59 protein-coding genes, 6 tRNA genes and 1 pseudogene (2 of these 66 cut by a window edge) are annotated in these 54,515 nt (G+C 69.3%); 37 read left to right on the forward strand and 29 right to left on the reverse strand.

All coding sequences use genetic code 11. The features are described from left to right. The 7 genes from ACIA5G_RS05350 to ACIA5G_RS05380 all read right to left on the reverse strand — a co-directional run. Positions 1-676, reverse strand: the 5' portion of a protein-coding gene (locus ACIA5G_RS05350; protein ID WP_395920961.1) for an alpha/beta fold hydrolase. 197 nt of this gene lie to the left of the window's left edge; the window shows 676 of its 873 coding nt (coding positions 1-676); it begins with the start codon at positions 674-676; the stop codon falls past the left edge of the window. Between the two features lie 142 nt (positions 677-818). Then, complete coding sequence (locus ACIA5G_RS05355; protein ID WP_395920962.1) at positions 819-2,870, reverse strand: hypothetical protein; 2,052 nt, start codon at positions 2,868-2,870, stop codon at positions 819-821. Between the two features lie 22 nt (positions 2,871-2,892). Continuing rightward, positions 2,893-2,965, reverse strand: a tRNA-Cys gene (locus ACIA5G_RS05360). A 74-nt stretch (positions 2,966-3,039) separates the two neighbouring features. Next, positions 3,040-3,116, reverse strand: a tRNA-His gene (locus tag ACIA5G_RS05365). Between the two features lie 74 nt (positions 3,117-3,190). Continuing rightward, positions 3,191-3,264 (reverse strand) — tRNA-Leu (locus ACIA5G_RS05370). An 8-nt stretch (positions 3,265-3,272) separates the two neighbouring features. Then, positions 3,273-3,344 (reverse strand) — tRNA-Glu (locus tag ACIA5G_RS05375). Positions 3,345-3,372: 28 nt separating this feature from the next. Next, a tRNA-Arg gene (locus ACIA5G_RS05380) sits at positions 3,373-3,446 on the reverse strand. A gap of 378 nt (positions 3,447-3,824) precedes the next feature. Here ACIA5G_RS05380 and ACIA5G_RS05385 point away from each other — a divergent pair. Then, complete coding sequence (locus ACIA5G_RS05385; protein ID WP_395920963.1) at positions 3,825-4,007, forward strand: hypothetical protein; 183 nt, start codon at positions 3,825-3,827, stop codon at positions 4,005-4,007. 40 nt (positions 4,008-4,047) lie between these two features. Here the strand turns inward: ACIA5G_RS05385 and ACIA5G_RS05390 are convergent, their stop codons facing one another. The 7 genes from ACIA5G_RS05390 to ACIA5G_RS05420 all read right to left on the reverse strand — a co-directional run bounded on the left by ACIA5G_RS05390 (position 4,048) and on the right by ACIA5G_RS05420 (position 8,003). Beyond that, positions 4,048-4,371, reverse strand: coding sequence for a putative quinol monooxygenase (locus ACIA5G_RS05390; RefSeq protein WP_395920964.1), 324 nt, complete (start codon positions 4,369-4,371; stop codon positions 4,048-4,050). A gap of 77 nt (positions 4,372-4,448) precedes the next feature. Next, positions 4,449-4,931 (reverse strand): SitI3 family protein, encoded by a 483-nt coding sequence (locus ACIA5G_RS05395; protein ID WP_395920965.1) that lies wholly within the window; start codon positions 4,929-4,931, stop codon positions 4,449-4,451. 26 nt (positions 4,932-4,957) lie between these two features. Next, the gene (locus ACIA5G_RS05400) at positions 4,958-6,202 is read right to left on the reverse strand and encodes a hypothetical protein (RefSeq protein ID WP_395920966.1); all 1,245 of its coding nucleotides are present in this window, start codon (positions 6,200-6,202) and stop codon (positions 4,958-4,960) included. Then, a complete protein-coding gene (locus tag ACIA5G_RS05405; protein ID WP_395920967.1) occupies positions 6,199-6,510 on the reverse strand; it encodes a type VII secretion target in 312 nt (103 codons plus the stop codon). The genes ACIA5G_RS05400 and ACIA5G_RS05405 overlap by 4 nt, the downstream gene beginning before the upstream one ends. Before the next feature lie 18 nt (positions 6,511-6,528). After that, entirely contained in the window at positions 6,529-7,011 is a 483-nt protein-coding gene (locus ACIA5G_RS05410; RefSeq protein WP_395920968.1) for a YbaB/EbfC family nucleoid-associated protein, read from the reverse strand. Between the two features lie 352 nt (positions 7,012-7,363). Then, positions 7,364-7,588: a DUF6221 family protein gene (locus ACIA5G_RS05415; protein ID WP_395920969.1), complete on the reverse strand. Its 225-nt coding sequence runs from the start codon at positions 7,586-7,588 to the stop codon at positions 7,364-7,366. A 211-nt stretch (positions 7,589-7,799) separates the two neighbouring features. Next, on the reverse strand, positions 7,800-8,003 hold the full coding sequence (locus ACIA5G_RS05420; protein ID WP_395920970.1) for a hypothetical protein: 204 nt from the start codon (positions 8,001-8,003) through the stop codon (positions 7,800-7,802). 562 nt (positions 8,004-8,565) lie between these two features. Between ACIA5G_RS05420 and ACIA5G_RS05425 the strand changes: the two genes are divergently transcribed. Continuing rightward, the gene (locus tag ACIA5G_RS05425) at positions 8,566-9,090 is read left to right on the forward strand and encodes a hypothetical protein (RefSeq protein ID WP_395920971.1); all 525 of its coding nucleotides are present in this window, start codon (positions 8,566-8,568) and stop codon (positions 9,088-9,090) included. A 28-nt stretch (positions 9,091-9,118) separates the two neighbouring features. Here ACIA5G_RS05425 and ACIA5G_RS05430 read toward each other — a convergent pair whose 3' ends face one another. Continuing rightward, positions 9,119-9,589 (reverse strand): HAD family hydrolase, encoded by a 471-nt coding sequence (locus tag ACIA5G_RS05430; RefSeq protein WP_395920972.1) that lies wholly within the window; start codon positions 9,587-9,589, stop codon positions 9,119-9,121. Positions 9,590-10,141: 552 nt separating this feature from the next. On the opposite strand from ACIA5G_RS05430, the gene ACIA5G_RS05435 reads away from it, so the two are divergent. After that, entirely contained in the window at positions 10,142-10,561 is a 420-nt protein-coding gene (locus ACIA5G_RS05435) for a tyrosine-type recombinase/integrase (protein WP_395920973.1), read from the forward strand. Positions 10,562-10,639: 78 nt separating this feature from the next. Here ACIA5G_RS05435 and ACIA5G_RS05440 read toward each other — a convergent pair. Next, positions 10,640-10,712, reverse strand: a tRNA-Thr gene (locus ACIA5G_RS05440). 167 nt (positions 10,713-10,879) lie between these two features. On the opposite strand from ACIA5G_RS05440, the gene ACIA5G_RS05445 reads away from it, so the two are divergent. The 4 genes from ACIA5G_RS05445 to ACIA5G_RS05460 all read left to right on the forward strand — a co-directional run bounded on the left by ACIA5G_RS05445 (position 10,880) and on the right by ACIA5G_RS05460 (position 17,089). Continuing rightward, positions 10,880-12,382, forward strand: a complete 1,503-nt coding sequence (locus tag ACIA5G_RS05445) for a threonine/serine exporter ThrE family protein (RefSeq protein ID WP_395920974.1) — start codon at positions 10,880-10,882, stop codon at positions 12,380-12,382. An 82-nt stretch (positions 12,383-12,464) separates the two neighbouring features. Further along, the gene (locus ACIA5G_RS05450; protein ID WP_395920975.1) at positions 12,465-13,907 is read left to right on the forward strand and encodes a trehalose-6-phosphate synthase; all 1,443 of its coding nucleotides are present in this window, start codon (positions 12,465-12,467) and stop codon (positions 13,905-13,907) included. 34 nt (positions 13,908-13,941) lie between these two features. Next, the gene (gene otsB / locus ACIA5G_RS05455) at positions 13,942-16,476 is read left to right on the forward strand and encodes a trehalose-phosphatase (RefSeq protein ID WP_395920976.1); all 2,535 of its coding nucleotides are present in this window, start codon (positions 13,942-13,944) and stop codon (positions 16,474-16,476) included. 85 nt (positions 16,477-16,561) lie between these two features. Continuing rightward, positions 16,562-17,089: a hypothetical protein gene (locus tag ACIA5G_RS05460; RefSeq protein ID WP_395920977.1), complete on the forward strand. Its 528-nt coding sequence runs from the start codon at positions 16,562-16,564 to the stop codon at positions 17,087-17,089. Here the strand turns inward: ACIA5G_RS05460 and ACIA5G_RS05465 are convergent. Next, entirely contained in the window at positions 17,067-17,249 is a 183-nt protein-coding gene (locus ACIA5G_RS05465; protein ID WP_395920978.1) for a DUF397 domain-containing protein, read from the reverse strand. The two genes, ACIA5G_RS05460 and ACIA5G_RS05465, sit on opposite strands and share 23 nt — an antisense overlap. Positions 17,250-17,262: 13 nt before the next feature. Then, positions 17,263-18,081, reverse strand: coding sequence for a helix-turn-helix domain-containing protein (locus tag ACIA5G_RS05470; protein ID WP_395920979.1), 819 nt, complete (start codon positions 18,079-18,081; stop codon positions 17,263-17,265). Between the two features lie 119 nt (positions 18,082-18,200). On the opposite strand from ACIA5G_RS05470, the gene ACIA5G_RS05475 reads away from it, so the two are divergent. Then, positions 18,201-18,767, forward strand: coding sequence for an ArsR/SmtB family transcription factor (locus ACIA5G_RS05475; protein WP_395920980.1), 567 nt, complete (start codon positions 18,201-18,203; stop codon positions 18,765-18,767). Between the two features lie 48 nt (positions 18,768-18,815). Beyond that, on the forward strand, positions 18,816-20,090 hold the full coding sequence (locus ACIA5G_RS05480; RefSeq protein ID WP_395921895.1) for an alpha/beta hydrolase family protein: 1,275 nt from the start codon (positions 18,816-18,818) through the stop codon (positions 20,088-20,090). Here the strand turns inward: ACIA5G_RS05480 and ACIA5G_RS05485 are convergent. After that, positions 20,087-20,680: a C39 family peptidase gene (locus tag ACIA5G_RS05485; protein WP_395920981.1), complete on the reverse strand. Its 594-nt coding sequence runs from the start codon at positions 20,678-20,680 to the stop codon at positions 20,087-20,089. The genes ACIA5G_RS05480 and ACIA5G_RS05485 overlap by 4 nt on opposite strands. A gap of 157 nt (positions 20,681-20,837) precedes the next feature. Between ACIA5G_RS05485 and ACIA5G_RS05490 the strand changes: the two genes are divergently transcribed. Further along, positions 20,838-21,431, forward strand: coding sequence for an RNA polymerase sigma factor (locus tag ACIA5G_RS05490; RefSeq protein WP_395921896.1), 594 nt, complete (start codon positions 20,838-20,840; stop codon positions 21,429-21,431). Then, on the forward strand, positions 21,424-22,581 hold the full coding sequence (locus tag ACIA5G_RS05495) for a hypothetical protein (RefSeq protein WP_395920982.1): 1,158 nt from the start codon (positions 21,424-21,426) through the stop codon (positions 22,579-22,581). The genes ACIA5G_RS05490 and ACIA5G_RS05495 overlap by 8 nt, the downstream gene beginning before the upstream one ends. Before the next feature lie 168 nt (positions 22,582-22,749). On the opposite strand, the gene radA is transcribed toward ACIA5G_RS05495, so the two are convergent. Both radA and ACIA5G_RS05505 read right to left on the reverse strand, forming a co-directional pair. Next, positions 22,750-24,108, reverse strand: coding sequence for a DNA repair protein RadA (gene radA / locus ACIA5G_RS05500; RefSeq protein WP_395920983.1), 1,359 nt, complete (start codon positions 24,106-24,108; stop codon positions 22,750-22,752). 39 nt (positions 24,109-24,147) lie between these two features. Beyond that, positions 24,148-24,825 carry a hypothetical protein gene (locus ACIA5G_RS05505; RefSeq protein WP_395920984.1) on the reverse strand — a complete coding sequence of 226 codons (678 nt, stop codon included), beginning with the start codon at positions 24,823-24,825 and terminating at the stop codon, positions 24,148-24,150. A gap of 275 nt (positions 24,826-25,100) precedes the next feature. Here ACIA5G_RS05505 and ACIA5G_RS05510 point away from each other — a divergent pair, with 275 nt between their 5' ends. The 9 genes from ACIA5G_RS05510 (at position 25,101) to ACIA5G_RS05550 (ending at position 32,236) form a co-directional block, all read left to right on the forward strand. Next, positions 25,101-25,592 (forward strand): CarD family transcriptional regulator, encoded by a 492-nt coding sequence (locus ACIA5G_RS05510; RefSeq protein ID WP_004559016.1) that lies wholly within the window; start codon positions 25,101-25,103, stop codon positions 25,590-25,592. A 54-nt stretch (positions 25,593-25,646) separates the two neighbouring features. Then, the gene (locus tag ACIA5G_RS05515) at positions 25,647-26,282 is read left to right on the forward strand and encodes a 2-C-methyl-D-erythritol 4-phosphate cytidylyltransferase (protein WP_395920985.1); all 636 of its coding nucleotides are present in this window, start codon (positions 25,647-25,649) and stop codon (positions 26,280-26,282) included. Next, the gene (gene ispF, locus ACIA5G_RS05520; protein ID WP_395920986.1) at positions 26,279-26,746 is read left to right on the forward strand and encodes a 2-C-methyl-D-erythritol 2,4-cyclodiphosphate synthase; all 468 of its coding nucleotides are present in this window, start codon (positions 26,279-26,281) and stop codon (positions 26,744-26,746) included. The genes ACIA5G_RS05515 and ispF overlap by 4 nt, the downstream gene beginning before the upstream one ends. Before the next feature lie 66 nt (positions 26,747-26,812). Then, on the forward strand, positions 26,813-27,208 hold the full coding sequence (locus ACIA5G_RS05525; RefSeq protein ID WP_395920987.1) for a PPOX class F420-dependent oxidoreductase: 396 nt from the start codon (positions 26,813-26,815) through the stop codon (positions 27,206-27,208). A 10-nt stretch (positions 27,209-27,218) separates the two neighbouring features. Continuing rightward, positions 27,219-27,608: a PPOX class F420-dependent oxidoreductase gene (locus ACIA5G_RS05530; protein WP_395920988.1), complete on the forward strand. Its 390-nt coding sequence runs from the start codon at positions 27,219-27,221 to the stop codon at positions 27,606-27,608. A 22-nt stretch (positions 27,609-27,630) separates the two neighbouring features. Continuing rightward, entirely contained in the window at positions 27,631-28,317 is a 687-nt protein-coding gene (locus tag ACIA5G_RS05535) for an HAD family hydrolase (protein WP_395920989.1), read from the forward strand. A gap of 52 nt (positions 28,318-28,369) precedes the next feature. Further along, positions 28,370-29,758 carry a cysteine--tRNA ligase gene (gene cysS / locus ACIA5G_RS05540; RefSeq protein WP_395920990.1) on the forward strand — a complete coding sequence of 463 codons (1,389 nt, stop codon included), beginning with the start codon at positions 28,370-28,372 and terminating at the stop codon, positions 29,756-29,758. Between the two features lie 33 nt (positions 29,759-29,791). Further along, entirely contained in the window at positions 29,792-30,748 is a 957-nt protein-coding gene (gene rlmB / locus ACIA5G_RS05545) for a 23S rRNA (guanosine(2251)-2'-O)-methyltransferase RlmB (RefSeq protein WP_395920991.1), read from the forward strand. 54 nt (positions 30,749-30,802) lie between these two features. Further along, a complete protein-coding gene (locus ACIA5G_RS05550; RefSeq protein WP_395920992.1) occupies positions 30,803-32,236 on the forward strand; it encodes an MBOAT family O-acyltransferase in 1,434 nt (477 codons plus the stop codon). 186 nt (positions 32,237-32,422) lie between these two features. Here ACIA5G_RS05550 and ACIA5G_RS05555 read toward each other — a convergent pair whose 3' ends face one another. Further along, positions 32,423-33,094 carry an SGNH/GDSL hydrolase family protein gene (locus ACIA5G_RS05555; protein ID WP_395920993.1) on the reverse strand — a complete coding sequence of 224 codons (672 nt, stop codon included), beginning with the start codon at positions 33,092-33,094 and terminating at the stop codon, positions 32,423-32,425. Positions 33,095-33,187: 93 nt separating this feature from the next. Between ACIA5G_RS05555 and ACIA5G_RS05560 the strand changes: the two genes are divergently transcribed. The 8 genes from ACIA5G_RS05560 (at position 33,188) to ACIA5G_RS05595 (ending at position 38,074) form a co-directional block, all read left to right on the forward strand. After that, positions 33,188-33,550 carry a hypothetical protein gene (locus ACIA5G_RS05560; protein WP_395920994.1) on the forward strand — a complete coding sequence of 121 codons (363 nt, stop codon included), beginning with the start codon at positions 33,188-33,190 and terminating at the stop codon, positions 33,548-33,550. A 3-nt stretch (positions 33,551-33,553) separates the two neighbouring features. Beyond that, the gene (locus ACIA5G_RS05565) at positions 33,554-34,159 is read left to right on the forward strand and encodes a histidine phosphatase family protein (RefSeq protein WP_395920995.1); all 606 of its coding nucleotides are present in this window, start codon (positions 33,554-33,556) and stop codon (positions 34,157-34,159) included. A gap of 73 nt (positions 34,160-34,232) precedes the next feature. Next, the gene (locus ACIA5G_RS05570; RefSeq protein WP_395920996.1) at positions 34,233-34,814 is read left to right on the forward strand and encodes a transglutaminase domain-containing protein; all 582 of its coding nucleotides are present in this window, start codon (positions 34,233-34,235) and stop codon (positions 34,812-34,814) included. Positions 34,815-34,997: 183 nt separating this feature from the next. Beyond that, positions 34,998-36,011 carry a hypothetical protein gene (locus tag ACIA5G_RS05575; RefSeq protein WP_395920997.1) on the forward strand — a complete coding sequence of 338 codons (1,014 nt, stop codon included), beginning with the start codon at positions 34,998-35,000 and terminating at the stop codon, positions 36,009-36,011. Between the two features lie 2 nt (positions 36,012-36,013). Continuing rightward, on the forward strand, positions 36,014-36,652 hold the full coding sequence (locus ACIA5G_RS05580) for a hypothetical protein (protein WP_395920998.1): 639 nt from the start codon (positions 36,014-36,016) through the stop codon (positions 36,650-36,652). Positions 36,653-36,724: 72 nt separating this feature from the next. Then, positions 36,725-37,396, forward strand: a complete 672-nt coding sequence (locus ACIA5G_RS05585; RefSeq protein ID WP_395920999.1) for an HD family phosphohydrolase — start codon at positions 36,725-36,727, stop codon at positions 37,394-37,396. Beyond that, positions 37,396-37,668, forward strand: a complete 273-nt coding sequence (locus ACIA5G_RS05590) for a hypothetical protein (RefSeq protein ID WP_395921000.1) — start codon at positions 37,396-37,398, stop codon at positions 37,666-37,668. Before ACIA5G_RS05585 ends, ACIA5G_RS05590 begins: the two co-directional genes overlap by 1 nt. Before the next feature lie 91 nt (positions 37,669-37,759). Continuing rightward, positions 37,760-38,074: a hypothetical protein gene (locus ACIA5G_RS05595; protein ID WP_395921001.1), complete on the forward strand. Its 315-nt coding sequence runs from the start codon at positions 37,760-37,762 to the stop codon at positions 38,072-38,074. A gap of 11 nt (positions 38,075-38,085) precedes the next feature. On the opposite strand, the gene ACIA5G_RS05600 is transcribed toward ACIA5G_RS05595, so the two are convergent. Both ACIA5G_RS05600 and ACIA5G_RS05605 read right to left on the reverse strand, forming a co-directional pair. Beyond that, on the reverse strand, positions 38,086-38,736 hold the full coding sequence (locus tag ACIA5G_RS05600) for a class II aldolase/adducin family protein (RefSeq protein WP_395921002.1): 651 nt from the start codon (positions 38,734-38,736) through the stop codon (positions 38,086-38,088). A gap of 258 nt (positions 38,737-38,994) precedes the next feature. Then, positions 38,995-39,915, reverse strand: coding sequence for a hypothetical protein (locus ACIA5G_RS05605; RefSeq protein ID WP_395921003.1), 921 nt, complete (start codon positions 39,913-39,915; stop codon positions 38,995-38,997). A gap of 130 nt (positions 39,916-40,045) precedes the next feature. On the opposite strand from ACIA5G_RS05605, the gene ACIA5G_RS05610 reads away from it, so the two are divergent. The 3 genes and pseudogenes from ACIA5G_RS05610 (at position 40,046) to ACIA5G_RS05620 (ending at position 43,767) form a co-directional block, all read left to right on the forward strand. Beyond that, a complete protein-coding gene (locus ACIA5G_RS05610; RefSeq protein ID WP_395921004.1) occupies positions 40,046-41,275 on the forward strand; it encodes a DUF445 family protein in 1,230 nt (409 codons plus the stop codon). A 59-nt stretch (positions 41,276-41,334) separates the two neighbouring features. Further along, positions 41,335-42,509, forward strand: a pseudogene (locus ACIA5G_RS05615) (DUF445 domain-containing protein). A 49-nt stretch (positions 42,510-42,558) separates the two neighbouring features. Continuing rightward, entirely contained in the window at positions 42,559-43,767 is a 1,209-nt protein-coding gene (locus ACIA5G_RS05620; RefSeq protein ID WP_395921005.1) for a DUF445 domain-containing protein, read from the forward strand. 277 nt (positions 43,768-44,044) lie between these two features. Here the strand turns inward: ACIA5G_RS05620 and ACIA5G_RS05625 are convergent, their stop codons facing one another. The 3 genes from ACIA5G_RS05625 to ACIA5G_RS05635 are packed head-to-tail and all read right to left on the reverse strand — an operon-like array spanning position 44,045 to position 46,710. Then, entirely contained in the window at positions 44,045-44,926 is an 882-nt protein-coding gene (locus tag ACIA5G_RS05625; protein WP_395921006.1) for a metal ABC transporter permease, read from the reverse strand. A gap of 3 nt (positions 44,927-44,929) precedes the next feature. Then, positions 44,930-45,793 carry a metal ABC transporter ATP-binding protein gene (locus tag ACIA5G_RS05630; RefSeq protein WP_395921007.1) on the reverse strand — a complete coding sequence of 288 codons (864 nt, stop codon included), beginning with the start codon at positions 45,791-45,793 and terminating at the stop codon, positions 44,930-44,932. 2 nt (positions 45,794-45,795) lie between these two features. Next, on the reverse strand, positions 45,796-46,710 hold the full coding sequence (locus ACIA5G_RS05635; RefSeq protein WP_395921008.1) for a metal ABC transporter solute-binding protein, Zn/Mn family: 915 nt from the start codon (positions 46,708-46,710) through the stop codon (positions 45,796-45,798). Between the two features lie 186 nt (positions 46,711-46,896). On the opposite strand from ACIA5G_RS05635, the gene ACIA5G_RS05640 reads away from it, so the two are divergent. The 5 genes from ACIA5G_RS05640 to ACIA5G_RS05660 all read left to right on the forward strand — a co-directional run bounded on the left by ACIA5G_RS05640 (position 46,897) and on the right by ACIA5G_RS05660 (position 51,532). Beyond that, on the forward strand, positions 46,897-47,997 hold the full coding sequence (locus ACIA5G_RS05640; protein ID WP_395921009.1) for a LacI family DNA-binding transcriptional regulator: 1,101 nt from the start codon (positions 46,897-46,899) through the stop codon (positions 47,995-47,997). A gap of 109 nt (positions 47,998-48,106) precedes the next feature. Continuing rightward, positions 48,107-48,598, forward strand: coding sequence for a beta-class carbonic anhydrase (locus ACIA5G_RS05645; RefSeq protein ID WP_395921010.1), 492 nt, complete (start codon positions 48,107-48,109; stop codon positions 48,596-48,598). 40 nt (positions 48,599-48,638) lie between these two features. Beyond that, positions 48,639-49,598 carry a glycosyltransferase gene (locus ACIA5G_RS05650; RefSeq protein WP_395921011.1) on the forward strand — a complete coding sequence of 320 codons (960 nt, stop codon included), beginning with the start codon at positions 48,639-48,641 and terminating at the stop codon, positions 49,596-49,598. A gap of 9 nt (positions 49,599-49,607) precedes the next feature. Continuing rightward, complete coding sequence (locus ACIA5G_RS05655) at positions 49,608-50,483, forward strand: A/G-specific adenine glycosylase (protein WP_395921012.1); 876 nt, start codon at positions 49,608-49,610, stop codon at positions 50,481-50,483. An 89-nt stretch (positions 50,484-50,572) separates the two neighbouring features. Then, complete coding sequence (locus ACIA5G_RS05660; RefSeq protein WP_395921013.1) at positions 50,573-51,532, forward strand: N-acetylmuramoyl-L-alanine amidase; 960 nt, start codon at positions 50,573-50,575, stop codon at positions 51,530-51,532. On the opposite strand, the gene ACIA5G_RS05665 is transcribed toward ACIA5G_RS05660, so the two are convergent. Further along, a complete protein-coding gene (locus ACIA5G_RS05665) occupies positions 51,529-52,275 on the reverse strand; it encodes an alpha/beta fold hydrolase (protein WP_395921014.1) in 747 nt (248 codons plus the stop codon). The two genes, ACIA5G_RS05660 and ACIA5G_RS05665, sit on opposite strands and share 4 nt — an antisense overlap. Positions 52,276-52,350: 75 nt before the next feature. Between ACIA5G_RS05665 and ACIA5G_RS05670 the strand changes: the two genes are divergently transcribed. Further along, the gene (locus ACIA5G_RS05670) at positions 52,351-53,757 is read left to right on the forward strand and encodes a M1 family metallopeptidase (RefSeq protein ID WP_395921015.1); all 1,407 of its coding nucleotides are present in this window, start codon (positions 52,351-52,353) and stop codon (positions 53,755-53,757) included. Here ACIA5G_RS05670 and ACIA5G_RS05675 read toward each other — a convergent pair. Continuing rightward, positions 53,743-54,515 carry the 3' portion of an AAA family ATPase gene (locus ACIA5G_RS05675; protein ID WP_395921016.1) on the reverse strand. 616 nt of this gene lie beyond the right edge of the window, so only the last 773 of its 1,389 coding nucleotides appear in the window; its start codon lies off the right edge, out of view — the gene reads right to left on this strand; it ends in the stop codon at positions 53,743-53,745. The two genes, ACIA5G_RS05670 and ACIA5G_RS05675, sit on opposite strands and share 15 nt — an antisense overlap.

The raw sequence follows: 54,515 nt of genomic DNA on the forward strand, positions 1-54,515 counted from the left end.
TCCGGGTCGGGGCCGCCCGCAGTGCGTCGACGTCGAGGTTGTACGCCGTGACCGCCAGGGACCGGTCGCTCATCAGCGGGTCGTCGCGGCGGCCGTCGTCCTCCGTGGGCATGCCGAACTGGGCGGGGTCGGCCGGCGGCTGCGCGAAGTAGTCGTCGGTGAACTCGCCCTTCCACGCCGTCATCGTGATGAACGCCGCCATCCCGGCGCCGAAACCGCCGGCCTGGTAGGCGTCGCGGAACGCCTTGCCGGCACGCTCGGCCGCCTCGGCGTCGGGCAGCACACCGACCAGCGGCGGCTCGTGCGCAACCAGCGTGCTGACGTCCTCGGGGTAAGCAGTCACCAGCGCGAGCGCCGCGACGGCGCCGCCGCTGCTCCCGAACACCTCCACCGCACCAACCCCGAGCGCCCGGATGACCGCGTGGATGTCCCCGGCCTGGACCACCGGCACGTGGTCCTCACGACCGTCCTTCCGGACGCTGCGCCCGAGCCCCCGCGGGTCGTAGGTGACGACCGTTCGCTCCGGGAAGTAGGACGCGAGCGTGCTGAAACCGCCGGCCTCCATCGGCTGCCCGACCATGACGAGCGGCGGGTGCGGGCTGTCGGCGGGCGCCGGGCCGTGGACGTCGTAGACGATGTCGGCCTCGGGCGTTTCGAGTGTGTGCGTGGTGGTCATGGCGTCTCCCCGGTTCAGGACTCGGGCAGAGCCTAAACCGGGGTACCGACAAAAAGGGCGAGGAAGGCGACCGGACTAGATCATCCGAGAGGTGAGAAGGAAGCCCGCTCATGGCCTCGCGTCCTTCACGATATCCGGCGGTTCAGGCCGGGACCAACTGGTTAAGCGTGTCCAGGGTGATCACCGTCGACCCCTCGGGCAGCCCCTCCGGCCGGCGTAGCCCGACGTAGGTGACCGGGCCGTCGGACTGCTCGGACGTCGTGACCACCGTGCCCGCGCCGCGCATCAGCTCGACCAGGTACGCGACGGTCAGGTACCGCCGCCGCACCAGGCCGCGGATCAGCACACTCGTGCTGGCGTGGTTCGTTTCGAGCCGGTTGAACCGGGGCGAGCCGGCCAGGTACAGGTGCAGCCAGGTCGCCGCCCAGCCGCCGTCGGAACCCCGGACGAACACGATCGGCAGCGCCACCCGGCCGGTGCCGCGCAGGTCCGAACGGGTCCGCACGGTGCGGGCCTCGAACGGCGCACCGGCCTGGGCGCGGTCGCGCGTCATCCAGCCGAACATCGACTCGGCGACATTGTTGAAGCCCTCGCCGGAGTAGACGTCGACCTGCGGCACGACGTACTTGGCGTCCAGCGAATCCAACGGGATGTCGATGAACTCGGTCGCGCCGTCCGGCGCCTCGGTGAGGTCGCCGGAGTACACCGCGCCGCCGTCCGCGTAGTTCGTCCACGACACGTGCCCGGTGTAGCGGAAGTCGGCGTCCAGCAGCAGCGCGGACAGATCGAAATCCGTCCGCTCGCGCGCCTGCCGCCAGTACGTGAAGAACCGCAGCACCTCGCCTTCGACCAGGCTGCGCGACCCGCGCGGCAGTACGGCGAACCCGTCTTCGGTGGCCTTGCCCGACAGCGGCAGCGCAACGTCCAGCACCGCCGGGTCGACGACCAGACGCTCGACGGCCGGCAGGCGCCTGGCCAGCTCGGCGTCGATCAGCGCGCACGCCCGCGCAATGACCTCACGCGGCAGCGGACGGCGGTTGTCATCGGTGACCCAGGCACGCCGCGAGCGCGTGGTGAACGCCCGCGCGGCGTCCGGCTCGGCGCGATTGTCCAGGTGCTCGCGCACCGAGCACAGCACGCGCCCGGACACCGAACCCAGCACCTTCTCGGCCACGTCGAGGACGGCGTCCGGCTCGGCCCGGCGCAGCAACCGGTCCAGCGACCGCATCAGCATTCCCGGCGCGGCGGCCAGGATTTCGGCCGCGCGCACAACGTCACCCTCGGCGAACGCGACCTCGGCCCGGCCGGCGATCGACGGCACCTTCCGATCACCACGGGCGACGTCGAACACCTCTCGGGCGCGCGGGTAAGCAGGGGTTTCGTAGGCGTGCAAGTACGCGCCCAGCCGCTTGAAGCGCTCGGCGAAGCGCGTGACGTCCCCGAGCTTGCCGGCGTCCACCTGGTTCAGCGCCGCGAGCAGGATCCGCCGCTCACGACGGGTGAAGCTGCGGAAGCGGGTCGGTTCGGCGAGGGTGACATCGCCGCCGCTGGCCTGGCACGCGGCGCGCAGCACGTCGACGACGGTGTCGACCGCGACGAGCGACCGTCCGTCGGCGAGCCGGGCGGCGTTGAGCACGGCCCGGTTCTCGCGCACCGGCACCGCGGCGAGTTCGACGTCACCGCAGGTCACGGCCAGTTCGGCGAGCAACGCGAGGTCGGCTTCGCCCAGCGGCGTGACCGACTCCGCCAGCGCCCGGTACAGCGCGTGGGTCTCCTCCTCGAGCGTGCCGCCGAGGTGCACAACGGTGACGCGGTCCTTGACGGAAGCGATCAGCTCGTCGTGCGCGGCGAGCAGGTCGGCGAAGGTGTGCCGGTAACTGCCGTAACCGTTCTCCACCAGGCACTCGAGCCAGAAGTCGACGGTGTCCGGGACACCGTGCGGGAAGTCCTTGAAGTAGGCGTTGTGCTGCACGTGGTCCCCGACCAGCCCGCGAACGGCGCCGACAACGGCAACCGCGAGATCCATCGCGGCGCCGGGCTGCAGGCTGCCGAGGTGTTCGAGCAGCGCCCGGTCGGCCTTGAACCCGACCCCGACGAGGACGACGTCCAGCTGCCGGGCGACACCGGCTCCGTCGCCGGCCGGCCCGGAGCTACGCGGGACGCGCAGGGTGTGGCGGATGATCGTCTGCAGCATTTTCGGTTCCTGGGATCGGTCGGAGACCCGCCCGGGAGTCGAACCCGGCAACGGCAGCTTTGCAGGCCACCTCATGACCGTCATGAAACGGGTCCTGGTCGCGCGCCGTGGTGTCGATCCACGTGAACGGGGCTTATGAGACCCCGCCGGTTGCCGAACCGCGCGCGTTTGGGGTGGCCGGCCGGACTCGCACCGGCTTTTCCCGGGGTCACAGCCCGGGGCCTCGTCTCCTTCGGCTTCGGCCACAGTGGAAGACGTGGGTGTCGAACCCACCCCGGCGATCTTGCAAGGATCGTCTGCGCTCCGGCGCGTCTCCCGAGTACCCCCACCAGGATTCGAACCTGGACTGGACGCGTTCTGAGCGCGTTGCCTCTCCCAGTTGGGCTACGGGGGCTTGGTGCGTAGCGCGTCCGGGAGTCGAACCCGGGTCTCCCGGGTGAAAACCGGGGATCCGTACCGCTGGACCAACGCGCCGTGGTCCGGGTGCCCGCGCACCCGGCAGTGCCCCCGGCAGGATTCGAACCTGCGACCCACGGCTTCGGAAGCCGCCACTCTGTTCCACTGAGCTACGGAGGCGAAATACAGAAATATTGAAGGCACGACAAATGAAGAAAGCCGCCCGAATCGGTTTCCCGATGGGCGGCTCTCGTGGGCACGACGTGTACTACGTCATCCGCGGAGAGCCGCGTTCATGCAGGTGAGCAAGCCGATTCGACGCACAGGCGGCGACGGCGGCAGTGTCACACTGCGCCTCTCGCTTCCGCATGTTCGTCATGATCGCTCCTCGGTTTTGTTCGGGTAGAACACATCATCACTCATGCCACCGGACGCCGTCAACGAATTAACCGAAACAATTCCACGCCCACGTTTCACCTGACCGGGCGACCCCGGTAACACATCAGGTCACGGCGCGATAACGAGAGAGGAGACCCGAGCAGAAGCAGGAGAGATCGCGTGGAGACACAGTGCCGAGGCCCGATCGACGTGTCCAAGGTCGCGGGGTTCGCCACCGGCAACGCCGACCCGGACGACCTCCGTCGCGCGGTGGTCGCGTCGCCCGGCTACACGCGCGCCACCGAAGCGGAACAGGCGGCGCTGCTGAAGATCGTCCTGCACGTGGGAACCGCCGTCGGCTGAGCCGGCGCCGCCTTACGCCCCCGGAACGAGCAGCCGGCGCTCACCGGCCGACGAGGGTACCCCGCATGAGCCAGGCCGGCCCCTCGGCGTAGGTGCCCGCCTCGGCGAAGAACGCGCCGAAGTACGGGCCGGCGGCGTGGGTGTTGAACGCCTCGACGTCCGCGTAGACCTCGTTGAGGTAGAAGAGATTCGGGTCCGATTCGTCCGCGATGACCTCGAACCGGTGCGAGCCGGGCTCGTTGGCGACGGAGTCGCGCCCGGTCTTCGAGGCGAGCCGGACGAAGTCGTCCCGGCGCTCCGGCGGGACGACGAAGGAAGCGACGAACTGGTACACGGCGGAGTCCCCTTCGATGAGTTCGTTCATTGAACTACCTCACCGTAGCACGGCGTGGTTCAATGACCGAACTATCGAGGACCGTTCCCGGCACGGCCCCGAGCAGGTCACACTTCGGCGAAGCTGTGGGTCTGGCGGTGGAAGGGCTGCGAAAGAGCGGCCAGCCGTTGCGGCGGCCAGATGTCCTGCTGCTCGCTCACCGTCAGCACGCCGTCGCGGCGCAGCAGCCAGATCTCCTCGAACTGGTGGTGCAGGACGGCGTCGCCGCCGACCCGGGCGAGCAGGCCGGACACCAGCCGGATCACGTCGTCCTGCTGCTCGCTGATGTCACGTTCTTTGTCGAGCTGGAAAGCGATCGACACGGTGGGCGTGAAACCGAGGTCCGCGCTCACCGGGTTCCACGGCCGGGGCTTCGTCCCGACCACGCGGATCCAGGTGCCGTTCTTGGTGGCCGCGCCCTGTTCGAGCACCTTCTCCGCGGTGACCGCCGGGTCGAACAACCCCAGTCCCGTTGCCACGTCACGAATCTCGGAGGCAACGGTCTCGCTCGAGGATCGCGCCGCCAGTTCGAGGCTGTACGAGATGGCCATCTGAATCGTCCTTGCTGCCTGGGGCGTCAGGGATAGAAGTTAACCACGTTGCCGTTCTTGTCGATCACCTTGATCTCCTTGAGGCCTTCGATGGGCCAGTCACGCAGCTGGGCGCGCAGCTTCTCGGGATCGACGTTGCTGTCAGCCAGGTTGAGCACCACCCGCTCGGTCTGCTCCTTGTCGATCTTGCCCTGGATTTCCGAGGCGATGTTGCGCGCGTTGGCGGTCTTGGGCGCGTAGTTGTCGAAGACCTCGCCTTCGATCTTGTAGTCCGGGTTCTTGTCACCCGGCACGTTCGGGTTCTGCTCGACCTTGTACCCCGCCTTCGCCAGGGTGGTCGCCGATTCGTTCTCCCGCTGCAGGGATCGTTTGGTCTCGGCGTCGTCCTGTTCCCGGATCCGGGTCGGGTGCCCTTCGGGCTCGGCGTTCGGATCGGGGTGCCCGGACGGCTCGGTGTGGTCGCCGCCGTGCCCGGTCGGCTTGCCGGGCTCCTTCGGAGGCTTGTTCCCGCCGCCGCCACCCTTGCGGAGGTCGTCCATCTTCTTGCGGATCTGGTCGAGCAGCCCTTGGAGCTTGCGCAGCAGGGGAACCAGGTTCTGCAGCGTGCGCACCAGCTTCTTGATGATCTGGGCGATCCGGGCCGCCCACTTGGCCGCGGCGGTGGCCGCCTGCGCCGCGGCCGCGGGAGCGCCCACCACCGTCAGGGCCTCGGCGGCCCACACCACCAGGCGCCCGACCAGGTCGGCGATGAGGTCCCGGACCGTCTCCCGGACGACGCCGACCACCATGCCCGCCATCCGCACCGCGCTGCCGAGACCGTCGGCCGCCTGCGCCGCGGCACCGATCAGGGTGGCCGTGGTCACGGCGCGGACCCGGTAGGCGTCGCCGGCCTTGCCGACCCAGCTTTCGGTGTCGGTCTTGGCTTCGGTGTCGTAGGCGGTGCCCTCGTCGCGAACCGCCTTGGCGATGTTCTGCCAGGTCTGTGCCTGCGCGGCCACCACGTCCGCGTTGCCGGCGAGCTTGTCCAACGCGTCCTGCAGCGGTTCGACGTGCTCGATGATGAACGAGACCAAGTTGGACCCCACCGAGCCGATGGGGTCCATCACGATGCTCAGGGCCTCCAGGCCGGTGGTGACCGCGCCGAGGCCGATGTCGATCCAGTTCCCGCTCTCGATGCCCTGCACCAGATCGCTGATCGACTCGGCGATCCCGATGCCGGTGTACCACTCGGTCGAGTCCTCGACCGGCGCCACCAGCGGGTTGCCGGTCATTCCAGCGCTCCGGAGAAGCCGGTGAGCTTCAGCTTCGCTGCACCCTCCTGGCTTTCGTACCGGTCCGCGGCCGTTCGCAGGTTCTCCGCGGTTTCCCCCAGCCCGCCTTGGGCGGCCTTCAACGCGGCGGTCGCCGTCTGTTCCAGCTCGTTGAACAGCGGGGGGAGGAACTGGCAGATGAGGCCGTAGGCGTCGTCGGTCACCACCTGCCCGGCCGCATCGACCGCTTGACCGATCTTCGCCCCGTGGGCGTCCGCCTTCGCGGCGTGGGCGCGCAGATCGCCGCCCGTCACCTCGAAGCCGGTCACGCTCTCACCGCAGGACGGTCATCGCCTCCGGTCGTAGATCGAACCTCCACCGAAGTCCCCCTCCTCGTCATCGGCCCCCCGGGGTGACGCCTCCGCCGGTTCCCCGGTCGAACGGAATCGCTCCTGGTACTGGTGCACGATCCGGTCCGCGCTCGCGCCGGCATCCGCGCCGAGCGTGTTGTCGGCGACCTCGCGCACCCGGCCGGCGATCTCGGACTTCGCGCGGTTGACGGCCGCCATCAGCTGCGCACCGAGCTCCTGAGGCGAAGTGCTGTGAATGCGCTCGGTGAACTTCGCGTCGACGACCGAGCCGTTCGCGTCCACCGTGACGGTGACGACGCCGCTGGGGCTGCTCGCGGACACCCGGACGTCTTCAACCCGGTGCTGCAGCTCCTGGTAGCGGGCCGCGTTGCGCTCGAACCCGGCGACCCAGTCGTCCAAGCCGCGCTCGATCTCGGCGGGGTCGCCGCGGAACAGATCGTCGGGAAGATCCGGGCTCATGCGACGACCGTACCGACCGAGGCACTTCTTCGGAGCCGCCAAGGGGGCTCGAACCCCTGACCTTCTGTTTACAAGCTGTCAGGTAGGTCGTTCACGGTGGTTCGTTAGGCAACACAGCGCTGATCAGTGCGTCACGCGGCCTCACACGGCCACCTGCGACCAGCAATGAACGAGACTAGAACTGAGACGACCGCAGGTCTAAGCCATCGCGGCCTTGCGCAGCGAATCCAGCACCACCGACCGGTGGTCGCCCTGGTGCTTCGGGCACGCGCAGAGTATGCGTCGAGCGTCGCCGGTTGTCGAACGCATGTTCTACGAATGGGTAACGGTCAACCCTCAGGCTGCCTGTCGGTCACGGTCGCCACGCCGGGTCATAGTCGGGGTGATCGGCGTAGGCGGTCGCGAGGTGGCGGATGACGGTGCGCGTCACGCCACAGATCATCTCCCGGGCCGGATTGTCCACGTTGGCGCAGTGGCGCGCGTAGTCGTCGAGGATGGCCCGCTTCGCGGCGAGGTCGTCGAGGGTACCGTCTGCCCGGCTCGCCGGTCGGCGCATCGTCGCCAAGCCACGCCTCATCTTCGGCGACCAGTGCCGCCACCTTGCGCGCGTGTGTCTCGTCGTCGTCGAGCCGAGCCCAGTAGAACGCGGTCAGCGGGTCGACCGGGCCGGGCACCTCGTGGCCGTCGCCGTCGAAGTAGGCGACATCGCGCGTTACGCGGTGCTCGTGGGCTGCCACACGTCGAATGTAGGCCACGGCCAGCCGTGGCACGACCGCGTGCAGCCATGGTCACCGCCGGAACAGGTTGACGAGCGCATCGAGTGCTTCGTTGTTGCCGGCCGCGATGCACAGCGACAAGAGCAGGAAGATCCCGGCGATCCAAAGCAATCGCAGCGGCTTCTCGTTCCGCACGATCGCCGTCACACCCGCAGCTAAAGCCAAGGCAAGGAACGAAGCGACGGCGATCAGTTCGATCAGTTCAAGGGGACTCATGGCGCTTCCGTTCAAGGCGTTCGGGGTGAGCGTTCCGACTGGTCAGCCCTTGACCGGTTTCAGTGTCCGGAAGGCGTGACCCACTCACTTCACCACGGCTCACGCGATTTAATCGTGTTACATCGTTACTTTCGCCTTATGTAACGCGGCGCGTCGAAATTGCGGTGTTCCGCCCGTCTCCGGAACCCCTCCGTGACTTGCGCGGTTCGACCCGCCCCCGCATCGCCGGGCCACCCCCGGCGTCTTGGCTTCCTTTCGCTAGGCCAGCAAGAGTGACGCGTCTTCGTCGGCGCCGGGCGTCCACGACGCCCTCGGGCGCCCGTCCAGCACCTGGCGCACCTCGTGTTCGCTCACGTCGAGCTGGCGCGCGAGCACACTGCGACCGGGTGGCCGGAGTCCCGCGGCCTCCAACCGGTTTACAGACTGCCGACTGACACGCCTCTGACCTGCACAAACGGTCTCCCCCGACGCCTCCATGGGGTGCACGTGAGGGGAGCACCCTAGGTCCCCCGCCGCGGCGTGCCGCTATCGTCACCCAAGTCCAGACGCCGATACTCGGGCGATGGCACTCGCAGCGCTGATCGTGTCGATCCTCGCTCTCCTGGCCGCTGGAGCCAGCGCGTACTACGGCCGCCAGCAGGCCGCCGCTGCGGAGGCAGCGGCGGAGTCGGCGGCCGTCTCCGCACAAGCCGCGTCGGACACAGCCCGAGTCGACAATGATCGACGGCACGAGGAACGCGCCCCGAAGATCAGCCCGGGCGAACTTCGGGACCACGGAAGCGGGACCCATATTCTGCACTTCCGTCTCTTGGACTCACCGGAACTGATACGGGTTGACGCCGAGATCGTGGACAGCCACGGAATAAACTTCCGCCCCGGAACTGACGGCACCGCGCCAGCAGGTCATCCCGTAAAGGCATTCTATTTGCCCGAGTTCGACTATCCGCCTGGTCGACTACGCCTAACCACCGGAGACGGTATCTACTGGCCCGTAGAGCTTGACGACGTACGAAGCAACCAAATACATATCCGGCTAACCTGCCATACAGTTGACGACGAAGCGTGGACGATCCACCGGGAAATTTAAACTCCGCCGATCCCATATGTCTTCTAGATTAGAGAACCGACTCAATCTCAAGCATATCGTCGACAACCAGCGCCAAGATCTTCTCGAACCGCTCCCGCTTTCCCGGTTTGTTCGCCAGAGCAACAGGAACAACTCCCCCAGCCAACGCCACCCCTATGTCCGTCATTGAATCACCGATGAACGCGACGTCGCCCGGACACACCTGCGCGCTCATCAGCGCCCGGTCGAGCGGATACCGATGCGGCTTCATTAGCTCCGGTCGCCCATAAGCGCGGCCAACGACCGGCTCCACGTCAGCCAGCAGCCCAGCAGAGAGCAGGAACCGGGATATCGCTTTCGGAGAGTTGTTGCTCAGCACTCCGACCGCCTTTCCCGAAGCCAAGGCTACCCGCATCGACTCAAGCCCCCCAGGAGTCAGTGTTGCGCTATCGATCGCTTCCAACTCGGCGCTCACCAACTCAGACTCAACCGCCTGGACGACCTCCTGACCGAATCGCACCGAATCCTGAAGGACACGCAGAGGGTCGTCAGAGTCGACGCGCAATGGCTGCCGCGGACAATCCCGCGAATACGTCGCAGATTGGGCCGTCGAAGTCGAAGAGGACCAGCTTGGCGCTGGCAAGCGTCTCGCGAAGATCGGTCACTAATTCTCCACATCGACGAAACCGAAATTGACCCACTCACCGTCGCCGACGCGAAAGCGATCTTCGCGTCGACGCAGACACTGCGGAACGGCGCGCGCTGGGCCGTGGCGCTCGCGCTCGGACTGAGGCAGGGCGAGACTCTTGGCTTGAAGTGGAGCGACCTCCAGGTGGAGTGGCACCACGGATGCGGGGAGCCGCGCTGCGCCGCGCGCACAGCGCAAGACTGCCCGAGCGCGAACGTCACCGGGCTGCTGGTCGTCCGCCATGCCCTTCAGCACCAAACCTGGCAGCACGGTTGCGGCGAACGGCCCTGCGGCCGCAAGCGCGGCGCCGACTGCCCCCAGCGGCACAGTGGCAGGCTGGCAGTGGTCGAGCCGAAGTCCCGCGTCGGCCGACGGGTTGTCAGCGTGCCTCTCCCGCTCGTGCTGGCCCTGCTCGCGCACCGGGAACAGCAGGAAGCCGCACGGCGGATCGCAGCCGACCTGTGGCACGACGGGCAGTGGGTCTTCGCACAACCCACTGGCAAGCCCACCGACCCGCGGGCGGACTACGGCGAGTGGAAGGCCGTCCTCAAGGCCGCCGGAGTGCGGGAAGCGCGGCTGCACGACGCTCGCCACACCGCGGCGACATTCCTGCTTGCGCTCGGGATCGGTGAGCGAGCCGTCATGGACGTCATGGGCTGGTCCAAGATCACGATGGACCAGCGCTACCAGCACGTGCCCGACGAGGTCCGGCGCGGCATCGCCACGCTGCTCGGCGGGCTGCTCTGGCAAGCGCCGGGGGACGACGACGGAGAGCCGCCAACGTCCGCGCTCGTACCCGCGTAGAGCACCGAATGAGACTGGAACTGAGACGGAACGAGACCAGGGAGTCTCCCGAAAACGGAGACTCCCTGGTCAGAGATGAGCCGCCAAGGGGGCTCGAACCCCTGACCTTCTGTTTACAAGACAGATGCTCTACCAGCTGAGCTATAGCGGCCTGGCGCCGAGGCGCCAGCCCACAGTGTATCGGGCCCGGTGGGGATCACCGATGACAGGCAGCATCGCCTGGTCCGGGCCACTATGGGCAACGTGGCCAACGCCACTGCAACAGTGGACACACCCGCGTCGATGGTCCGGGAGGAAGAGCGAGGAGGTGGATGGATCATGAAGATCAACGAGCGCACCAACGGGGGCAAGGCGACCAGATGGCCCGTCCTGGAACCTCCCGCGCAGAGAACACCGAAGACCCACCGCCCGAACCTCCTCAAGCGCCGCCCGTGGCACGTTCTCGAGGCGCCCACCGGTGAGCTGCCCGCCGTCGACGCCGAAGAGGCCATGGGGCCTCAGCTGCCCGACGAGGCCACCGTCAACTTCGTCCTCGACCTGAGCCTGCGCATCGGGGAGGTCCAGATGTCCAGCGGCGCGGGCGCGTCGGACGTCACCGCGACCATCATCGCCATCGCCAATGCGCTGGGGCTGCCGCACTGCGAGGTCGACGTCATCTTCACGTCGATCACCGTGACCTGCCACCGCGGCACCGACCTCTCGCCGGTCACCGCTCTGCGCGTCGTGCGGAGCCGGAGCCTCGACTACACACGCCTCACCGAGACCGAGAAGCTCGTGCGCAAGATCGTGCGCGGCCACATGGGCGCGGAGCAGGCGCAGACCGAGCTGGAGCGGATCACCTCGGCGCCGCACCCGTACCCGCGCTGGGTGGCGACGCTGGCCTGGGGCGGGGTCGCCGCCTTCATCACCATCCTGCTCGGCGGCGGCTTCGACATCGCGCTCGTCGCGTTTGTCATCAGCGGTGTGATCGACCGGATCGGCCGGTTCGTGAACCGCTACTCGCTGCCGTTCTTCTTCCAGCAGGTCATCGGCGGCCTGGTCGCGACGCTGTCCGCGATGGCCGTCGTGAGCAGCGGGGTGATGACGACCGACCGGCCGACGCTCGTCGTCGCGGCCGCGTTGACCGTGCTGCTGTCCGGGCTCTCCACCGTCTCGGCGGTGCAGGACGCCATCACCGGGTACAACGTCACCGCCGCCGGCCGCACGATGGAGACCGTGCTGATGTCGGCGGGACTGATCGCCGGCGTGGTGCTCGCCCTGCGGATCGCCGTCCTGCTCGAACTGCCGCTCACCCCGCTGCCGGAGGTCACCGGCTCGACCCCGCAGGACCTGCCGCTGGTCGTGATCGGCGGGGCCGGCGCCTCGGCCTGCTTCGCGCTCGCGAGCTACTCCAAGATGCGCGCCATGCTGGTCGCGGCGGCCGCCGGGACCATCGGCGCCGCCGTTTACGGCGGGCTCATGCTGGCCAAGTTGGACGGCGTCAGCTCGTCCGCGATCGCCGCCACGCTGGTCGGGTTCTGCGGTGGTGTGCTCGCGCGACGACTGGGCGTCACCCCGCTCGTCGTCGCCGTGTCCGGGATCACTCCGCTGCTTCCGGGCCTTTCGACCTACCGTGGTCTGTACCAGATCGGGGTCGAGGCCACCGGGAACTTCTCGACGCTCATGACGGCCGTCGCAATCGGGCTTGCGCTGGCAGCGGGCGTGGTACTCGGGGAATGGCTCGCCCAGCCGGTGCGCACCGGCCTGGGCAGGCTCGAGCGCCGGTTCGCCGGACCACGGATGGCTGGTCCGCTCGAACTGACGGAACGAAGCTTGGAGTAACGCTGCGGTCACCGGCTGTTCATCGCTCACGCGATAGGGTTTCACTCTGGGGCCGCGACCCAGGACGCGAGGAGCAGCTGCTGTGAGTGACCCGAAGGAGAACACGAGATCAGCCGATTTCGTCGTGGTGGCGAACCGGCTTCCGGTGGACCTCGAGCGCACGACGGACGGTGAACGCCGCTGGACGGCGAGTCCGGGCGGGCTGGTGTCGGCGCTCGAGCCGTTCCTTCGCTCCCGGAAGGGCGCGTGGGTCGGCTGGCCGGGCGTCCCGGACGTCGACGTCGAGGAGTTCGACGACGACGGGCTCGTGCTGCACCCGGTCTCGCTGAGCAGTGACGAGGTCCGCGACTACTACGAGGGTTTCTCCAACGCGACGCTCTGGCCGCTCTACCACGACGTCGTCGAGCGTCCGGTGTTCGACCGCGTGTGGTGGAACAGCTACGTCAAGGTGAACCGCCGCTTCGCCCAGGCCAGCGCCGAGGTCGCCGCCCAGGGCGCGACGGTGTGGATCCAGGACTACCAGCTGCAGCTGGTGCCGGCGATGCTGCGTGAGCTGCGGCCGGACCTGCGCATCGGCTTCTTCCTGCACATCCCCTTCCCGCCGGTCGAGCTGTTCATGCAGATGCCGTGGCGCGCCGCGATCATCCGCGGCCTGACCGGCGCGGACCTGGTCGGCTTCCACCGCCCCGGCGGGGCGCAGAACTTCCTCTGGCTGTGCCGCCAGCTGATCGGCCTCGAGTCGACGCGCGGCGCGGTCGGCGTCCGGTCGCGGCCGGGCACCATGCAGGTCGGCGACCGGACCGTCCGGGTCGGCGCCTTCCCCATCTCGATCGACGCCGCCGGGCTCGACAACCTCGCCCGCACGAAGGGTGTCCAGGAGCGGGCCGCGCAGCTGCGGCGCGACCTCGGCAACCCCAAGACGGTCATGCTCGGCGTCGACAGGCTCGACTACACCAAGGGCATCGACCTGCGGCTCCAGGCGCTGCACGAGCTGCTCCACGAAGGCAGGCTGCAACCGGACGACGTCACGTTCGTGCAGCTCGCCACCCCCAGCCGCGAGCGCGTCGAGCACTACCAGCGGATGCGCGGCGAGATCGAGCAGATGGTCGGCCGGATCAACGGCGAGTTCTCCCGCGTCGGCCACCCGGTCGTGCACTACCTGCACCAGTCGGTCGACCGCACCGAGCTGGCCGGCTTCTTCTCCGCCGCCGACGTCATGGTCGTGACGCCGCTGCGTGACGGCATGAACCTCGTCTGCAAGGAGTACGTCGCCGCGCGGCACGACCTCGGGGGCGCGCTGGTGCTGTCCGAGTTCGCCGGGGCGGCCGCCGAGCTCTCTAGCGCATTCCTCGTCAACCCCCACGACCTGGACGGGGTGAAGGATGCTCTAGTGGCTGCCATTACGCTCGACCCGGCTGAGGGCCGTCGCCGGATGCGCGCCATGCGTCGCCAGGTCCTCACCCATGACGTCGATCGATGGGCACGCTCGTTCCTGCAAGCTCTGGGTGCCGAAGCGGTCGACTGATTGGTCCCGACCACGCATGAGCTCCTGAGGAGGAGTGTTGACTGCCGAGGCCCTGCCCGCCGAGCTGCGGCGCGCGATCGTGCAGATCGCCCGTACTCCGCGACTGCTGGTCGCCTGCGACTACGACGGCACGCTGGCACCCATCACGCTCAACCCGGACGAGGCACGCCCGCTGCCGGAGTCCGTCGGGGCCCTCAGATCGCTCGCCGGTCTGCACGAGACCACCACCGCCGTCATCTCGGGCCGCGCCCTGCGTGACCTCGCGACGCTCTCGCGGCTGCCGTCCGAGGTGAACCTCGTCGGCAGCCACGGCTCGGAGTTCGACATCGGCTTCATCCACGCGCTCGACGAAAAGGCGCGTGAGCTGCACCGGCGGCTGGAGTCCGAGCTCGAACAGCTCGTGCTGGACGTCCCGGGGGTGTCGCTGGAGGTCAAGCCGGCCAGCATCGCGGTGCACGTGCGCCGCGCCGAGCACGAGGCCGGCCGGCGGGTGCTCGCGGCCGTCCACACCGGACCGTCCACATGGGAGGGCGTGTCGACCACCGACGGCAAGGAGGTGGTCGAGCTCGCGGTCGTCCAGACGGACAAGGGACGCGCGCTCGACATCCTGCGCCACCAGGTCGGCGCCACCGCGGCGATCTTCCTCGGCGACGACGTCACCGACGAGAAGGCCTTCGCCCGGCTCTCCGGCCCGGACCTGGGCATCAAGGTCGGTGACGGCGAGACGCTCGCCGGGTTCCGCGTGCCCGACACCGTCGACGTCGCGCTGGTCCTCGGCTTCCTGCTGGAGGAGCGGCGCAACTGGCTGTACGGCGAGTCGGCGCCCCCGATCGAGCGGCTGTCGATGCTGGCCAACGAGCGCTCGGTCGCGCTCGTGACGCCGGACGCGAAGCTGACCTGGCTGTGCCACCCCGGCCCGGACGCGCCGGCGGTCTTCGCCGACCTGCTCGGCGGCGAGGGTGCGGGCCACTTCTCCATCAAGCCGCACCGCAACGGCCTCCCGCTCGGGCAGCGCTACCTGCCGAACACGATGACGGTCGAGACGCGCTGGTCGCGCCTGCTCGTCACCGACTACCTCGAGCCGGAGAGCCCGCAGCACCGGACCGACCTGATCCGCGTGATCTCCGGGGAAGCGCAGGCGGACGTCACGTTCGCGCCGCGTCCCGAGTTCGGCGGTGTGCCGGTCAAGCTGGAGATCACCGAGGGTGGGGTCAAGGTGCTCGGCACGTCGGAGCCGTTCGTGCTCTACGCGCCGGGGGTCGAGTGGACCATCACCTCCGACGGCATGCACGACACCGCGACCGCGCTCGTGCAGCCGACGCCGACCCGGCCGGTCGTGCTGGAGCTGCGCTGCGGCACGCCGGACCTCGGCCCGCACGAACTGTCCGAAGTGGAACGCCGCGACCGCGCGGGCCGCTACTGGAGCGAGTGGACGTCCAAGCTGCAGCTGCCGAAGGTGCAGACCGACCTGGTGCTGCGCTCGGCGCTGACCCTGCGCGGCCTGGTCAACACCGACTCCGGCGGGGTGCTCGCCGCGGCGACGTCGTCGCTGCCGGAGGAGATCGGCGGCGTCCGCAACTGGGACTACCGCTACTGCTGGATCCGCGACGCCGCGATGACCGTGCGGGAGCTCGTGCACCTGGGCTCGATCGAGGAGGCCGAGGGGTACCTCAAGTGGCTCCACGGTGTGCTCGCGACGCTGGCCGGCCCGGAGCGGCTCCACCCGCTGTACACGCTGTCCGGCAGTGTCATCGGCGCCGAAGCCGTGATCGAGTCGCTGCCCGGGTACGCCGGTTCGCGGCCGGTGCGCGTCGGCAACCTGGCGAACCACCAGGTGCAGCTGGACGTCTTCGGCCCGGTCGTCGAGCTGGTCGGCACCCTCGCCGCGGCGCGCGGCGACCTGCGTGACGAGGACTGGCAGATGGTCCGTGCCATGGCGGAAGCCGTGACGCGGCGCTGGAACGAGCCGGACCACGGGATCTGGGAGGAGCGGCACGTGCCGCGCCACCGGGTCTACTCGCGCGTGATGTGCTGGGTGACCATCGACCGTGCGGTGAAGCTCGGCGAGCAGTACGGCCGGGGCGTGCCGGGCGCGTGGCCCACGCTGCGTGACGCGATCAAGGACGACGTCCTCACCCACGGCTGGAACGACGAGGTCCAGGCGTTCACCACGGCCTACGACGGCACGGACCTGGACGCGGCGTCGCTGTTCGTCGGGCTCACCGGGCTGATCGACCCGGCCGACGAGCGCTTCCAGCAGACGGTGACCGCGATCGAGGCGGAGCTGCGCAGTGGGTCCACTGTGTACCGTTACCGCCGCGACGACGGCCTGCCGGGTGGCGAGGGCGGCTTCCACATCTGCGCGGCGTGGCTGATCGAGGCGTACCTGCTCACCGGGCGGCGCACCGAGGCGCAGGAGCTGTTCGACCAGATCGTCGCGGCCGCCGGCCCGACGGGGTTGCTGCCGGAGCAGTACGACCCCATCGCCGAACGGTCGCTCGGCAATCATCCGCAGGCGTATTCGCACATCGGGCTCATCCGGTGCGCCAACTTGCTGGCCGCCAGTTAGCCCTTTCGGTCCGAACTGCCGTCAAGGCCACCTTGCAGGCGTCAGACGCCCGTAAGGTGGCCTTGACGGCATTCGGAGGTGGTGGATGCAGGGGACGTTCGGTCAGGTCGAATTCGTGCCGCTGCCACCCCGGTTCGCCGAGCGGGTGCGCTGGGGTTCGGTGGTCGTCGGGTGCTCGATGATCACCGGGATGGTGCTGCTCTTCGGCCTCACGACGTTCCTGCAGGGCATCGTCCACGGCCACGCCTTCCCGGACACGCTCCTCGGGAAAGCCGCAGCGGTCCTGCCGCCGCTGGGTGTGCTGGCGATCGCGGTGCTGGTGCTCTCGTCCCGCCGCTGCCTGCGTGGTGACTACCTGGTCGTCGCGAGCGCGGCATCGGCCCGCAACGCGCTGCTGTTCACCTACGTGCTGACGCTGATCCTGATCCTCGGGGCGTGCGCGGTGCCGATCGTGTTCCGCGTGTGGCGCGACAGCCCGGAGCTCGGCGCGCCGGACCTGCTCACGACGTTCTCGACGCTCGCCTTCGCCACCATGGGTTTCCTGGCGGGGATGTTCTACGTGCGGCCGTCGATGCAGACGCTGCGGAAGTTCAGCGATCACCCGATTTGGTGAGGAAAGCCGACCAGGCGGCGGCGCTCAGGTGGAGTTCGCCTTCGGGGGCTTTGGAATCCCGCACGGCGACAGGCGCGCCGAAAGCCACCTCAACACAGTCGCTGCCGGCACCATCACCGCTGTAGCTGCTCTTGAACCACCGTTTGTCTACAGTGGACACCGCAGCCTCCCGCTCAGAGCCGTTCGATCAACGCGATCGAGTCCTCCGCATCCAGGGCCCGATCAGCGAAATCCTTGAACGCCAGCTTAGCAGCGGAGACCTCTGCCTCCTTCTCAACGTGAACCGACCCGAAGATGTGCTCCACGTAGGCGATATCCGGTTCCTCGGAGTCATCGAAGCTCGCGACGATCAGGTTGCCGAACTGACCGGGGTACGCCCCGATGTCTTCGGGCACCACCTGCACCGTGACGTTCGGCAGCCGTGCCCGGTCAACCAGGTACTGCAACTGTTCCTGCCGCTCAGCGCGCCCGAGGACCGGCCGTCGGAGCGCGTGCTCGTCGATGATCGCGTGGAACTTCAGGATCGGCGCGTCGGTGAGCCGCAGCTGCCGGAGCAGTCGCACGGTGACCTGGTTCTCCAGCACCTTCGGCTTCATCTGCACGCGCGCCGCGGCGAAGACCTCGCGCATGTACGCCTCAGTCTGCAGCAGCCCTGGGATGTAGCCGAACTGGAAGACCTTGACCTTGCTGGCCTCGGCTTCGATGGGCAGGAAGCCGCGATTGCCCACCCCGTAGTGGTGCCACCAGCCCTTCTCCTTGGCGCGGTCGTACGCGGCGATGTACTCGTCCCAGTCCGAGACGACCACGTTGTACCGGTCCAGCAGCGCCCGGAAGTCGTGGTACGGCGGCAGGTAGCCGGTTTCGATGCGCGACAGCTTGCTCGTCGACATGCGCAGCGGCGCGCCCGCTTCGTCCTGCGTCATGCCGAGCCGTTCGCGCATCCGCTTCAGCTGTCGGCCCAGCTGCCGGGCGGGCAAGTTCGGCTCAGCCACGTCGACTGACCCCTCGAGACCACATGAACACGGATAGTAAGACGCGGGTCCGCCAACTCGGGAATCCCACGTGCATAGATTCCTTTGCATAATTTCCTTTGCACGGCTACCTTGGGGTCATGACCAGCGCTCCACCACCGGAAGAGCTCGACCCGGACGCCCTCAAGGCCGTCACGCACCCGCTACGTCGCCGAATACTCGGCGTGTTGACGGCCGGGCCGGCGACGGCCACGAAGCTCGCGCAGGCCCTCGGCGAGAACACCGGCGCGACCAGCTACCACCTGCGGGAGCTGGCGCGGTTCGGGTTCGTCGAGGACGTCCCGGAGCTCGCGCGGGGCAAGGAACGGTGGTGGCGGACGCGGCCGCGGGACATCCGCTGGCCGCGCCGCAGTGAGCAGAGCGCCGAATCCCAAGTGCTGTTCGACGACATGCAGCGGCAGGGGTTCGAGGACGACCTCGAAAAGCTCAACCGGTTCGCGGAAAAGCGCGACGAACTGCCCGGCGACTGGCCGGACGCGCTGCTCTACGCGCGCGGCGGCACCTGGCTCACCGCCGAGGAGCTGCTGCAGTTCTGGAACGACTACATGGAGCTGTTCCGCCGGTACTGGCGAGCCGAGGACGACCGGTCACCGGAAGCGCGGCGCGTGCTCGTGCGCCTGCTGGCGTTCCCGGAACCAGGGGAATGACATGACAGGGGATCTCACATGCGAAGAGGGGCTCTACTACTGGCCGGGGTGATCCTGGCGGTCACGGCGCTCGCGCCACCGGCGTCGGCGGCCGATCTGACCAACAACGACGTCACGTTCCAGAACGGCGGGGTGACGTTGCACGGCACCGTCGTCGCCCCACCCGGCGGGTCGAAACTGCCGGGCCTGGTGCTGGTCGACGGGTCGGGGGAACACACCCGCAACGACCACCGTTTTGAAGCGGAAGCCTTTGCGAGGCAAGGCATCGCGACACTCATCTACGACAAGCGCACCGAAGGCTACTCGCTGTTCTCACGGTCGTACTCGACCCTCGCCGACGATGCTTTGGCGGCCGTCGAGGCCCTGCGGAAACGGCCGGAGGTCGATCCGGCGCGGGTCGGCGTCTGGGGGTTGAGCGAAGGGGGCTGGGTCGCCCCGCTGGCGGCTTCTCGTTCCGCAGACGTCGCTTTTGTGGTGACGCTGGGGGCCAACGGCGTCGAGCCGTCGCAACAGCAGGCGTGGGCGATCGAGAACCAGTTGCGGCGCCTGGGAATGGACGGCTCGATCGTGCGGATGGCGTCGTCGACGATGATGCGTCAGCTCGTCGGCGGCGGGGCGTTCCCGGAGGCGCGGTACGACTCCGTGGCGGTGCTGAAGAGCCTGCGTCAACCGGTACTCGGCTTGTGGGGCGCGAAGGACGTCCTGACCCCGCCCGGCGAGGCGCTCCGGATCTTCCAGGATTCGTTGGCGCACTACACGTTGCGGGGCTTCCCGGACGCGCAGCACCAGCTGCGCCGGACCACTGACGGCTTCGACAAGCTGCCGGGCTACGCGCCTGGCTACCTGGAACTGGTGGGCACCTGGGTGCACAACCTGCCCGCGCAGTCGACCGCCGACGCGGCGCCGGCGCAGGACCGGACGAGCATTTCGTTGGCCCCGCTCGCCTGGTACGAGTCGACGTGGCTGCAACTGGCCGTGCTGCTCTTGCTGGTGGTGGCGTTCGCTTTCTACCCGCTGTTCCGTCGTGGTCCGGCGGCCGCTTCGGCACGCTGGCTGAGCGCGACCGGGTTGCTCGCGGTGCTCGGTTTCCTGGTGGTGGACGTGCTGATCCAGACGACCATGGGCAAGGGCCTGGGCCCGGTCGTCGCGGGCCGGCCACTGCCGTGGCTCGCACTGCAGCTGCTCTCGCTGGGCGCGGTGGCCGCCACCATCGGCACGGCGGTGGCGTGGTGGCGGCACCGCACCCCGCGGCTCACGGTGGTGCTGGCCGGCGGCGTGGTGTTCGTCCCCTGGGCGGTTTATTGGGGGCTGCTGGCGATCTAAGCGGCGTAGCCCTTCGGCGGGATCAGCGTCGCGAGCTGGTCGAAGCTGAGCCAGTAGATCTGGTTCCCGCCGAAGCTGGCCGGGTCGGCGATCTTGACCGTCATGTCGGAGCTGTCGTACCCGATCACCGTGAAGTAGTGGTAGATCGTGTAGTTCGGGTAGCCCGGCGGGTGGTTGTTCGCGGGCGCGACGATGTTGGCGACGATCGCGTAGCCGTTGTTGATGTCGAGCACGATGTCGTTCCACAGCAGGTCACGCTGCGCCTGTGTCGGCGGGTCGTTCGGCATCTCCTTGGTCTCGTACCAGGAGGTGCCGAGATCGCCGTTGAGGACACCGGTGACCTGGCCGATCCAGTCCGTGCCGTTGGTGGTCGTGCCGAGCTGGGACGCGAGAGTGCCCTGGCTCGGCAGGTTCCCGGTCCGCGCGGACATGGCGATCCGCGTGGCGGCCGGGCCGCACCAGTAGCCCGTCTCTTGTACTTGGTACTGGATGTTGAGCACGGCCTCGGTGGAGGCTTGGGCCACCGCGGGCAGCGCGACGAGCCCCATGGCGGCCACGAGCGTGACGAATCCCAGCCGGAATCTGCGCATGACGATCCTTCCCCAGTTGTGACGTCGGTTGGCCAACGCCTCACCGAGGGATGATCCCGGCAGAATCCGACTTTCGTCTCTAACCCCACCCCGGATGGATCACGCCGAAGGTAGGTTCGGCCGTGAACGCTCGGGACGCGTGCGGGCAACTGGGGGCATGCAGGTGATCCACGAGGGATCCGAGATCTGGGGGCACGACCGCCCCGACCTGGGCGGGGCTGAGCCCGGGCCGGCGTTCGGCCGGCTCTTCGACGCCCATGCCGCGGCCTTGCGCCGGTACCTCGCCCGGCGGGTCGGCGCCGAACCGGCGAACGACCTCGTCGCCGAGACCTTCCTCGTCGCGCTCCGGCGCCGGGAGACCTACCGGCCGGAGCTGGGTACCGCGCGGTCGTGGCTCTACGGCATCGCCACCAACCTGCTGCGCCACCACGTGCGGTCCGAGATGCGCGGGCTGCAGGCCACCGCGCGGCTGGCGCGCACCGGGGAAAACAGCCACGCGGCGCACGACGGCCGCGTCGCCGAGCAGGTCGACGCCCAGGTCCGCGCGGCGCAGCTGGCCGGCGCGCTGGCCAAGCTCAGCCCGGCCGACCGCGACACGCTGCTGCTCGTGTCGTGGGCCGGGCTCGAGCCGGCCGAGGTCGCCGAGGCCCTCGGGATCCCGCCGGGTACGGTCCGGTCCCGGTTGCACCGGATCAGACGCTGGCTCAGGACGAACGCCCCGGCTCAGGAGGAGGTGCAGGACCTTGCGTGAAGACAACGTCCGGAAGATCTGGTCCGAGGCCGAACTCGACGCGGCGCTGTCGGACCTCCACGCCGGCACCGGCGACGACGACAGGCTGGCCTTCGCCCGCGCGTCCCTCATGACGGCTGCCGGCACAGCGGAAGCGCCACCCCAGCCACGCCGGACCGGGACCTGGCGGTGGATCGCGGTGGCCGCGGCCGTCGTCATGCTGGTCGGCGGGCTCGCGATCGTCACTTCCCTGCGGACGCCGGCCTCGGACCCGGCCCAGCCGGCCGCGACGATCCCGGACATCGACCGCCCGCTCGCGCCGGGCGAGTTCCACTACACGCAGAAGCTCACCTGGCTGGACGGGATCCTGTTCGACAAGCTGGTCAAGATCCAGCAGTCGATCGAGCTGTGGATCCCGGCCGACCCCACCGGCGTCTGGCACCGGCGCACGAAGTGGACGGGCGCCGTGCGCGGGCTCGACAAGTCGACGAAGCCCGAGCTGAGCCTGAAGCCGTTCGACGAGAACGGCCCGGCCGGCCGGTTCGGCACCGCGCAGAACCTGGGCGGGCAGGAGAACCCGAGGTGGAACACGCCGTTCGAGAACTGGCTGGCCCCGGACGCGGCCTTCATCGCTTCGCTCACCCCCGACCGCGGGAAGCTGTCCAAGCGCCTGAACTTCGACACGATCACCGAGAAGGACAGCGGGAAGATGCACACCCCCACGGAAGCGCTCACGATGGTGCGCACCGCACTGGAGACGGGCCTGGTCCGCAAGGACATCCGGTTCGCGCTGTCCGACGCGTTCGGCGGAATCATCGGCGGGTTCGTGGCGACCGACGGCCACACCCCGGACGGCCGGCCTGCGACGGTCCTGGTCGCGAAGGACAGCAACCAGCGCCTGTACCTCGACCCGAAAACGGCAGTGCTGCTGGCCTGGGAGGACCGGCCGGCCTTCGTCCCGACGACCAGCCGTCCCGGGCCGCCCGAGGGCACACCCAACACCCCGTCGAGCGCGGTCCTGCCCCCGTCGAGCGCTGCCCTGCCCCCGCCGACCACCACGTCGGAGCCGCAGATGGCCACCACGACGGTCCCCCGGGCCGACGGTACGATCCCGCCCCCTGAGGACCTGCCGACGGTGTACTCGTTCGCGATCACCCGGACTTCGGGGTGATCAGCGCGCGTGACTGGCCGCGTTCAGCGCATCCGCGACGTTCGCCACCTCCAGCACGTGCATCAAGCCGAGCCGGGCCGCCGAAGACCACAATCACGTCCCGGAACCCGGATCCGCCCGAGCCCCCGCGCGATCTGCTCGTTCGCGATCACCCGGACGTCCGGATGATCAGCGCGCGTGACTGGCCGCGTTCAGCGCATCCGCGACGTTCGCCACCTCCAGCACCCGGATCCCCGGCGGCGGCTTTCCCGAGTCCGGCGGCACCAGCGCGTACGTGAAGCCGAGCCGGGCCGCTTCCGCCAGGCGGCGGCCCACGCTCGGCACCCGGCGGATCTCGCCCGCCAGCCCCACTTCGCCCACCGACACCAGGCGGGGCGACAAAGCGACGTCACCGAAGGATGACGTCAAGGCCAGCACCAGCGCCAGGTCGATGCCCGGCTCGGTGATCTTCATGCCGCCGACCGTCGCCGTGTAGACGTCCTTGTCGCCGAGCTTCAAGCCGCCGCGCTTCTCCAGCACCGCCAGCACCATCGCGACGCGCGCCGAGTCGAGGCCGCTGACCGCGCGCCGCGGCTGGGGTGCCGACGTCGACGACACCAGCGCCTGGACCTCGCCCAGCAGCGGCCGCTTGCCCTCCATCGAGACCGTGATCGCCGTGCCCGGCACCGGCTCCGCCGTCTGGCTGATGAACAGCCCCGACGGGTCGGGCACCCCGACGATGCCTTCTTCCACGAGCTCGAAGCAGCCGATCTCGTCGGACGCGCCGAACCGGTTCTTGATGCCGCGCAGCATGCGCAGCGTCGAGTGCTTGTCCCCCTCGAACTGCAGCACCACGTCCACCAGGTGCTCGAGCACGCGCGGGCCGGCCACCGAGCCGTCCTTCGTGACGTGCCCCACCAGCACAACCGGCAGCCCGCGCTCCTTGGCCAGCGCGACCAGCCCGGCCGTCACCGCCTTGACCTGCGTCACCCCGCCCGGTGAGCCTTCGGCCTGCGGGGACGCCATGGTCTGGACCGAGTCGACGATCAGCACGCCCGGCTTGACGTCGTCGACGTGCCCGAGGATGGCGGAGAGGTCGCTCTCGGCGGCCAGGTACATGCGGTCGTGGACGTTGCCCGTTCGCTCCGCGCGCAACCGGACCTGGCCCGCGGACTCCTCGCCCGTGACGTACAGGGACCGATCGACCGTTTTTGCCCACTGGTAAGCGACTTCGAGCAGCAGGGTCGACTTGCCGACACCCGGCTCACCCGCGAGCAGCACCACCGCGCCCGGCACCAGGCCACCACCGAGCACCCGGTCGAGCTCCGAGACCCCGGTGTGGCGGGCGCGCGCCGTTTCGACGTCGACCTCGCCGATCGGCCGCGCGGGCGCACTCGGCGCGCCAGCGGCGACACGCTGGATCGCCGGCTTGGCCGGCGCACCGCGTTCCTCGAACGAGCCCCACGCCTGGCACTCCGGACAGCGGCCCAGCCACTTGGCCGCTTCGTAGCCGCAGCTCCCGCAGCGGTAGGTGATGCCTTTCTTCACCCCGCGAGGCTAGCGGCGACCACCGACAAAACCGGGGACCTACTCCTTGACGTGCGCCGGCGCCGCGACGGGCAGGTCGACGGTCACCGGTCCGGCGTTCCGGAAGACGAACGTGACCTTGATGACCTGACCCGGCCAGAGCGGCTGCTTCAGCGCGGGCAGCGTCACGGTGCCCTTGCCGACGGTCGCCGGGGCGGCGGTCGGCGTCGCGCTGGTCGACGGCGCTTCGGCCGACGAGGACGAAGTCGCGGTGCCGGTGGAGCTGGTGCCCGTCGAGCTGGTGCCGGTCGACGTCGGGGCTTCCGAAGACGAGGTCGGCGCGCCCGAAGATGTGGGCTGCGCCTCGTTGATGGACTCGACCGCGTCGTCCGGGCCGATCACCAGGGAGTGCCCGGCGACGATGTCCTTCGAGCCGCCGACGGTCGCCTGCGCGCCGTCCACGGTCACCGAGACGAGCGAGTCGTCCTGGGCGCCCTGGTTCACGATCGTCAGGGTCAGCGCCGGGGTCGCGCCGGCCGGGTAACCCGCGCCGGACGTCGGGTACTGAACCGCGACGTCCCGCAGGACGATGGTCTTGACCTGGGCGTACGTACCGTTGACCGCGGGCTGCTGGGTGTCGGTCTGGGTGATCTGGCCGGCCCCGCACCCGGCGAGCACGAGCGCGGCACCGAGCGCCAGCACGCCCGCGCCGAGCACGCGACGATTCTGCAGCCTCACGTCGCAGTCCTTCCCTTTTCACGGCCTCGTCACCGCGAAGACTAGCCGGGAGCGATCTCCCGCGCGGAACCGGCTCGCGTTGCCCTCAAGATCAACCGTCCACAAAGGAATTCGTTGTGCCCGTTGACACCCGTCCCGGCCACCTGCGTGAGCACGGGGGTCCGACGTTTGTCAACCCCCGCCCAGGCCGCTGACCTGCGAGGACGAGTCCGGCCCGCTAGGTGGGCACTGGCGGACCGTGGTAGGATGGGGTCAGCGAAAGGGGCAGAGGACACATGGTTTTCAAGGTCGGAGAGACCGTCGTCTACCCGCACCACGGTGCCGCACTCATCGAAGCCATCGAGACCCGCGTGATCAAGGGCGAGGAAAAGAAGTACCTCGTCCTCAAGGTCGCGCAAGGGGATCTCACGGTTCGCGTGCCCGCTGACAACGCCGAGATCGTAGGCGTACGCGATGTCGTCGGGCAAGAAGGACTGGACAAGGTCTTCGACGTTCTGCGTGCTCCGCACACCGAGGAACCAACGAACTGGTCTCGTCGGTACAAGGCCAACCTCGAGAAGCTCGCCTCCGGCGATGTGAACAAGGTGGCCGAAGTGGTGCGCGACCTCTGGCGGCGAGAGAAGGACCGAGGACTTTCAGCCGGCGAGAAGCGCATGCTGGCGAAGGCTCGGCAAATTCTGGTCAGCGAGCTCGCGCTCGCGGAGGGCACCGACGAGGACAAGGCTGAAGTCCTCCTCGACGAAGTCCTGGAAACCGCGACGGTCTAAAGCCCAGGGCACCCTGCTCGACGGGCGGGCAGGTGCCTCTACGATCGCGAACCGATGAACGTCGTCGTGATCGTGACCGTCGCACATCATGCCTCCGACGGAGAGCTCGCTCTCACGCCGGTCCATGGTGAGGCGCTACTCACGCACACCGTGCGGGGGCTGCTCGGCGTACCGGAGATCGATCTGGTGCTCGTGGCGGCCCCCCAGCGGTGTGCTTTTTCGTTTTCCGAGGCGGTCCGGGGCATGGACTGCCAGGTCGTCTCCGGCTCGCCCCGGCAGGCCTTCGCCGTGGTCGAGTCCGAGCTTCCCCGTGACTCAGTTGTACTCCTCCACGACGCTCTGCGGGCCTTCTGTCCTGCTCAAACGGTGAGTGACGTCATTACTGCGGTGAGTGACGCTTCTCCCGTCGTCGTCCCGGTGCTGCCGATGGCCGACACGGTGAAGGTGACCGATTCGGCGTCGCTGATCATCGGCACGGAGGACCGCTCGCGGCTGCGCACGGCCCAAACGCCGATCGGCTTCACCGTCTCGGCGTTCCTCTCCGCCGCGTCACCCGATCTCGCGGGCGCGGTGCAGGCGGGCGCCGCGACGGTCCCGGGGCATCCGGACGCGATGCGCGTCACGACCGACTTCGAACTTTCCCTCGCCGAGGCGATCGCAGCGGCCCCCAAGAACGAGGAGACGCTGTGAGGATCGGCAACGGGGTGGACGTCCACCCGATCGAACCGGGCCGCGACTGCTGGATCGCCGGCCTGCTCTGGCCGGGCGTCGACGGCTGCGCCGGCCACTCCGACGGCGACGTCGCAGCGCACGCCCTGTGCGACGCGCTCCTGTCGGCGGCGGGACTCGGCGACCTGGGAGCGGTGTTCGGCACGGGAGACCCCCGCATGGACGGCGCACACGGCGCGGACATGCTCACCGAGGTCCGCGGCCTGCTCACGGCGGCGGGCTGGCGGGTCGGGAACGCGACGGTGCAGATCGTCGGCAACGCGCCTCGCGTGGGAAAGCGGCGCGAGGAGGCGCAGAAGGTGCTGTCGGAGGCCATCGGCGGCCCGGTGAGCGTCTCGGGAACGACGTCGGATGGCTTGGGGCTGACGGGGCGCGGCGAGGGCATCGCGGCCTTCGCGACGGCACTGCTGCTGGCCGCGGAGTAGGTCCGGCTCGCGCTGTTGTCGGCTTGCCAGCGGAATAGGGCCGAGCCGGCGCCGGTTCGGCGTGATATGGCCTTCACCCTCTCGGACGACGTCCGCGCGCTGATCGACGGGAAGAACTTCGCCACGGTCGCCACCCTCGACCCCGACGGCGGGCCGCAGACCTCCGTCATCTGGATCGGCCTGGACGACGGTGACCTCGTCTTCAGCGCAACCGAGGACCGCCGCAAGGTCCGCAACCTGCGGCGCGACCCGCGCGTGAGCGTGTCGATCGTCGACGCCGCGAACCCCTACCGGCACACGCAGCTGCGCGGCACCGTGACGATCACCGCCGACCCCGGCAAGACCCTGCCGAAGGCGCTCAGCCACAAGTACCTCGCCCAGGACCCGCCGCCGGAAGGCCCGGAGGTCGAACGCGTCGTCGTCCGGCTGCACGTCGAGAAGGTTGCCGGGAACGTCAAATAAGGTCTGAACCATGACCTTCAACGACGCGACCAAGGCCCTCCTCGACGGCCGCAACTACCCGGTCGTCGCCACCACCAACGCCGACGGCTCGCCGCAGAGCTCCGTCGTCTGGGCGCGCCGCGACGGCGACACCGTGGTCTTCGTGACCGTCCAGGGCCGGCGCAAGGAGCGCAACATCCGCCGTGACCCGCGGGTGTCGCTGTCCGTCTTCGACCTGGCCGATCCGGAGAACTACGTCGAGATCCGCGGCCGCGCCGAGGTCACCGTCGAGGGCGGCCGCGAGCTGAACGACGAGCTGGCCCGCAAGTACACCGGCGACGTCTTCCCGGCAGAACCGCCGGAGGTCGTGCGGGTGCTCGTCCGGATTGTTCCCGAACACATCACAGGGCATTCGGCCTGACCGTCCCGTTAGGCTGAAACCCATGACGATCAGGGCGGTGTTGTTCGACTTCTCCGGCACGCTGTTCCGGCTCGAGCAGGACGAATCCTGGCTCACGGAACTCACCGACCACGAGGGCTCGCCGCTCGACCTCGAGGCGCAGGCCGAGCTGATGCGCCGGATGACCGCCCCGGTCGGGCAGGTCGTCGAGCTCGACGCCGAGCACGTGCACGCCTGGCAGCACCGCGACCGCGACCCCGAGCTGCACCGGAAGGTCTACCTCGAGGTGCTCAAGAAGTCCGGCGTCCCGCGGCCCGAGCAGGCCGTCGCGCTGTACGAGCGGCTGATCACGCCCACCCAGTGGACGCCCTACCCGGACACCGAGGCCGCGCTGAAGGCCGCCGCCGAGCGGGGGCTGAAGGTGGGCGTGCTGAGCAACATCGCCTTCGACATCCGGCCGGCCTTCACCACCCGCGGGTGGGACGCCTACGTCGACGAATTCGTGCTGTCCTTCGAGGTCGGCGCGATCAAACCCGAGCTGGAGATCTTCCGGATTGCGGTCCAGGCGCTCGGTGTCCCGGCCACCGACACCCTGATGGTGGGCGACAGCGAGGAGGCCGACGGCGGCGCGCGGGCCCTCGGCTGCGAGTTCGCGCTGGTAGACCCGCTGCCGACCACCGAGCGGCCGGATGCCCTGCTCACGGCGCTGCGCGGGTTCGGCGTCGGCTGACCCCCCAGCAGGCGCTTGCGAGATCCCTCACGTCGACCCGTACCCTTTCAGGGTGGCCCTACACCTTTTCGACACAGCGACCCGGAGCGTGCGGGAATTCCACCCCGCCCGTAGCGGAACGGCGTCGATCTACGTGTGTGGCGCCACCGTGCAGGGCGTGCCGCACATCGGGCACGTCCGCGGCGTCCTGAACTACGACGTCCTGCGCCGCTGGCTCGTCCACAGTGGACTGGACGTGCTGCTGGTCCGCAACGTCACGGACATCGACGACAAGATCCTGACCAAGGCCGGCGAAGCCGGTCGCCCCTGGTGGGAGTGGGCCGCGACGCACGAGCGCGCCTTCGAGACCGCGTACGAGCAGCTCGGCTGCCTCCCGCCGTCGGTCAGCCCCCGCGCGACCGGGCACGTCACCCAGATGGTCGAGCTGATGGAACGCCTCGTCAAGAGCGGCCACGGCTACGTCGCGGACGGCGACGTCTACTTCTCGGTGAAGTCGTTCGACGACTACGGCAAGCTGTCCGGCCAGGTCCTCGAAGACGTCCAGCAGGGCGAGACGCCGACCCGCGGCAAGCGCGACCCGCGCGACTTCACCATGTGGAAGAGCGCGAAGCCGGGCGAGCCGTCGTGGCCGACACCGTGGGGCGACGGCCGGCCCGGCTGGCACCTCGAGTGCTCGGCGATGGCGACGACCTACCTCGGCGCCGAGTTCGACATCCACGGCGGCGGCATCGACCTGGTCTTCCCGCACCACGAGAACGAGCGCGCCCAGTCGAACGCGGCGGGCGACGGGTTCGCGCGGTTCTGGCTGCACAACGCGTGGGTCACCATGTCGGGCGAGAAGATGTCGAAGTCGCTCGGCAACACCGTGTCGATCCCGTCGATGCTGGAGCGCTACCGGGCGCCGGAGCTGCGCTACTACCTGGTGCAGCCGCACTACCGCTCGACCATCGAGTACTCCGACGGCGCGCTGTCCGAGGCCGCCACCGGCTACCGGCGGATCGAGACGTTCCTGCGTCGCGCGGTTTCGGCGGGCGAGGTGGGGATCGGCACGATCCCGGCCGCGTTCGCCGCCGCGATGGACGACGACCTGGCCACCCCGCAGGCGTTCGCCGTGGTCCACACCACGGTGCGGGACGGTAACGCCGCGCTCGACGCGGGCGACACTTCCAAGGCACTCGAACTCGCCGCGGCCGTCCGCGCGATGACCGACGTGCTCGGCCTCGACCCGCTGTCCGCGCGCTGGTCCGAGGCGGGCGGTTCCGAATCGCCCACCAAGGACGCGCTGTCCCGGATCGTCGAAGGGCTGCTGACCGAGCGTCAGCAGGCCCGGGCCGAGAAGGACTTCGCCCGCGCGGACGCTGCCCGTGACCGCCTCCAGCAGGCGGGGATCGTGGTGGAGGACACCCCCAACGGACCACAGTGGACAGTCAAGTCCGACTGAGCCGTTTCTCAATTACCGCAAGGACTTTTCAGCATGGCAGGCAACTCCCGGCGCCAAGGCGCCATCCGCAAGACGGGCACGAAGAAGGGCGCCGTCGTCGGCTCGGGCGGCCAGCGCCGCAAGGCCCTCGAAGGCAAGGGCCCGACGCCCAAGGCGGAGGACCGGCCCGGGCACAAGGCGTACCGCTCCAACAACGCTGCGACGAAGCGTGACCAGGCGCGGCAGAAGAAGGCCGACAAGCCGGAGCTGATCGCCGGGCGCAACCCGGTGGTCGAGGCACTGCGCGCCGGCGTCCCGGCAACCGCGCTGTACGTCGCGCTGAACATCGAGATCGACGACCGCGTGAACGACGCCGTCCGGCTGGCCGGCGACAAGGGCATCTCGATCCTGGAGATCCCGCGCGAGGAGCTGGACCGCAAGACGAACCGGGCCGTGCACCAGGGCCTCGGCCTGCAGGTCCCGCCGTTCGAGTACGCCCACCCGGACGACCTGATGGCGGCGGCGCGCAACTCGGGCGAGGTGCCCCTGTTCGTCGCGCTCGACGGCGTCACCGACCCGCGGAACCTCGGCGCGGTGATCCGCTCGGCGGCCGCGTTCGGCGCCCACGGCGTGCTGCTGCCGGAGCGGCGCAGCGCGGGCATGACGGCGGTGGCGTGGCGCACGAGCGCAGGCACGGCGGCGAAGCTGCCCATCGCGGTGGCGACCAACCTGACCCGTCAGCTCAAGGCGTGGGCGAACGAGGGCCTGATGCTGGTCGGCCTGGACGCGGACGGCTCGGTCGACATCGACGAGCTCGAGCTGGCGGCGGACCCGCTGGTCATCGTGCTGGGCTCGGAGGGGCGTGGGCTGTCGCGGCTGGTCCGCGAGACGTGCGACGCGACGGTGTCGATCCCGATGGCGGCGGGCGTGGAGTCGCTGAACGCCTCGGTGGCGGCGGGGGTGCTGCTCGCCGAGGTGGCGCGGCGGCGGCGTCTCGCCGGTCGGGTCTGACACCACCACCCAGTCGGGTTAAGGTCCACCGTCGGATAAAACCGAGGGGACCCGATGTCGTTCGTTTCGCCACTGTTCCTGTGGTACTTCATGCCGGCGGTGCTCGTCGCCGTGCTGGTGTGCCCGCGGACCTGGCGAAACGGCATCGTCGCGGTCGGCAGCCTGCTGTTCTACACGATCGGCGCCGGCCCGTTCGTGTTCCTGCTGCTCGGCTGCATGATCGTCAACTTCCTGGCCGGTCCGCTGCTGGCGCCGAACCCGTTCGACGTCGACGGCACCCGGCGGCGCAAGATCCTCATCGCCGTGGTCGCGCTGGACATCACGGTGCTGGTGATCTGGAAGTACGCCGGGTTCGCGACGCAGCAGATCGCGGCGGTCGCGCACTGGTTCGGCGGGAGTGTGCCGGTCGCGAGCCTGGTGGTGCCGATCGGCATCTCGTTCTACACGTTCCACCACATCTCGTACACGGTCGACATCTACCGCGGCGAGCGTCAGGCGCTGCGGAACCCGGTGGCGTTCGCCGCGTACATCGCGATGTTCCCGCAGCTGGTCGCCGGCCCGATCGTGCGGTACCGCGAGATCGCCGACCAGCTGCCCCAGCTGCGTTCCCACCGCCTGGACGACATCGCCGCCGGCTTCCCCCGCTTCGCGCTCGGGCTGTGCAAGAAGACGATCATTGCCGACTCCCTGAGCCCCCTGGTCGAGGCGTGTTTCAAGGTGCCCTCGGACCAGATGACGTTCTCGACGGCGTGGCTCGGCGCGATCGCGTACACGCTCCAGCTGTTCTTCGACTTCTCCGGCTATTCGGACATGGCGATCGGCCTAGGCCGCATGCTGGGCTTCCGCCTCCCGGAGAACTTCGCAAGGCCGTACTCATCGGTGACGATCACGGAGTTCTGGCGCCGCTGGCACATGAGCCTCAGCCGCTGGTTCCGCGACTACGTGTACATCCCCCTGGGCGGCAACCGTCTAGGAGCCGGCCGCACGTACCGCAACCTCTGCATAGTGTTCGTGCTGACCGGCTTCTGGCACGGCGCACAATGGACGTTCCTGGTGTGGGGCTGTTACCACGGCGCACTGCTGGTGATCGAGCGCCGCTTCGGCCTGGACCTCAACCCGGCGGTCCGCTGGCAGCGGTACCTGCGCCGAGCCCTGACCATGCTCCTGGTGGTGTTCGGCTGGGTGTTCTTCCGCTCGGCGGACATCGGCCACGCATTGTCGATGATCGGCCACATGCTCCTCCCGGACTTCGACGGCCTAGGCCCGGGAGTAGCGCAGGCGTTCACGAACCAGCGACTGGTCCTGCTACTGGCAGCGCTAGCGGTATTCCTGCTCCCAGCCCACCCGGTGACGGGACCCCTGCTGGAGTCATCAAGAAGCCGCCCGGCAACGGCACTGCGCATCGGGGTAATGACGGTAGGACTGGTGTACGCGGCAATCCTGATCGCCACCGGAACATTCAGCCCGTTCTTGTACTACCAGTTCTAAACGCGGCCACCTGAGCCACCACAACGACCACACCTCCCCACCGAACCGATACGCAGCCGCCTCAGCGGCCGTCACGCCGGGTCAAGGCACGCTTTCCCGCCTTGACGCGGCGTGACGGCCGTTGAACAATCCGGCGTTCGGGTCGACGGGGTTACTGAGTCGACGGGGTCACCGAGAAGCCACCACCTAACCGACCAGCTCCAGCCAAGCCTCAGCAAGCACCCCATGCCCAGCCGCAGTCGGATGAATGCCGTCCTCGGACCACCGCTCCGGATCCCCCAGCTCCGCAAACATCCGGTCCGCAGCAAGAAGATGCGCCCCGTACTCAACAGCCAGCTGCCGCACCGCCTGGATCTTCAAGTTCAGATCCTCCCGCCACCCCGCACGCACCCCCTCGTCGATCCGCACAAAACGATCCCCATCTGCCAAGTGCAACGTCCTCTCGATGACACCGCGAACCGGCAAGAGAAACGGCTCAACAAGAATCACTTCCGCCCCCACCGACACAAGCGGTGCCAACAACCGCTCATACCCCGCCGCAAACTCCTCAACAGGAACCACCCGCCCCCGAGGATCCAAAGTCCGCCACCCCATGTCATTGGCCCCGACCAGGATCGACACCACGTCGGGACGGACATCAACCACATCCGCCTGCCAGCGAGCTTCAAGATCCATCACCTTGTCACCCGCATGCCCGGTGTTCACCCAAGTCACCGGCCGGTCCGGATGGGTGAAGCACCAGGAGCCCGCGACCAGCAGCGGATAACCGCACCGATCCTCACCCGGCGGCCGCCAAAGATCAGTGATCGAATCGCCGGTGAACAGCACCGTGCTTCCCGGCTTCAGCATGATCGTCATGCCGTCACCCTCCCGCCCACCACTGGCACGGAACGCACACCGAGCTGGCACCGACCTGGCACCATGATCCGGACCAGTCAGAAAGGCAGCAGGATGACCGAACCGACCGAGCTCGCCAAGGTGCCGGGCGTGATCCCCTACGTCGACCACCACGACGGGCCGCGCCGGCTGCTCACCATCGAGATCCCGCACCTCGGTCACACCGTGCGCGCCTACGCGCCGATCGCGAGCATCGACGGCCGGCAGTACGTGGTCTCGTGGGGCTCCGTCTCCTTCGAGATCCCCGCCGACCGGAACGTGCACGTCAGCGTCCACCTGCAGACGAACAGCGGGTACGACCACACGATCACCCCGTTCGCTTCGGTCGTCCTGTCGCCCCATCCCGCGCCGCTGCGGCTGCTCACCCAGTTCGCGCCGAGCCAGGGCCCCCAGGGCGCGCTCATCCCCGTCGGCTGACTCGTGCTCGCAACACGCTTCCTCTTCCTCACCCGGCACGGCGAGGCGGCCTCGAACGGCATGCTCACCGAGGCCGGACAGCGCCAAGCCGTGCTCCTCGGCCGGCGGTTGCGCGATGTCCCCGTCACCGCGATCCACCACGGGCCGCTCCCGCGCGCGGCCCAGACCGCCGAGCTGATGGCGACGCAGCTGCCCGGGGTTCCCGTTCACGTCGAAGAAGCCGCGGGCGACTTCGTCCCCTACGCGCCGAAGCGCGAGGAGCTCCCGGAGACGTCCGGTGACCTCTTACTCGCCTTCGCGCGGCAACAGCCGCCCGCCGACGAAGAGCTCGCCGCCGAGGCCGAGCGGCGGTTCACCGGGCCCGTGCCCGCCACCGAGCCGCGGTACGACGTGCTCGTGACGCACAACTTCCTCGTCGGCTGGCTCGTGAGCGCCTCGCAGGACGCGCCGCCGTGGCGGTGGCTCGCGCTCAACCACGCCAACGCCGGGCTCACCGTGATCCGCTACTCGCCAGGGCGGCCGGCCGCCCTGCTGACGTACAACGACCTGAGCCACCTGCCCGCCGAACTGCGCTGGACCGGCTTCCCACCGGACTTCTACGTTCCGTGACCGGAGAACGCGGAGCGTTGCCGCCCCGGAAAATGGCTCTCGCCCGAATGGCCGAGCCTGTCACGATGGCCGGATGAGTCGCGTTCCGTCTCCCACGTCCGTTCGGCTGAGCGACTACCTCGCCGCCGACACCGTCGTTGATCACGGACACCCCGCGATCCACGAACGAGCAGACGCGCTCAAGACCCTGACGGACGATCCCGCCGGGTACGCCGAAGCCGCGTTCCTCTTCGTGCGGGACGAAGTCGAACACGTCATCGACGCGGCCGATCCGCGGGTCACCTGGCGGGCGTCGGACGTGCTCCGCGAGCGCGTCGGGATCTGTCACGCGAAGGCGCACCTGCTCGCCGCTTTGCTTCGCGCACAAGGGATTCCGGCCGGCTTCTGCTACCAGGAGCTGTCCGCGCTGCACGGGCTGAATGCCGTGTATCTGCACGGCAGGTGGTCGCGCCTCGACGCCCGCGGCAACCGCACGGGCGCGCACGGGGAGTTTTCGCTCGATGTCGAACAACTGGCCTGGCCGGTCGACGCGGCGCGCGGCGAACGTGATCACCCGGAGATCCACCCGGCGCCCGCGCCGGTCGTCGTGGATTTCCTGATGACCGCCCGGCCCGGCCCGCGCTGGTACGAAAAGGGCCTCCCCGCGGCACTTTGACCATGGTTTTTCGCTATTTTCCGAAAACCTGGCAATCCGGTTAATTATTGCCGAGAGTGACGTCCGTCCGTCATGCTTGTCCCCCGAATCTCTTATTTCGCGCTCCTCGCCAGGCGCGTAAAGTGACTCCCCGCACTCGAACAGACACATAACGCATTCGTCCGTTCGGGTGGTTCGAGGGAGGTGAAGCACGTGGCCGCAGATGGCGGGCGCCTCCGTCGTACCCCGCTTCAGGAGATCTTCTGGACCAGGACGAGCCTGCTCCTCACGGTGCTCGTCGTGGTGGCCGGGCTGAGCCTGTGGCTCGCCGGCCTGATGGAGCCCGGCACCGGGAAGAACCTGGTGACGTCGCTGGGCACCGGCACCCTGATCTCCGCGATCGTCGGGTTCGGCACGAGCTTGATCACCGCCAGCGCCTCGCAGCGGGCGCTGGTGACCCCGGTGATCGAAGAGAGCAGGCGCGCACTGGAAGACCTCAGCGCCGAATACCGCGCGCTGAACAAGGAGTTCTTCCCCACCGACGTGTTCGAGGCGACGACCGACCCCGACCCGGCGTTCAACCGCGGGCTGATGGCCGACCTCAACGCGACCCGGCAGTACTTCTTCCGCGGCTTCTCCGGCCGGCACGCCGCCGCCCGCCTGCTGCTTTCCCGCACGGAACGCGAACTGCGGGCCGTGATCGCCGATCCGCGTGACGCGAACTCGATCAGCGGGCGCGCCCGCTACCTGTTGCGCCGCGAGGCGGGCGACGTCGACTACGAACAGATCCAGACCCGGCTCGACGAAGAGATCCGGATCGGGCTGGTCGGCCTCTTCCTGGCGCGCAGCCGCTGCGCGCAGGTCGACATCACCGTGGTCGCCGACCCGCCGCTGGACCGCCTCGAGATGTTCGACGACAGCGTGTGGGTGTCGCTCTACAGCGACGTCCGCGGCGCCACCAAGCTGTACCCGCGGTCCCTGCGCTTCACCGAAGGTTCCTTCCTCTACAACATGGAGCGCGCCGAGTTCGTGCGCGTCTCTCAGTCCCGGACCGGCCGCCACTTCCGCATCACGTCCGCGACGACGCGGACGGATTTCCTGGCGCTGTTCGAAAAGATCACCGGATCCCCGTTGTCCGAGGAGCAGTTCCGCGAGCTGGAGGGCCGGTTCCACGCCTTCCGCGCGGAGTTCTCCGAAGTCGCCGAGCTAGGGAGCTGACCTTGCTCACCCGCCTGTCCCCCCTCACCGAGCTGGCCACGCGCCTGCGCATGGCCGATTTCCCGCTGGCCGCCGACTGGCGCGCCGTCGACACCTGGTTCCGCTCCTGGGCCGACCACCCCGAGCTGCGGGAAGAGCTGCGCACACAGCTCCGCTCGCTGTCCGCCGTGCAGGCCGCGAAGGTGCTGCGCTCGTCCCGGGAAACCACGACCCATTTCGCCTGGTGCCTGCTCGATTCGCCGGCCGACCCGTTTTCCTTCTGGCTGCACGAATACAAGGCGCAGCAGGACTGGCGGGCGGGGTACGCGGATTCCGTGCACAACCACAGGTACCACTTCTGCACCACCATTCTCCGGGGCAGCTACCTCCACGAAAGGTACGAAACCACCCACGACCCGCGCACCGGCTTGATCGACTCCGCGCAGCTGCGGCGCCGGACGTTGTGCCAGGCCGGAGCGTGCGCCACCATGCTGGCCGACGAATACCACCGGATTCCCGAAGCGGCGACCGGCACGATGACGTTCCTGGTGAAATCACGGCCGGTGAGCACGTACAGCCTTTCCTACGATCCGAGCAGGGGAATCGGCCATCGTCACGTTCCGGTCGAGGTCCGATTGGGGGAATTGGCCAACCGCATCTAGCTACACACCGGCGTCAGCTGCGCTTACCATTACTCCACCCGTCTGAATACCACGGCCGGGATGGGAGAGGGTATGCGCACGCAGGAATGCACGATCGACAATGTGATCGTCAACGCCGTCGAAAACCGGGTCCACCGGCTCTGCCTGGAGTACGCCGAGCGGCTGCAGTTCCACGGCTGGCACCACGTGAGCTTCGTCCGCGCCAAAGCGGCCGGCTTCGCCCAGCACAACGGGGCCGACCGCGCCGTGGTCGAAGTGGCCGCGCTGGTCCACGACGTCAACTACCTGGTGCGCCGGAACTCGCCGGCCGCGGCCGGGAGCAGTCTCCGGCTGGAGATCCTCGCGGAGTGCGGTGTCACCGGCGGGGTGGCGCGGTGGATCGACGAGATCGTCGACGAAGCCGAGATGGCCACCCGCGGCCGCGACATTTCGCTGGAGGCGCAGGCCCTGAGCGACGCGGACACGTTGTTCAAGGCGCTGCCGGTGACGCCGGTGGTGCTCGCGCACCGGTACCTGCGCGAGAACGGGCTCAGCCTGCGCGAGCTGGCGGACAAGATCGTCGGCGAGCAGTGCGACGTCCACGACGAGGGCTACTACTTCTACAACCCCGAGGCGGCGGCGACGTATTCGCGGTGGGCGATGGCGAACCTCCAGCTGTGGCAGTGCATCCAGGAGGCGGTCGACGATCCGACGGTCGTGGAGCTGCTGGACGCGGTGCACGCGGTCGACACGCTGGCGTCCTGATGTGGGCCGTGATCGGCGTCTGGGACATCGGTCCGGAGCTGATCGACGAGCTGCGGGCGCAGGTGCCGCTGATGGCGTCGAGCAAGGTCGGCACCCCCGGTTTCCTCCACGGCACCTGGACGCTCGACGGCCACATGGTGCAGGTCTACGCCGACGAAGCGAACGCGCGCCGGTACCACGACGAGATGCGCGCGGGAGGGTTCCTCGAGCGGCCCGGTTTGCGGTGCGTCGTCTGGGCCGTGGCCGAAGTCGGCGCGGAGTCCGGGCACTGACGTCTCGGCGCGGCCGATTCGCCGATTCGCGCGCGGCGGCCGGGGGTGTCCTGATAGGCATGCGGCGAAGTCGTCTCGCCGAGGAGTTCGCATGTCCTACAGCCCGCCGCCGTCCTCCGGGTACCCGCAGCCCTGGGTCGAGGCGCCACCCAAGGGGAGCGCACTGGCCGTGGCCGCGCTGGTCCTCGGGCTGCTCGGCTGCGTGCTGCCGCTCCTGCCGGTGGACATGACCGGCTTCCGGGCCTACGTCGCCTTCCCGTTCGGGGTGGCCGGGCTGGCCCTCGGGGTCATCGGCTGCGTCGGGCGCCGCCGCGGCAAGCCGCTGGCCGCGATCGGCGCGGGCCTGTCGGTGCTCGCGCTGGTGCTCGGGATGATCATGGTCGCCAACGCGGTCGTCCCGCACTGAGCGCCCGGCGGTCAGCCTTGGCCGTAACCCCGCAGCCGGTCGACGACGTTGGCCACCTCGGGCGGCGGCAGCAGGCTCGGCCGGCCGGCGCCCTGCGCGAGCAGCCAGACGCGGCACGCCCACTCGAGCTGCTGGGCGCGCTGGTAGGCGGCTTCGAGGCCGTCACCGTAGGTGAGGGTGCCGTGGTTGGCCATCAGGCACCCGCGACGCCCGTCGAGAGCCTCCAGCACGGCGGCGGCGAGGTCCGGCGTGCCGAAGGTGGCGTAGCGCGCGACGCGCACTGACGGGCCGATCGTGGCGAGGATGTAGTGGATCGGCGGCACCTCACGCACGAGCGTCGACACGGCGGTCGCGTGCGGCGAATGCGTGTGGACAACGGCGGTGACGGGCTCGCTGTCCGGATCGCGGACGTCCCAGTAGACCGAGAGGTGCATGGGCAGCTCGCTGGTCGGCTTGAGCGAGCCGTCGACCACCGCCCCACCCAGATCGACAACCGTGACGTCCCCCGGCGTCATCGCCGAGTACGCAACCCCGGTCGGCGTGACGGCGACCAGCTCACCGGCCCGCACGGAGACGTTCCCGGACGTGCCGACAACCAGGCCGTCACCGACCATCCGGCGCGCGTAAGCGCACACGGCGGCCCGCTCGGTCTCGAGGATCATGCGCAGGTCCCGTCTCGTGGGTGATCAAGCAGCTGATGAGCACACTGCCAGCCACCCACGAGCCACGGCCACCTACCCGCACGGGGGATTTACGCCTTGACCGCCGGGGGTTCGGGAGAAGCCCGGCGTCGCGCAGCAGTACTCCGTTGCCGGGCGGTGCGCTCAACCATTCGCCGCGACGAGCCGAAACCCGGCGCCTCTCGGAGAGGCGCCGGGTCCGTAGATCGCGCGGCAGTACTGCTATGTCAGGCGGTGCGCTCAGGCCTTCGCCGGAGCAGAGGGAGCGACCGGAGCCTTCGAAGCGGGCGCCGGAGCCTTCACCGCAGGCGCAGGCGCCGGGGCCGGCTTGCGGTCACCGTTCGCCGCCGCAGGCGCTTCCTCGACCGGCGCCAGCAACCGCATGGCCTCCTGCACCGCCACGTCCGTCGCCGCGATGCGCTCGGCGACCTTCGTGCGCAGGTCCAGGGCCAGCTTGCGGTTCTGGTCCGCCGTGGCCTGCTGGGACTTCGCCGCCGCCAGCGCAGCCTCGGTCTCCTGCTTCTTCCGCGAGTTGTCCTCGTCGAAGGCCTTCTTGCGCGCCGCCAGCTCGTCGGCGGCCTTCCGGTCCGCCGCGGCGCGGGCCTCGGCCGCCGCCGCCTCGGCCTTGGCGTCCGCTTCCTTGCGCGCGCGCTCGGCCGCCGCGGCCAGCTCGACGCGCTTGGCGCCCGCGGCCGCGTTCAGCTTCTCGATCTCGCCCTTCGCCTCCGACTTCAGGCGGGCGCGCTCCTCCTCCGCGTCCTTCGCCAGCTTGTCGGCCGTGCGGCGGGTCTCGTGCGCGTACTTGTCGGCCTGCTCGCGGGTCGACGCCGCGTCGGCCTCCGCCGCCGAGCGCAGGTCGGCGATCTCCTCCTCCGCGAGCTGCATCATCATCCGGACGCGCTCGGCCATCGCGCCGGCGCCGGACGGGCTGGCGCTCATCCGCGCGAGCGCGGCCTTCGTCTCGGCCAGCTCCTTCTGCGCGTACGCGAGCGCCTTCGAAAGGTCCGACGCCGTTGCGGCGGACTCGTCGCGGCTGCGCGAGGCTTCGCGGACCTCCTTGGTCAGCTCGGCGAGACGCTCGTCGACCTGACGCTGGTTGTAGCCGCGGACACCCACGGCGAATGTCTTCGAGGTGGACTGGGACTTCTCAGGCGCGACCATGCGGGCCACCTTAATGAGCAAGGGACCTTCAGGACGTACCGCCAAACGGATGCATCACGAATTTGGGAACCCCCGGTAACACATGGCATTCTGACCTCGGTTGACCAGCGGTTGACGCGAGGAGGCCACTGTGGACATATCCGCAATCCTCGCGGACATCGGCGAGCACTGGCACGTCTACGCCACCATGCCGCTCATCGCCGCCCTGATCGGCTACCTCACCAAGCGCGTCGCCATCGAGATGATGTTCCGGCCCCTCGAGTTCACCGGCATCCGGCCGTTCCTCGGCTGGCAGGGTGTCATCCCGGCGAACTCGCGGCGGATGGCCACCACCGCCGTTGATCTGCTGACCCGCAACCTCGTCGACCCGCAGGAGATCTTCGCCCGGCTCGACCCCGAAGAAATGGTCAAAGAGCTCGAAACGCCCCTGCTCAAGGCGGTCGAAGACGTCACGCGCGAAGTCATGGAGACCTACCAGCCGCGGCTGTGGGAGATGCTGCCGGCGCGGGCGCAGCGGCTGCTCGTCGACCAGGTCCGCGCGCAGGCGCCGGCCGTCGTCAAGCGGCTGCTGCGGGAGGTCTCGACCAACATCGACGACGTCCTCGACGTCAACGACATGCTGATCAACGCCATGGTCCGCGACAAGTCGCTGACCTGCCGGCTGATCCGCGAGGTCGCCGCGCCCGAGTTCAAGTTCATCGCGCGGTCCGGCATCTACTTCGGGTTCGTGATCGGGCTCGTCCAGTTCGTCGCCTGGGCGCTGACGAAAGAGCCGCTGATCATGCCGATCTTCGGTTTTGTCACGGGCTTCGTCACGGACTGGCTGGCCCTGAAGATGATCTTCTACCCGCGTGAGCCGCGCGGGTTCGGCTTCTTCCGCTGGCAGGGCATGTTCCAGAAACGACGTCAGGAGGTCGCCGCCGACTACGGCGCGCTGATCGCCGACGAGGTCCTGACCGTGCGCAACGTGATGGAAGCCGTGCTCACCGGGCCCCGCGCGGACCGGCTGTTCGCGCTGATCACCCGCGAGGTGCAGCGCACGATCGACGCGCAGACCAGCATCGCCAAGCCGCTGGTCGCGCTGACCATGGGCGGCAAGCAGTACCAGGAGATGAAACGCGCGGCCGCCGAGAAGGCCATCGCCTACCTCCCCGAAACGGTGAAACACGTCGAGAGCTACGCCACCGACGCGCTCGACGTGCGCAACACGATCGTCGACAAGATGCAGCAGCTGACGCCGATCGAGTTCGAAGGCATCCTGCGTCCGGCCTTCAAGCAGGACGAATGGAAGCTGATCGCGGTCGGCGCGGTGATCGGCGGCCTGGTGGGTGAACTCCAGGTGCTGCTCCTGCTGCACTGATCAAGGGCCGATAGCGTGCGGACGTGGATTTCAGCTCGCACTGGCAGGTGTACGTCACCATGCCGTTCATCGCGGCGCTGATCGGGTACGTCACCAAGCGCGTCGCCATCGAGATGATGTTCCGGCCGCTGGAGTTCACCGGGATCAAGCCGTTCCTCGGCTGGCAGGGTGTGCTGCCGGCGAACGCCGAGCGGATGGCGGCGACCGCCACCGAGATGCTGACCACCAACCTCGTCGATCCGAAGGAGATCTTCTCCCGGCTCGACCCGGCGCAGGTCGCGAAGGAGATCGAGCAGCCGCTGCTGCGGGTCGTCGAGGACGTCACCCGCGAGGTGATGGAGACCTACCAGCCGCGGCTGTGGGAGGTGCTGCCGAACACCGCGCAGCTGCTGCTCCTCAAGCGCGTGCAGGCCGAAGCGCCGAAGGCGATCACCAAGATCATGCGGGAGATCGCCGACAACATCGAGGACGTCCTCGACCTCAAGCACATGGTCGTGACGAACCTGGTCCGCGACAAGGTGCTGCTCAACCGGCTCATCCGGGACATCTCACGGCCCGAGATGCGGTTCATCGCCCGCTCCGGGATCTGGTTCGGGTTCATCCTCGGCTGTGTCCAGCTGGTGGTGTGGGCGCTGACGCAGTCGCCGATCGTGCTGCCGCTGTTCGGCCTCGGCATCGGCTGGTTCACCGACTGGCTGGCCCTCAAGATGATCTTCCTGCCGCGCGAGCCACGCCGGTTCTTCGGCCTCTACACCTGGCAGGGCATCTTCCAGAAGCGCCGTGACCAGGTGGCCGCCGACTACGGCGACATGATCGCGCGCGAGATCATCACCATCCCCAACCTGCTGGAAGCGGTGCTGCGCGGGCCGAAGTCCGACCGGCTGTTCACGATGATCACGCGTGAGGTGCAGAAGACGATCGACGCGCAGGCGAGCGTCGTCAAGCCGTTCGTCGCCATCGCCGTCGGAACGAAGAAGTTCCAGGAGATGAAGCAGACGGCGGCCACGAAGGCCGCGGAGCGCGTCCCGGAGACGATCCGGTACGCCGAGAACTACGCGATCAACGCCCTCGACGTGCGCAACACGATCGTCGACCGGATGAAGAAGCTGAGCGCGCTGGAGTTCGAGCAGCTGCTGCGGCCGGCGTTCCGGCAGGACGAGTGGAAGCTGATCGCCGTCGGCGCGGTGATCGGCGGCTGGTCGGGGAACTGCAGGTGCTCGCGCTGCTCGGATAGCCGGTACGGTTTCGCTCTCGGCAGTGAGTTCGGCAGTGAGGAGGTCGGATTGGACGCTGTCCTGCACGACCTCGCGCTGCACTGGCCGCTGTACGCGGCGATGCCGTTCATCGCGGCGCTGATCGGGTACGTCACCAAGCGCGTCGCAATCGAGATGATGTTCCGGCCGCTCGACTTCGTCGGGATCAAGCCGGTCTTCGGCTGGCAGGGCGTCGTCCCGAAGCACGGCGGCCGGATGGCGGCGGTCGCCACCGAGCTGCTGACGGCGAACCTGCTCGACCTGAAAGAGGTCTTCGGGCGGATCGACCCGGTGATCATCACGAACGAGCTGGAGCAGCCGCTGCTGCGCGCGGTCGACCACATCGCGCGCGAAGTGCTCGCCGAGCACCACCCGCGGTTGTGGGAAGTGATGCCGACGCTGGCGCAGGAAATGCTGATCAAGCAGGTCCAGGCGTCGGCGCCGAGGCTGGTGCAGGAGTTCCTCGAAGACGTCCGCGAGAACCTCGACGAGGTCCTCGACGTCCAGCACATGACGGTCCAGCGGCTGACTCGCGACCGCGCGCTGCTGGTGCGCCTGATCCGCGAGACGTCCCGGCCGGAGATGGCGTTCATCGCACGGATGGGCATCTACTTCGGCTTCGGGCTCGGGCTGGTGCAGACGATCGTGTGGGCGTTCACGCGCGAGCCGCTGGTGCTGCCGATCTTCGGCGGGGTCATCGGGCTGTTCACCGACTGGCTGGCGATCAAGCTGATCTTCGTCCCCCGCGAGCCGGTGCGCGTCGGCCGCGTGATCCTCCAGGGCAAGTTCCAGCGCCGCCGCGCCGAGGTCGCGCGGCAGTACGGCGAGCTGATCGCGACCGAGGTCCTGACGGTCCAGAACCTGCTGGACGCGGTGTTGCGCGGTCCCCGCGCCGACCGGCTGGCGGCGCTGGTGGAGCAGATGGTGTCGTCCGCGGTGGACGACCGGATGCCCCTGGCGTGGACGGTCGGCGGCACGCGGCTGCGCGAGATGAAGCACGCGGCGGCGCGGAAGGCGTTGGAGCAGCTGCCGGACACGGCTCGGTACGCCGAGGGCTACCTGACCGAGGCGATGGACGTCGCGAAGGTGATCGAGCAGCGCATGCTGGCTCTCACGCCCGTCGAGTTCGAAGGGCTGCTGCGGCCGGCTTTCCGGCAGGACGAGTGGAAGCTGATCGCGGTCGGCGGGGTGATCGGGTTCCTGGTCGGGGAGCTGCAGGTCCTGCTGATGCTGGGCTGACGAGCGCCCCAAGGCGGCCTTGGTTGCGTCTCACGCACCGAAGGCCGCCTTGGTTGCGTGTGACGCACCGAAGGCGGCCTTGGGGCGCTTGGGTCAGGCCGCCGGCGTCGTTTCGCGCCGTGGGTGAGCGACGGGTTCCGAACCCGCCACCTCATCGCGGCCGAGACAGGGGCCCGGCGAAGTCGGTTCACTGACGCACCCGGCCGAAGTCGGGCGGTGGAACTGCGACGTCGAAAGTCGCGCGGAAAACCGGAGTCGAGTGAAAGAACTGCCGAAGTCAGGCCGCCGCGACCAGGTCCGGGGCCGGGTCCACCGCGCGGACCCGGGTCCGGCGGTCGCGCTGCCAGGCGATCAGGCGGCAGACCACGTAGATCAAGAACGAAATCGCCGTCACGAACGCGCTCACCGGCAGCCCCGGCGCCAGCGACAGCACGATCCCGCCGATGGCCGACACCTCGGCGAACACGATCGACAGCACCGTCGCCTTCCACGGCGAAGCGGTCACCCGAGCGGCAGCCGCCGCGGGTGTCACCATCAACGCCACCACCAGCAGCGACCCGACCACCTTCACGCTCAGCGCCGTCGAAATACCCACCAGCAGCGCAAAAACCACGGTCAACGTCTTGACCGGGACCCCGCGCGCCACCGCCACGTTCCGGTCCACCGAAGCGAACAGCAGCGGCCGGTACACCAGCGCCAGCACGACCAGCACCACCGCCGACGACACCACGAACAACGTCAGGTTCGTCGAGTCGATGGTGATGATCTGGCCGGTGAGGATCCCGAACTTGTTCCCGGACCGTCCTTTGTAGAACGACAGGAACAGCACACCCATGCCGAGGCCGAAGGACAGGATCACGCCGATCACGGAGTCGCGGTCGGCGTCACGCGCGCCGAGGATGCCCAGCAGCAGCGCCGCCACCACCGCGCCGATCAGCGCGCCGTACTCGACGCCGATGCCCAGCAGCAGCGCCGCCGCGCCGCCGGTGAACGCCAGCTCCGACGTGCCGTGCACCGCGAACGACATGCGGCGCATCACGATCAGCGGCCCGAGCACGCCGGCCACCAGGCCGAGGATCAGCGCCGCCAGCAACGCCGTCTGGACACCCTCGAGCTCGGTGATCAGCTCCCAGGTCTTGCCGAAGTCGAACAGATCCAAGACTCAGCCCACTTGCTCTTCGACGTCGTGTTCGTGGTGGTGCGGCTCGTCCTCGCACAACGCGCTCTGCGCGCCCGCGATGTGGATCTGCCCGCCCACCTTGAGGACCTCGACGCGGGTGCCGTACAGCTCCGACAGCGTCTCGGTGTTCATGACCTCGTCCGGCTTGCCGATCCGGAACGAGCCGTTGACCAGGTACAGCACCCGGTCGACGAACGGCAGCACCGGGTTGATCTCGTGCGTCACGAACAGCACTGCGGTGCCGGCCGCGCGCCGCCGGGAGTCGATCAGCTCGCTGATCGCGCGCTGGTGCGCGAGGTCCAGGGACAGCAACGGCTCGTCGCAGAGCAGCACCTCGGGGTCGCCGACCAGGGCCTGCGCCACCCGCAGCCGCTGCTGCTCACCGCCGGACAACCGCCCGACGGGCTGCTTCGCATAGCGCGTCGCCCCCACCGCTTCGATGGCTTCGGAAACCCGGCGGCGTCGCGCGGACATGCCGAACAGGCCCGGCCCCCAGCGGTGCCCGTCGAGCCCCAGCCCGACCAGGTCGACACCGCGCAGCGTGAGCGACTCGTCGATCGCGCGCTGCTGCGGGATGTACCCGACCTTGCGGTTCGCGCCGCCCGGGCGCCCGCCCGCGATCTCGACCGTGCCCGCCGACAGGCCCTGCATGCCGAGCAGCGCCTTGAGCAGGCTGCTCTTGCCGGACCCGTTCGGGCCGAGCACGGTGAGGAACTCCCCCTGCTCGACGACGAGGTCCAGCCCCGACCAGAGGGTGCGGGGACCGAAGGCGAGGCCCGCCCCGCGGACCCGGACCGCGGGGCGCACGTCGTCGGAGACGGAGACGGAGACGGAGACGGGAGGCATGGCTACTTCAACGCTCCAGCCAGCGCGTCGACTTCCCCGGTCATCCAGCCAATGTAGTCCGTCACACCCTGGGGCAGCGTTTCGGTCACGTCCACGACGCCGATCCCGGCGGCCTTCGCCTGGCCGACGACGTCCTGGGTCAGCGGCGTGACCGTCTGCGCGTTGTTGATCAGCGCCTTGACCTGCTTGGTGCTGATGAGCTGCTTGTACTCGTTCACCGCGCCGGCCGGGACGTCGGTGTCGTTCTCCACCGCGTCCGAAAACGCCTTGGGTGTCGCATCCGTCAGCTTCGCGCTCTGGAGCAGGTAGTGCGCGACCGGCTCGGTGACGACGACCTTCGTGCCCGGGTGGGTCGTGCCGAGCTCGCCGAGCCGCTTCTCCAGGGCGTCGACCTTCGCCTTGAACGCGGTCGCGTTGTCGGTGAACTGCTGCTTCGACGCCGGCTGCAGCTCGCCGAGCTGCGCGGCGAGCTGGTCGGCCACCTTGTCGACGCCGGGCAGGTCGTACCAGACGTGCTCGTTTTCGTCGCCGGTCGCGGCGATGTCGTAGGCGACGAGCTTCTTCGCGTCGCCGGCCTGGCCGGTGAGCTTGTCGAAGAACTCGTCGTAACCGCCGCCGTTGGACAGCAGCAGCTGCGCGTCCTTCGCCGCGAGCGCGTCGTCCGCGGTGGTCTCGTACGAGTGCGGGTCGGCCGACGGGTCGTGGATGATCGACTTGACCTCGACCTTTTCCCCGCCGACGGCGCTGACGACGCTGCCCCAGACGTCGGTCGAGGCGACCACCTTGATCTTGCCGTCGCCGCCGGACTGGCCACCGCCGTCGGCGCCGGACGTCCCGCCCCCGGAGCACGCGGCCAGCGCGAAGACGGACAGGGCCGAAGCGGCGGCGAGCACGCTCCTGGTGCGGCGGGAACTCATCGAGACTCTCCTGAACGACACTGAGACGCTAATGGAAACCGTTGTCAGATTCACCTTACCCCATCCGGATGACTTCCTGGCCATCCGATCCCGGTTTGGTGTATGCGTCTTCGTGCATGCGGATCGAGACATCGACCACGCGGGGTGTCTCTTCATGAATTCGATCTGAACCGTTACGGTTTGCTGATGGGACGTCCTATTCGCACCCGGAGGCAGGCGACGCTGGCGTCGCTCGCGGCGGAGCTCGGTGTGTCCAGGACCACGGTGTCCAACGCCTACAACCGGCCGGACCAGCTGTCCCCGGAACTGCGCCGCCGGGTCCTCGAGACCGCGCGCCGCCTCGGTTACCCCGGTCCCGACCCGGTCGCCCGCTCCCTGCGCACCCGCAAAGCCGGCGCGGTCGGGCTGCTGCTCACCGAAAACCTCTCCTACGCCTTCCGCGACCCCGCCGCCGTCGGCGTGCTCGAAGGACTGGCCCTGGCCTGCGAAGACGCCGGGGTCGGCCTGCACCTGGTGCCGGCCAGCCCGGGCCGGGAGGACGTCGCCGCGGTGCACCGCGCGGGCGTCGACGGTTTTGTCGTCTACTCCGTGCCGGACGACGACCCGCACCTGGCCGCCGTGCTCGAGCGGCCCGTTCCGACCGTGATCATCGACCAGCCGAGCATCGAGGGCATCGACCGCGTCGGCCCGGACGACGCCGCGGCCGTCGGCAAGATCGCCGAGCACCTCGTGTCGCTGGGCCACCGGCAGGTCGGCGTCATCTGCATGCGGCTGGCCCGCGAGCGCAACGACGACTTCGTCTCCCCGGCGCGCCAGAGCGGCGCGCACTTCCACGTCCAGCGCACCCGGCTCGAGGCGCTGGCCGTGGCGTTCTCGGCGGCCGGCGTCGACTGGGCGGGCGTCCCGGTGGTCGAGCGCTTCGACCACACGGTGGACGACGGCGCGTCCGCCGCCCGGCAGCTGCTCGACGCGTATCCGCAGATCACGGCCGTGATCTGCACCTCGGACATCCTCGCGCTCGGCGCCATGGCCGAGGCCGAGCGACGCGGGCTGCGGGTGCCGCAGGACCTCACCGTCACCGGCTTCGACGGCATCGCCGAGGCCGAGCGGATCGGCCTCACCACGGTCCACCAGCCGGTGCTCGAAAAGGGCAAGACGGCCGGACGGCTGCTGCTCAGCTCGGGTGAGCGGAGCGCGCCGAAGGTGATCACGCTGCCGACGGAGCTGCGCATCGGCCGGACGTCGGCACCGCCTCGGACCGTCGAGGAGCCCTGGTTCGGGGGCTGAACACTGGCTTTTGCGTGACTTTGCTCGTATCTCGTTGCTCGTTCGAGCACCGGCCGGTCCAATGGAGGAGCACGCCCGCGCCGCGGGGCCACTGGCCGGAAGGTGACCGATGACCTCGATCGACGTACTGCTCAAGCGCAACCAGGAGCTCGGCGAAATCACGCCCGGCGACCGGTCGACGCCGAAGCCGTCCCTCCAGGTGGCCATCCTGACCTGCATGGACGCCCGCATCCGGGTGTTCGAGCTGTTTGGCCTGCTGCAGGGCGAGTCGCACGTCCTGCGCAACGCGGGCGGCGTGGTGACCGACGACATGATCCGCTCGCTGGCCCTGTCGCAGCGGAAGCTCGGCACCCGCGAGGTCCTGATCGTCCAGCACACCGAATGCGGCCTCTCGATGGTCACCGAGGACGACTTCAAGGACGAGCTCGAGAGCGACACCGGACTGCGCCCGACCTGGGCGGTCGAGGCGTTCCGCAACGTCGAGAACAGCGTCCGGACGTCGGTGGAGCGGGTGCGCCGCAGCGACTTCCTGCCGCACACCGGCAACGTCCGCGGGTTCGTCTACGACGTGAAGACCGGGAAGCTCACCGAGGTCGAGTAGCCTGCCATCCAGATGTCCACAACATCTGGATGGGGAACTCATGCGTGTCCTCTTCGCCGGGCTCGCGTCGGCCGGCCACACCTACCCGATGGTCCCGCTCGCGGTCGCGGCGCGCGACGCCGGGCACGAGGTGCACTTCGCCGCGGGTGAGCACGTCCACGCGCCGTTGTCACGGCTGGGACTGCGACCCTTCCGGCCCGCGGACGCGTTCTACGAGATCTACGCCGAGGACCTCGAGCCGGAGCTGACGCGGCTGCGACCCGACCTCGTCGTGCACGGGTGGGGCGTTCCGGAGGCGGCCATCGCCGCACGCCGGGCCGGGATCCCCGCGCTCTGGCACGGCTTCGGCCGGATGTTCCCCGAAGGGATCGGGCTCGATCGCCCGGCCGGTGGTGCGCACCTCGACATCTGCCCGCCGTCGGTGCAGGACGAGCCGTTCCTCACGACCGCGGAGCGGCTCCCCCTGCGTCCGGTGCCGTACTCCGAGCCGGGCCACTTCGAGTGGCCGTCGCGGCCGCTGATCTACCTGACGCTCGGCACCGCGTTCGGCACGCCGGAGGTGCTCACCACGGCGATCCGGGGCCTTTCGGCGCTCGACGCGCACGTCGTGGTCGCCACCGGCCGAGTCCGGCCGGCGGACCTGGGCAGCGTGCCGGGTAACGTCACCCTGCACAGCTGGGTGCCTCAGGCGCAATTGGTGCCGCGGGTCAGCGCGGTGGTGCACCACGGCGGCAGCGGCACCACCCTCGGCGCGCTCGCCGCCGGTGTCCCGCAGCTGGTCCTGCCCCAGGGCGCCGACCAGTTCGCCAACGCCGACGCGCTCGTCGCCGCGGGTGCCGCGCTGCGCCTCCTCCCGGACGAGCTGAGCGCGGACGCCGTCACCGAGCAGGCCCGGAAGCTGCCGGCCCACCGCGAAGCGGCCCGCGCGATCGCCGAGGAGATCGCCGGGCTGCCGTCCCCGGACGAGGTCGCCCGCGAGCTGCCGAAGTACGCGAAGTAGCCTCCCGGCGTGGCTGTGGACGCTGATGTGCTGCTCGACTGGTTCTCCGCGCACGGCCGGGACCTGCCCTGGCGCGAGCCCGGCTGCTCCGCGTGGGGTGTGCTGGTCAGCGAAATCATGCTGCAGCAGACGCCGGTGGCCCGCGTGCAGCCGATCTGGCACGAGTGGATGGCGCGGTGGCCGGTGCCGTCGGCGCTGGCCGCGTCGGCGCCGGGTGAGGTCGTGCGGGCCTGGGGCAAGCTCGGCTATCCGCGCCGCGCGTTGCGGCTCCACGAGGCCGCCGGGGTGATCGCGGCCGAGCACGGCGACGTCGTTCCGTCCGATGTGGACACTCTGCTCGCGCTGCCCGGGATCGGCGCGTACACCGCGCGTGCCGTCGCCGCGTTCGCCTACGGGCGGCGCGCACCGGTGGTGGACACGAACGTGCGGCGGGTCGTCGCGCGGGCGGTGCACGGCGCCGGCGACGCCGGGCCCGCGTCGAACACCCGCGACATGAACGACGTCGAGGCGCTGCTGCCGGCCGAGGACGCACCGGCCGCCCGGTTTTCCGCCGCGATCATGGAACTCGGCGCGTTGATCTGCACCGCGCGCTCGCCGCGCTGCGCCGACTGCCCGGTGTACGACGAGTGCGCGTGGCAGCTCGCCGGCCGGCCGGAGTACGCCGGCCCGGCCAAACCGGTGCAGAAGTTCGCAGGCACCGACCGGCAGGTGCGCGGGCTGCTGCTCGACGTCCTGCGCGGCTCCGAGGGACCGGTCGAAAAAGCCCGCCTCGACCTGGTCTGGCACGACGGCGGCCAGCGTGATCGCTGCCTGGACTCCCTGCTGGTCGACGGCCTGCTGGAGCAGACCCGCGACGGCCTCTTCGCACTCCCAGGTGAACACTAACGCGCTACGACAAAAGTTGGTCAATAGTTGTCATCGGCGCGGTGCGGAGTTACCTTCTCCTGGTTGCATTCCGGCGAAGGAGATTCGCAATGGCGGACTTTGACCGCCGTTCCCTGCTCAAGGCGGGGCTCACGGCGACCGCGGTCGGAACACTGGGGCTGACTGGGGTTCGAACGGCGGCAGCGGCAGCGGTGCCGACGCCGACCATCCACGGCACCGCGGAGTGGAACGCGCGGCCGGCGTCGGGCGCCATCGTGGTCGAGAACCACAAGCCGACGTACATCGTCGTGCACCACACCGTGGAGCCGGGGAACGTCACCGACTACTCACTGGCCCACGCGCTCCAGATCTCGCGGGACATCCAGAACTTCCACATGGACACGCGTGGCTGGATCGACACCGGCCAGCAGTTCACGAACAGCCGCGGCGGCCACATCACCGAGGGCAGGCACCGCAGCCTCGAAATCCTGCGCGGCGGCACCCAGCACGTGCAGGGCGCCAACGTCGGCAACCACAACAGCGAGTGCATCGGCATCGAGAACGAAGGCCTGTACAGCACGGTCGACGTCACGCAGGCGCTGTGGGACTCGCTCGTCTCGCTGGTCGCCTACATCGCGAACCAGTACTCGATCACACCCGAGTTCATCAAGGGCCACCGCGACTTCAACTCGACGGAGTGCTGCGGCCAGGTGCTTTACGACCGGCTGCCTGAGCTGCGGACGGCGGTGGGCCGCGTCCTCGGCGTCTCGGTCGCGCGCAGCGAAGCCGAGTGGCCGCTGCTGAAGCCGGGCGCCACGGGCAAGCAGGTCCAGCTGGCGCAGCAGTTCCTGCGCGCCCGCGGCGCGGACGTGCCGACCGACGGCGTCTTCGGAAAGTCCACAAAGGACGCCGTGGCGGCGTTGTCGGCCCAGGCCGGGCTGCCCCGCGACACCTGCACCGCGGCGAAGGCGGCCGACGAAACCGGCTTCCTCGGCGCGGACGTCTGGCCCCTGATCGTCCCGGCCGACCGCTCCACGGCAGCCTGGCGGGCCGACCTGTCCCGGGCCTAGCGGTTCAGGACCTGACTCAGGAAGGCCTCGACGGCACCTCGGTAGGTCTCCGGGGCTTCGTCGTGGGGCAGGTGTGCCGTACCCGGCACGACCAGGTGTTTTGCGCCCGGGACCCGCTCGGCGACCGCCGCCTGCTGGCCCGGCGGCATGGCCGTGTGCTCACCCTCGACCAGCAGCAGCGGGCACCGGATTCCGTCCACGATGGACCAGTAGTCGACGCGGCCCCACTCGGCGGCGATGACGTACAGGTCCTCCAGGTCCGCGACCAGGTGAAACCCGTCGGAACGCTCCTCGAAGCAGTCCGCGAAGTACTCACCCGCGTCGCCGAAGAACTCGCGGACGTGGTCGAGCGACTTGAACGGCACCGGCCAGCTCTCGAAGTACCCGCGCCAGGTCTCGACGGTCCGGCCGCGCTGGTCCGGCGCGAAGTCCTCGGACACCACCGCGCGCACCAGCTCCGGGTACCGCGCCGCGGTCGCCCACGCGTGCAGGCCGCCCATCGAGTGGCCGATCAGCACCGCCGGGCCCGCGTCGAGGGTGCGCAGCGCGTCGGCGACGTCGTCGGCGAAGCGCTCGGTCGTCCACGGCCCGACCCGCGGCGCGCTGCCGTGGCCGCGCGCGTCGAGGCCGTACACCGCGCCGTAGGGCCGGAGCCACTCCGCGACCCGCCGCCACGTCCGCGCCCGGCCCATCAGGCCGTGGAGCAGGACGACCGGCACACCGCTGCCGCCGAAACAGAGCACGCGGCCACCTAACCACAAACCGCCTGGTGCGGAACGTGACCGAGTGATCGCTGTGGATGACCTAGGCTGGGCCGTATGCGCCGCCGACTCGCCGCCCTCGCCGTCTGCGCCGCGGTGATCTTCGCCGCGGCCTGCAGCGGTGACGCCCTGCCGGCGCCGCCACCGCCCCCGCCCATGCACCCGATGCCGGGCGCGTCCGGCGCCGGTGATCCGTATTACCCGGACGACGGCAACGGCGGTTACGACGCCCTCGGCTACCAGGTCGACGCGACCTACGACCCGCCGAGCGGCCACCTCGACGGCGACACGACCGTCACCGCGAAGGCCACCCAGGACCTCAGCCGGTTCGACCTCGACCTGCGCGGACTGGACGTGCACAGCGTCGAGGTCGACGGAAAGCCGGCCAAGTTCACCCGCGAGAAGGCCTTCGAGCTGGTCGTCACGCCGCCGTCGCCGATCCGCGCCGGGACGACGTTCCGCACCCGCGTCCGCTACGGCGGCGACCCGGCGAAGACGTCGCACGGCGGCGGCAGCGAGAACGGCTGGCAGCACTCGGCCGACGGCGGCGCGTTCATGGTCGGCGAGCCGCACTCGGCGGCGTTCTGGTACCCGGTGAACGAGACCCCGCGCGACAAGGCCACCTTCACGCTCACCGCGCACGTCCCCGCGGGGTGGACGGTGATCTCGAACGGCCGCGAGGGGCCGCCGGGCACGTGGACCGAGCCGAACCCGGTGGCGAGCTACCTGACGACGATCGCGATCGGCAAGTTCAGCGTCGACAGGTCGACGTTGCCGGACGGGACACCGGTCGTCTCGGCGTACGCGCCGGGCGCCGAGGCCCGCCGCGCGACCGGGAGCCGGCTGCCCGAGGTGCTCGGCTTCCTGAGCGGCAAGTTCGGGCCGTACCCGCAGTCCGCGGCCGGCGGGATCTACCTGGACGAGGACATCCACTTCTCGCTCGAGACGCAGACCCGGCCGACGTACGCGAAGTGGGCCGAGCTGGCCACGCTGGTGCACGAGAGCGCCCACCAGTGGTTCGGCGACTCGGTGTCGCTGAAGGACTGGTCGGACATCTGCCTGAACGAGTGCTTCGCGTCGTACGCGCAGTGGCTGTGGGCCGAGCGCGAAGGCCAGAACCTGGACGACCGCTACCGCGCGGCGATCGACATCACCCGCGGCAGCACCGACTTCTGGTCGCAGAAGCTGGTCGGCATGGGCCAGGGCCACGAGTTCGAAGGTGTCTACAACAAGGGCATCCTGGCGCTGCACGCCCTGCGGCGCGAGATCGGCGACCCGGCGTTCAACCGCCTCCTGCACGACTGGCCGTCCCGCTTCCGCCACGGCAACGCGACCTGGGCCGACTTCGAGACGATGGCGACGCAGGTCAGCGGCCGCAACCTGCACGAGTTCTTCGACGTCTGGTTCCGCGGCACGAAGCTCCCCGCGGACGCCGACCTCTTCCCCGGCTCACTGCGCAGCTGAGCTGCCGAGCAACGATCGCGTCAACGCACTGTGCGCGTCCTGCATCTCCCGCAGCGCCGTGGACAGCTCCTCGTCACCCACGACGACGTCGTCGTCCGGACGCAGGGCCAGCGCCCGCAGCGACGCCCGCCGCAGCAGCTCCTTCGCGAACGACGCCGTGACGCCTTCGGTCGCCTCGATGATCGGGCCGAGGTCCGCCGTCAGCTTCAGGCCCCGCGAGTACAGGCGAAGCAGCGCCTCGCGGCCGGCCGCGTCCGGCAGCGGGATTTCGACGGCGAGGTCGACGCGGCCCGGGCGGTCCGCGAGGGCCTTCTCCAGCTCACCGGCCCGGTTGGTGGTGAGCAGGAACGTCACGTCGGCGTCGCCGCCCACGCCGTCCATCGCGTCGAGCAGCGTGAACAGCAGCGGCTGGACCATCGGCCCGTAACTGCGGTCCTGCGCGATCAGGTCGACGTCCTCCAGCACGACGACGCTCGGCTGCAGCCGCCGCGCCAGCTCCGCCGCCTTGCCCACGAACCGCATCGCCGCGCCGGTCAGGATGACCACCGTGGTGGTGGGCAGGCGGCTCATCAGGTACCGGACGGTGTGCGTCTTGCCGGTGCCGGGCGGGCCGTGCAGCAGCAGCCCGCGTTTGAGGTGCTGCCCCGCGGCCAGCAGCCGCTCGCCGTGTGCCGCGATGCCGACCGTGTGCCGCTCGATCGCGGCGAGCACACCGTCGGGCAGGACGACCTCCTCACCGGTGAGCGTCGGGCGCGGGA

Source organism: Amycolatopsis sp. NPDC051758 (assembly GCF_044453095.1).
Classification (GTDB): domain Bacteria; phylum Actinomycetota; class Actinomycetes; order Mycobacteriales; family Pseudonocardiaceae; genus Amycolatopsis.

What these genes read in the sequence shown, in the direction of transcription:
- ACIA5G_RS05630 (WP_395921007.1), bottom strand. Translation starts at nt 45,793, where the DNA reads ATGCCTCCCGTCTCCGTCTCCGTCTCCGTCTCCGACGACGTGCGCCCC.
- ACIA5G_RS05535 (WP_395920989.1), top strand. Translation starts at nt 27,631, where the DNA reads ATGACGATCAGGGCGGTGTTGTTCGACTTCTCCGGCACGCTGTTCCGG.
- ACIA5G_RS05515 (WP_395920985.1), top strand. Translation starts at nt 25,647, where the DNA reads ATGAACGTCGTCGTGATCGTGACCGTCGCACATCATGCCTCCGACGGA.
- ACIA5G_RS05445 (WP_395920974.1), top strand. Translation starts at nt 10,880, where the DNA reads ATGAAGATCAACGAGCGCACCAACGGGGGCAAGGCGACCAGATGGCCC.
- ACIA5G_RS05475 (WP_395920980.1), top strand. Translation starts at nt 18,201, where the DNA reads ATGACCAGCGCTCCACCACCGGAAGAGCTCGACCCGGACGCCCTCAAG.
- ACIA5G_RS05590 (WP_395921000.1), top strand. Translation starts at nt 37,396, where the DNA reads ATGTGGGCCGTGATCGGCGTCTGGGACATCGGTCCGGAGCTGATCGAC.
- ACIA5G_RS05425 (WP_395920971.1), top strand. Translation starts at nt 8,566, where the DNA reads ATGGCACTCGCAGCGCTGATCGTGTCGATCCTCGCTCTCCTGGCCGCT.
- ACIA5G_RS05415 (WP_395920969.1), bottom strand. Translation starts at nt 7,588, where the DNA reads ATGAGGCGTGGCTTGGCGACGATGCGCCGACCGGCGAGCCGGGCAGAC.
- ACIA5G_RS05595 (WP_395921001.1), top strand. Translation starts at nt 37,760, where the DNA reads ATGTCCTACAGCCCGCCGCCGTCCTCCGGGTACCCGCAGCCCTGGGTC.
- ACIA5G_RS05390 (WP_395920964.1), bottom strand. Translation starts at nt 4,371, where the DNA reads ATGAACGAACTCATCGAAGGGGACTCCGCCGTGTACCAGTTCGTCGCT.
- ACIA5G_RS05560 (WP_395920994.1), top strand. Translation starts at nt 33,188, where the DNA reads ATGACCGAACCGACCGAGCTCGCCAAGGTGCCGGGCGTGATCCCCTAC.
- ACIA5G_RS05650 (WP_395921011.1), top strand. Translation starts at nt 48,639, where the DNA reads ATGCGTGTCCTCTTCGCCGGGCTCGCGTCGGCCGGCCACACCTACCCG.
- ACIA5G_RS05530 (WP_395920988.1), top strand. Translation starts at nt 27,219, where the DNA reads ATGACCTTCAACGACGCGACCAAGGCCCTCCTCGACGGCCGCAACTAC.
- ACIA5G_RS05525 (WP_395920987.1), top strand. Translation starts at nt 26,813, where the DNA reads ATGGCCTTCACCCTCTCGGACGACGTCCGCGCGCTGATCGACGGGAAG.
- ACIA5G_RS05640 (WP_395921009.1), top strand. Translation starts at nt 46,897, where the DNA reads ATGGGACGTCCTATTCGCACCCGGAGGCAGGCGACGCTGGCGTCGCTC.
- rlmB (WP_395920991.1), top strand. Translation starts at nt 29,792, where the DNA reads ATGGCAGGCAACTCCCGGCGCCAAGGCGCCATCCGCAAGACGGGCACG.
- ACIA5G_RS05410 (WP_395920968.1), bottom strand. Translation starts at nt 7,011, where the DNA reads ATGAGCCCGGATCTTCCCGACGATCTGTTCCGCGGCGACCCCGCCGAG.
- ACIA5G_RS05600 (WP_395921002.1), bottom strand. Translation starts at nt 38,736, where the DNA reads ATGATCCTCGAGACCGAGCGGGCCGCCGTGTGCGCTTACGCGCGCCGG.
- ACIA5G_RS05490 (WP_395921896.1), top strand. Translation starts at nt 20,838, where the DNA reads ATGCAGGTGATCCACGAGGGATCCGAGATCTGGGGGCACGACCGCCCC.
- ACIA5G_RS05660 (WP_395921013.1), top strand. Translation starts at nt 50,573, where the DNA reads ATGGCGGACTTTGACCGCCGTTCCCTGCTCAAGGCGGGGCTCACGGCG.
- ACIA5G_RS05645 (WP_395921010.1), top strand. Translation starts at nt 48,107, where the DNA reads ATGACCTCGATCGACGTACTGCTCAAGCGCAACCAGGAGCTCGGCGAA.
- ACIA5G_RS05420 (WP_395920970.1), bottom strand. Translation starts at nt 8,003, where the DNA reads ATGAGTCCCCTTGAACTGATCGAACTGATCGCCGTCGCTTCGTTCCTT.
- ACIA5G_RS05510 (WP_004559016.1), top strand. Translation starts at nt 25,101, where the DNA reads ATGGTTTTCAAGGTCGGAGAGACCGTCGTCTACCCGCACCACGGTGCC.
- ACIA5G_RS05485 (WP_395920981.1), bottom strand. Translation starts at nt 20,680, where the DNA reads ATGCGCAGATTCCGGCTGGGATTCGTCACGCTCGTGGCCGCCATGGGG.
- ACIA5G_RS05570 (WP_395920996.1), top strand. Translation starts at nt 34,233, where the DNA reads ATGAGTCGCGTTCCGTCTCCCACGTCCGTTCGGCTGAGCGACTACCTC.
- ACIA5G_RS05355 (WP_395920962.1), bottom strand. Translation starts at nt 2,870, where the DNA reads ATGCTGCAGACGATCATCCGCCACACCCTGCGCGTCCCGCGTAGCTCC.
- ACIA5G_RS05555 (WP_395920993.1), bottom strand. Translation starts at nt 33,094, where the DNA reads ATGACGATCATGCTGAAGCCGGGAAGCACGGTGCTGTTCACCGGCGAT.
- ACIA5G_RS05585 (WP_395920999.1), top strand. Translation starts at nt 36,725, where the DNA reads ATGCGCACGCAGGAATGCACGATCGACAATGTGATCGTCAACGCCGTC.
- ACIA5G_RS05550 (WP_395920992.1), top strand. Translation starts at nt 30,803, where the DNA reads ATGTCGTTCGTTTCGCCACTGTTCCTGTGGTACTTCATGCCGGCGGTG.
- ACIA5G_RS05670 (WP_395921015.1), top strand. Translation starts at nt 52,351, where the DNA reads ATGCGCCGCCGACTCGCCGCCCTCGCCGTCTGCGCCGCGGTGATCTTC.
- ACIA5G_RS05400 (WP_395920966.1), bottom strand. Translation starts at nt 6,202, where the DNA reads ATGACCGGCAACCCGCTGGTGGCGCCGGTCGAGGACTCGACCGAGTGG.
- ACIA5G_RS05395 (WP_395920965.1), bottom strand. Translation starts at nt 4,931, where the DNA reads ATGGCCATCTCGTACAGCCTCGAACTGGCGGCGCGATCCTCGAGCGAG.
- ACIA5G_RS05605 (WP_395921003.1), bottom strand. Translation starts at nt 39,915, where the DNA reads ATGGTCGCGCCTGAGAAGTCCCAGTCCACCTCGAAGACATTCGCCGTG.
- ACIA5G_RS05635 (WP_395921008.1), bottom strand. Translation starts at nt 46,710, where the DNA reads ATGAGTTCCCGCCGCACCAGGAGCGTGCTCGCCGCCGCTTCGGCCCTG.
- ACIA5G_RS05460 (WP_395920977.1), top strand. Translation starts at nt 16,562, where the DNA reads ATGCAGGGGACGTTCGGTCAGGTCGAATTCGTGCCGCTGCCACCCCGG.